The sequence below is a fragment of the Nocardioides proteolyticus genome (genome assembly GCF_051280635.3).
Lineage (GTDB): Bacteria > Actinomycetota > Actinomycetes > Propionibacteriales > Nocardioidaceae > Nocardioides.
Genome location: NZ_JBNBPO030000005.1, coordinates 111,106 through 156,647, shown reverse-complemented (window position 1 = coordinate 156,647; position 45,542 = coordinate 111,106). Strand labels below are relative to the sequence as shown.

At 73.3% G+C, this 45,542-nt stretch carries 37 protein-coding genes, 1 tRNA gene and 1 pseudogene (1 of these 39 running past the window's edge); 26 read left to right on the top strand and 13 right to left on the bottom strand.

The window, feature by feature from the left end:
• Positions 1–231: 231 nt before the first annotated feature.
• The 3 genes and pseudogenes from ACPOLA_RS04895 to pyk all read left to right on the top strand — a co-directional run.
• Positions 232–774: pseudogene (locus ACPOLA_RS04895) on the top strand (GltB/FmdC/FwdC-like GXGXG domain-containing protein); the annotation flags it as partial.
• Positions 767–2,236, top strand: coding sequence for a glutamate synthase subunit beta (locus ACPOLA_RS04890; RefSeq protein WP_435769273.1), 1,470 nt, complete (start codon positions 767–769; stop codon positions 2,234–2,236). The pseudogene ACPOLA_RS04895 and the gene ACPOLA_RS04890, both read left to right, overlap by 8 nt.
• A 111-nt stretch (positions 2,237–2,347) precedes the next feature.
• Positions 2,348–3,811, top strand: coding sequence for a pyruvate kinase (pyk, locus tag ACPOLA_RS04885; protein ID WP_435769272.1), 1,464 nt, complete (start codon positions 2,348–2,350; stop codon positions 3,809–3,811).
• 20 nt (positions 3,812–3,831) lie between these two features.
• Here pyk and ACPOLA_RS04880 read toward each other — a convergent pair.
• Positions 3,832–3,904: transfer RNA gene (locus ACPOLA_RS04880), tRNA-Leu, on the bottom strand.
• Positions 3,905–3,990: 86 nt separating this feature from the next.
• Between ACPOLA_RS04880 and ACPOLA_RS04875 the strand changes: the two genes are divergently transcribed.
• The 6 genes from ACPOLA_RS04875 (at position 3,991) to ACPOLA_RS04850 (ending at position 9,627) form a co-directional block, all read left to right on the top strand.
• Positions 3,991–4,620 (top strand): ANTAR domain-containing response regulator, encoded by a 630-nt coding sequence (locus tag ACPOLA_RS04875; protein ID WP_435769271.1) that lies wholly within the window; start codon positions 3,991–3,993, stop codon positions 4,618–4,620.
• Positions 4,621–4,746: 126 nt separating this feature from the next.
• Positions 4,747–5,904: a branched-chain amino acid ABC transporter substrate-binding protein gene (locus ACPOLA_RS04870; protein ID WP_435769270.1), complete on the top strand. Its 1,158-nt coding sequence runs from the start codon at positions 4,747–4,749 to the stop codon at positions 5,902–5,904.
• A 95-nt stretch (positions 5,905–5,999) separates the two neighbouring features.
• Complete coding sequence (locus tag ACPOLA_RS04865; protein ID WP_435769269.1) at positions 6,000–6,992, top strand: branched-chain amino acid ABC transporter permease; 993 nt, start codon at positions 6,000–6,002, stop codon at positions 6,990–6,992.
• Complete coding sequence (locus tag ACPOLA_RS04860; RefSeq protein WP_435769268.1) at positions 6,989–8,098, top strand: branched-chain amino acid ABC transporter permease; 1,110 nt, start codon at positions 6,989–6,991, stop codon at positions 8,096–8,098. Before ACPOLA_RS04865 ends, ACPOLA_RS04860 begins: the two co-directional genes overlap by 4 nt.
• Positions 8,091–8,918, top strand: coding sequence for an ABC transporter ATP-binding protein (locus tag ACPOLA_RS04855; protein WP_435769267.1), 828 nt, complete (start codon positions 8,091–8,093; stop codon positions 8,916–8,918). The genes ACPOLA_RS04860 and ACPOLA_RS04855 overlap by 8 nt, the downstream gene beginning before the upstream one ends.
• On the top strand, positions 8,908–9,627 hold the full coding sequence (locus tag ACPOLA_RS04850) for an ABC transporter ATP-binding protein (RefSeq protein ID WP_435769266.1): 720 nt from the start codon (positions 8,908–8,910) through the stop codon (positions 9,625–9,627). Before ACPOLA_RS04855 ends, ACPOLA_RS04850 begins: the two co-directional genes overlap by 11 nt.
• Before the next feature lie 6 nt (positions 9,628–9,633).
• On the opposite strand, the gene ACPOLA_RS04845 is transcribed toward ACPOLA_RS04850, so the two are convergent.
• A complete protein-coding gene (locus ACPOLA_RS04845; RefSeq protein ID WP_435769265.1) occupies positions 9,634–10,380 on the bottom strand; it encodes a DUF554 domain-containing protein in 747 nt (248 codons plus the stop codon).
• A gap of 150 nt (positions 10,381–10,530) precedes the next feature.
• Between ACPOLA_RS04845 and ACPOLA_RS04840 the strand changes: the two genes are divergently transcribed.
• On the top strand, positions 10,531–11,127 hold the full coding sequence (locus ACPOLA_RS04840) for a GNAT family N-acetyltransferase (RefSeq protein WP_435769264.1): 597 nt from the start codon (positions 10,531–10,533) through the stop codon (positions 11,125–11,127).
• A 17-nt stretch (positions 11,128–11,144) separates the two neighbouring features.
• On the opposite strand, the gene ACPOLA_RS04835 is transcribed toward ACPOLA_RS04840, so the two are convergent.
• Entirely contained in the window at positions 11,145–11,570 is a 426-nt protein-coding gene (locus ACPOLA_RS04835) for a hotdog fold thioesterase (protein ID WP_435769263.1), read from the bottom strand.
• Between the two features lie 96 nt (positions 11,571–11,666).
• On the opposite strand from ACPOLA_RS04835, the gene polA reads away from it, so the two are divergent.
• Positions 11,667–14,351 carry a DNA polymerase I gene (gene polA, locus ACPOLA_RS04830; RefSeq protein WP_435769262.1) on the top strand — a complete coding sequence of 895 codons (2,685 nt, stop codon included), beginning with the start codon at positions 11,667–11,669 and terminating at the stop codon, positions 14,349–14,351.
• On the opposite strand, the gene ACPOLA_RS04825 is transcribed toward polA, so the two are convergent.
• Complete coding sequence (locus ACPOLA_RS04825) at positions 14,348–15,592, bottom strand: lipopolysaccharide biosynthesis protein (protein ID WP_435769261.1); 1,245 nt, start codon at positions 15,590–15,592, stop codon at positions 14,348–14,350. The two genes, polA and ACPOLA_RS04825, sit on opposite strands and share 4 nt — an antisense overlap.
• Before the next feature lie 92 nt (positions 15,593–15,684).
• On the opposite strand from ACPOLA_RS04825, the gene ACPOLA_RS04820 reads away from it, so the two are divergent.
• The 6 genes from ACPOLA_RS04820 (at position 15,685) to pgfA (ending at position 24,930) form a co-directional block, all read left to right on the top strand.
• On the top strand, positions 15,685–19,848 hold the full coding sequence (locus tag ACPOLA_RS04820; RefSeq protein ID WP_435769260.1) for an alpha-(1->3)-arabinofuranosyltransferase domain-containing protein: 4,164 nt from the start codon (positions 15,685–15,687) through the stop codon (positions 19,846–19,848).
• Positions 19,845–21,560 carry an MmpA family trehalose lipid delivery protein gene (locus ACPOLA_RS04815; RefSeq protein WP_435769259.1) on the top strand — a complete coding sequence of 572 codons (1,716 nt, stop codon included), beginning with the start codon at positions 19,845–19,847 and terminating at the stop codon, positions 21,558–21,560. The genes ACPOLA_RS04820 and ACPOLA_RS04815 overlap by 4 nt, the downstream gene beginning before the upstream one ends.
• A 68-nt stretch (positions 21,561–21,628) precedes the next feature.
• Positions 21,629–21,760 (top strand): hypothetical protein, encoded by a 132-nt coding sequence (locus ACPOLA_RS04810; protein WP_435769258.1) that lies wholly within the window; start codon positions 21,629–21,631, stop codon positions 21,758–21,760.
• A 96-nt stretch (positions 21,761–21,856) separates the two neighbouring features.
• A complete protein-coding gene (locus ACPOLA_RS04805) occupies positions 21,857–22,708 on the top strand; it encodes a glycosyltransferase (RefSeq protein ID WP_435769257.1) in 852 nt (283 codons plus the stop codon).
• On the top strand, positions 22,708–23,946 hold the full coding sequence (locus ACPOLA_RS04800) for a glycosyltransferase family 4 protein (protein ID WP_435769256.1): 1,239 nt from the start codon (positions 22,708–22,710) through the stop codon (positions 23,944–23,946). Before ACPOLA_RS04805 ends, ACPOLA_RS04800 begins: the two co-directional genes overlap by 1 nt.
• Before the next feature lie 12 nt (positions 23,947–23,958).
• Positions 23,959–24,930 (top strand): cell envelope lipid trafficking protein PgfA, encoded by a 972-nt coding sequence (pgfA, locus tag ACPOLA_RS04795; RefSeq protein WP_435769255.1) that lies wholly within the window; start codon positions 23,959–23,961, stop codon positions 24,928–24,930.
• A 24-nt stretch (positions 24,931–24,954) separates the two neighbouring features.
• Here the strand turns inward: pgfA and ACPOLA_RS04790 are convergent, their stop codons facing one another.
• Genes ACPOLA_RS04790 through ACPOLA_RS04780 form a run of 3 tightly spaced genes read right to left on the bottom strand, consistent with a single transcriptional unit; the run spans position 24,955 to position 27,539 of the window.
• Positions 24,955–26,013 (bottom strand): serine/threonine-protein kinase, encoded by a 1,059-nt coding sequence (locus tag ACPOLA_RS04790; RefSeq protein WP_435769254.1) that lies wholly within the window; start codon positions 26,011–26,013, stop codon positions 24,955–24,957.
• A complete protein-coding gene (locus ACPOLA_RS04785; protein WP_435769253.1) occupies positions 26,010–26,708 on the bottom strand; it encodes a class I SAM-dependent methyltransferase in 699 nt (232 codons plus the stop codon). Before ACPOLA_RS04785 ends, ACPOLA_RS04790 begins: the two co-directional genes overlap by 4 nt.
• A 15-nt stretch (positions 26,709–26,723) precedes the next feature.
• Entirely contained in the window at positions 26,724–27,539 is an 816-nt protein-coding gene (locus ACPOLA_RS04780) for a class I SAM-dependent methyltransferase (protein WP_435769252.1), read from the bottom strand.
• Positions 27,540–27,686: 147 nt separating this feature from the next.
• Here ACPOLA_RS04780 and rpsA point away from each other — a divergent pair, with 147 nt between their 5' ends.
• The 3 genes from rpsA (at position 27,687) to ACPOLA_RS04765 (ending at position 30,892) form a co-directional block, all read left to right on the top strand.
• Complete coding sequence (gene rpsA, locus ACPOLA_RS04775; RefSeq protein ID WP_435769251.1) at positions 27,687–29,174, top strand: 30S ribosomal protein S1; 1,488 nt, start codon at positions 27,687–27,689, stop codon at positions 29,172–29,174.
• A 286-nt stretch (positions 29,175–29,460) separates the two neighbouring features.
• Complete coding sequence (locus ACPOLA_RS04770; RefSeq protein WP_435769250.1) at positions 29,461–30,408, top strand: GlxA family transcriptional regulator; 948 nt, start codon at positions 29,461–29,463, stop codon at positions 30,406–30,408.
• Positions 30,409–30,487: 79 nt separating this feature from the next.
• The gene (locus ACPOLA_RS04765; RefSeq protein WP_435769249.1) at positions 30,488–30,892 is read left to right on the top strand and encodes a MarR family winged helix-turn-helix transcriptional regulator; all 405 of its coding nucleotides are present in this window, start codon (positions 30,488–30,490) and stop codon (positions 30,890–30,892) included.
• Positions 30,893–31,010: 118 nt separating this feature from the next.
• On the opposite strand, the gene ACPOLA_RS04760 is transcribed toward ACPOLA_RS04765, so the two are convergent.
• Entirely contained in the window at positions 31,011–32,300 is a 1,290-nt protein-coding gene (locus tag ACPOLA_RS04760) for a class I adenylate-forming enzyme family protein (protein ID WP_435769248.1), read from the bottom strand.
• Positions 32,301–32,445: 145 nt separating this feature from the next.
• Between ACPOLA_RS04760 and ACPOLA_RS04755 the strand changes: the two genes are divergently transcribed.
• Together ACPOLA_RS04755 and coaE are read left to right on the top strand one after the other, a co-directional pair.
• Entirely contained in the window at positions 32,446–33,828 is a 1,383-nt protein-coding gene (locus ACPOLA_RS04755) for a GDSL-type esterase/lipase family protein (RefSeq protein ID WP_435769247.1), read from the top strand.
• A gap of 13 nt (positions 33,829–33,841) precedes the next feature.
• Positions 33,842–34,444, top strand: a complete 603-nt coding sequence (gene coaE / locus ACPOLA_RS04750) for a dephospho-CoA kinase (protein WP_435769246.1) — start codon at positions 33,842–33,844, stop codon at positions 34,442–34,444.
• A 55-nt stretch (positions 34,445–34,499) separates the two neighbouring features.
• Here coaE and ACPOLA_RS04745 read toward each other — a convergent pair whose 3' ends face one another.
• From ACPOLA_RS04745 to ACPOLA_RS04735, 3 genes are all read right to left on the bottom strand, one after another.
• Positions 34,500–35,465, bottom strand: coding sequence for a sigma-70 family RNA polymerase sigma factor (locus ACPOLA_RS04745; RefSeq protein WP_435769245.1), 966 nt, complete (start codon positions 35,463–35,465; stop codon positions 34,500–34,502).
• A gap of 177 nt (positions 35,466–35,642) precedes the next feature.
• A complete protein-coding gene (locus tag ACPOLA_RS04740) occupies positions 35,643–37,790 on the bottom strand; it encodes a S9 family peptidase (RefSeq protein WP_435769244.1) in 2,148 nt (715 codons plus the stop codon).
• A gap of 9 nt (positions 37,791–37,799) precedes the next feature.
• Positions 37,800–39,209 carry a DNA polymerase IV gene (locus ACPOLA_RS04735; RefSeq protein WP_435769243.1) on the bottom strand — a complete coding sequence of 470 codons (1,410 nt, stop codon included), beginning with the start codon at positions 39,207–39,209 and terminating at the stop codon, positions 37,800–37,802.
• Between the two features lie 131 nt (positions 39,210–39,340).
• Here ACPOLA_RS04735 and ACPOLA_RS04730 point away from each other — a divergent pair, with 131 nt between their 5' ends.
• Positions 39,341–40,363: a DUF4192 domain-containing protein gene (locus tag ACPOLA_RS04730; protein ID WP_435769242.1), complete on the top strand. Its 1,023-nt coding sequence runs from the start codon at positions 39,341–39,343 to the stop codon at positions 40,361–40,363.
• A gap of 26 nt (positions 40,364–40,389) precedes the next feature.
• Complete coding sequence (locus tag ACPOLA_RS04725; protein ID WP_435769241.1) at positions 40,390–41,850, top strand: glutamate-cysteine ligase family protein; 1,461 nt, start codon at positions 40,390–40,392, stop codon at positions 41,848–41,850.
• Between the two features lie 28 nt (positions 41,851–41,878).
• Here ACPOLA_RS04725 and ACPOLA_RS04720 read toward each other — a convergent pair whose 3' ends face one another.
• Entirely contained in the window at positions 41,879–42,319 is a 441-nt protein-coding gene (locus ACPOLA_RS04720) for a hypothetical protein (RefSeq protein WP_435769240.1), read from the bottom strand.
• 72 nt (positions 42,320–42,391) lie between these two features.
• On the opposite strand from ACPOLA_RS04720, the gene ACPOLA_RS04715 reads away from it, so the two are divergent.
• Both ACPOLA_RS04715 and ACPOLA_RS04710 read left to right on the top strand, forming a co-directional pair.
• The gene (locus ACPOLA_RS04715; RefSeq protein WP_435769239.1) at positions 42,392–43,453 is read left to right on the top strand and encodes a GNAT family N-acetyltransferase; all 1,062 of its coding nucleotides are present in this window, start codon (positions 42,392–42,394) and stop codon (positions 43,451–43,453) included.
• A complete protein-coding gene (locus tag ACPOLA_RS04710; protein ID WP_435769238.1) occupies positions 43,450–44,295 on the top strand; it encodes a sulfurtransferase in 846 nt (281 codons plus the stop codon). Before ACPOLA_RS04715 ends, ACPOLA_RS04710 begins: the two co-directional genes overlap by 4 nt.
• On the opposite strand, the gene ACPOLA_RS04705 is transcribed toward ACPOLA_RS04710, so the two are convergent.
• Positions 44,276–45,542, bottom strand: the 3' portion of a protein-coding gene (locus tag ACPOLA_RS04705; RefSeq protein ID WP_435769237.1) for an SDR family oxidoreductase. It continues 779 nt past the right edge of the window; the window shows 1,267 of its 2,046 coding nt (coding positions 780–2,046); the start codon falls outside the window, past its right edge; its stop codon occupies positions 44,276–44,278. The two genes, ACPOLA_RS04710 and ACPOLA_RS04705, sit on opposite strands and share 20 nt — an antisense overlap.

Sequence of the window (45,542 nt, the reverse complement as noted above, 5' to 3'; positions counted from 1 at the left end):
AGGCGGTGTGGTCGGCCCGGCGGTGGGTGTGGAAGGCGAGGTAGAGGGAGTCGCGACCGCTCGCGGTCGACAGCGGCACGTCGTCCGCCGGCGCCACCCCGATCACCACCCGGAACGAGACCCGGAGGCCGAACCCGACCACCCCCCCCCCCCCCCCCCCCGCCCCGCCCCCCCCCCCACCCAACCCCCGCCGCCGCCCCCCCCCCCCCCCCCCCCCCCCCCCCCCCCCCCCCCGACCGCGGCGCGCCGTTCCGCGCCGACGAGCACATCATCGCCGGCAACACGATCGCCTACGGCGCGACGTCGGGTGAGATCTTCATCCGTGGCGGCGTCGGGGAGCGGTGCTGCGTGCGCAACTCGGGTGCCACGGTGGTGACCGAGGGTGTGGGCGACCACGGCTGCGAGTACATGACCGGCGGCCGCGTCGCCGTGCTCGGCCGGACCGGCCGCAACTTCGCCGCCGGCATGTCCGGCGGCGTCGCCTGGGTCCTCGACCTCAAGGAGCACCGGGTCAACCAGGAGCTGGTCGAGCTCGGCCCGGTGGAGGGTGCGCACGCCGAGGAGCTCGAGCAGCTCGTGCGCCGCCACCACGAGGAGACCGGCTCCGAGGTGGCCGCCGAGCTCCTCGCCGACTGGGCGACCTCGCTCACCCGGTTCACCGAAGTCATGCCGCGCGACTACCGCATCGTGCTCGAGGCCAAGGCCAAGGCCGAGGCCGCGGGGCTCGACGAGGACGGCGTGGCCAACGCGATGATGGAGAGTCTCCATGGCTGATCCCAAGGGATTCCTGAAGCACGACCGCCAGGTTGCCGAGCGGCGACCGGTGGCGGAGCGCGTGCAGGACTGGAACGAGGTCTATCCGGGTGGGATGGGTCGCGCGCTGCTGCCGATCATCACCGAGCAGGCGGGTCGCTGCATGGACTGCGGCATCCCGTTCTGCCACCAGGGCTGCCCCCTCGGCAATCTCATCCCGGAGTGGAACGACCTGGTCTGGCGCGACGACTGGGAGGGGGCCATCGAGCGCCTGCACGCGACCAACAACTTCCCCGAGTTCACCGGCCGCCTCTGCCCGGCGCCGTGCGAGACCGCCTGCGTGCTCGGCATCAACCAGCCGGCGGTGACGATCAAGAACGTCGAGGTGTCGATCGCGGACAAGGCCTGGGAGTCCGGGTTCGTGCGGCCCCAGCCGCCGGAGTGGCTGTCGGGCAGGACGGTCGCCGTCGTCGGCTCCGGCCCGGCCGGGCTCGCCGCCGCCCAGCAGCTCACCCGTGCCGGCCACACGGTCGCGGTCTACGAGCGGGCCGACAAGCCCGGCGGGCTGCTGCGCTACGGCATTCCCGAGTTCAAGATGGAGAAGAAGTACCTCGACCGGCGCCTGGAGCAGATGAAGCGCGAGGGCACCGTCTTCCGGTCGGGCGTCGAGGTCGGCCAGGGCAAGCTGACCGGCGCTGCCCTGCGCGACCGCTACGACGCGGTGGTGCTGGCGATCGGGTCGACCGTCCCGCGCGACCTTCCGGTCCCCGGCCGCGAGCTGGACGGCATCCACCAGGCGATGGAGTTCCTGCCGCAGGCCAACCGGGTCGCGCTGGGCGAGCAGGTGGACGGGCAGATCCGCGCGGACGGCAAGCACGTCGTGATCATCGGCGGCGGCGACACCGGCGCCGACTGCCTCGGCACCTCGGTCCGCCAGGGCGCGGCGTCGATCACCCAGCTGGAGATCATGCCGGAGCCGCCGACCGGCCGCCCCGACGGCCAGCCGTGGCCGACGTACCCGATGGTGTTCCGGGTCTCCTCGGCGCACGAGGAGGCCGGCGACCGCGTCTACTCGGTGTCGACCAAGGAGTTCCTCGGCGACGAGGACGGCAAGGTCCGCGCGCTCCGGATCGTCGACGTGCGGTTCGAGGCCGGCAAGCTCGTGGAGATCGAGGGCACGGAGCGAGAGATCCCGGCCGACCTGGTCCTCTTCGCGATGGGCTTCGTCGGACCGGAGAAGGACGGCCTGGTCGAGCAGCTCGGTCTCGAGCTCGACGAGCGCGGCAACGTCAAGCGGTCCGCTGACTACGCCACCAACGTCGCGGGCGTCTTCGCGGCCGGCGACGCGGGCCGCGGCCAGTCGCTGATCGTGTGGGCCATCGCCGAGGGTCGCGCGGCTGCGGCCGGGGTCGACGCGTACCTGTCCGGGTCGACGCAGCTGCCCGTCCCGGTCCCTCCGACCGCACGACCGCTGGTGGTCTGACCAAGACCACCCCGACGCCGAGCGCACCGGCGCAGACTCCCACCAGGGCTTCACCCGGAGTTTGCGCCGGTGCGCCGTTTCGGCCGCAGCGGCGGTCGATAGGGTGAGGTCGTGCGGAGAGCCAAGATCGTGTGCACGCTGGGCCCGGCCACCAGCTCCGAGCGACGCATCCGGGAGCTGGTCTCCGCGGGGATGGACGTCGCGCGGCTCAACATGAGCCACGGCACCCACGCGCAGCACGCCGAGGTCTACCGCCTGGTCCGTGCCGCTTCGGACGCGAGCGGCCACGGCGTCGGCATCTTCGCCGACCTGCAGGGTCCCAAGATCCGCCTCGAGACCTTCTCCTCCGGGCCGGTGACGCTCGACGCCGGGCAGCGGTGGACCATCACGACCCGCGACGTCGACGGCAACGACGAGATCTCGGGCACGACCTACAAGGGGCTGCCCGGTGACGTGGGGCCCGGCGACCCGCTGCTCATCGACGACGGCAAGGTGCGGCTGCGCGTCGTCGAGGTGAACGACACCGACGTCGTCACGGAGGTCGTCGTCGGGGGCCGGGTGAGCAACCACAAGGGCATCAACCTGCCCGGTGTGGCCGTGTCGGTCCCGGCGCTGTCCGAGAAGGACGCCGAGGACCTCCGGTTCGCGCTGCGGCTGGGCGTGGACTTCATCGCCCTCAGCTTCGTCCGCAACGCCGCCGACGCCGAGGACGTGCGGGTGATCATGCGCGAGGAGGGCGTGCTCCTCCCGGTGATCGCGAAGATCGAGAAGCCGCAGGCGATCGAGAATCTCGACGAGCTGGTCCAGGCCTTCGACGGGTTCATGGTGGCGCGCGGCGACCTCGGCGTGGAGTGCCCCCTGGAGGAGGTCCCGTTCCTCCAGAAGAAGGTCATCGTCGAGGCCCGCCGCAACGCGAAGCCGGTGATCGTGGCGACCCAGATGCTGGAGTCGATGGTCACCAACCCGGCGCCGACGCGGGCCGAGGCGAGCGACGTGGCGAACGCCGTCCTCGACGGCGCCGACGCGGTCATGCTCTCCGGCGAGACCAGCGTGGGGGAGCACCCGATCCACACCGTGGAGACGATGGCGCGGATCATCGCGGCGACCGAGTCCCACGCCCTGGACGACGAGACGTTCAGCCGGTTCGGCCGGATCGAGTGGGACCCCCACACCCGCGCCGGCGTGATCACCAAGGCGGCCGAGGAGGTCGCCCAGCGCGTCGGTGCCAAGTACGTCGTCGCGTTCACCCAGTCCGGTGACTCCGCGCGCCGGCTCGCGCGCCTGCGCAGCCCGATCCCGGTGCTGGCGTTCACCCCGGAGGCGCGGGCCCGCTCGCAGCTGGCGCTCACCTGGGGCGTCGAGGCGTTCAAGACCCACACCGTGGAGCACACCGACGAGATGGTGCGCCAGGTCGACGAGGAGCTGCTGCGGATCGGCCGGGTCAAGGAGGGCGACCTGGTGGTGATCGTCGCAGGCAGCCCGCCCGGCATCCCCGGCTCGACCAACGCGCTGCGCGTGCACCGGATGGGCGACGCCATCAACGAGGTGGCTCCGGCCTACCGGCGTCGCAGCTGAGCGAACACCGGCGCGATGGGTGCCCCGGGTGGGATTCGAACCCACACTTGATGTGGTTTGAGCACATTTCCTCTGCCGTTGGGATACCGGGGCGAGGGCACGGCAAAGGTAGCCGAACGGAGCGTCCGGCCGGCCACCGGGCGGGAGCCACGACCCGGCGGCACCGATAGCCTTGGCACGTGACCGAGACCGCCCCGCATTCCTCGCCGTCGACGCCGCGCTCCGTGGTGATCGCCGAGGACGAGACGCTGATCCGGATGGACCTGGCTGAGATGCTGGTCGAGGAGGGGTACGACGTCGTCGGGCAGGCGGCCGACGGCCAGCAGGCCATCGACCTGGCCGAGCGTCTCCGCCCCGACCTGGTCATCCTCGACGTGAAGATGCCGGTGCTCGACGGGATCGCCGCCGCAGAAGCGATCGCGGGGCGACGGATCGCGCCGGTCGTGATGCTGACCGCCTTCTCGCAGCGGGAGCTCGTCGAGCGCGCCCGTGAGGCCGGGGCGATGTCCTACCTCGTCAAGCCGTTCAACCAGGCCGACCTGGTGCCGGCGATCGAGATGGCGGTGAGCCGGTTCGCCGAGATCCGTCAGCTCGAGAGCGAAGTCAGCGACCTCGCCGACCGCCTGGAGACGCGCAAGGCCGTCGACCGGGCCAAGGGGGTCCTCCAGCAGGAGCTGTCGCTCTCCGAGCCCGAGGCGTTCCGGTGGATCCAGAAGACCGCGATGGACCTGCGCATGTCGATGCGGCAGGTGGCCGAGGGTGTGGTGGCCCACGGCGTCGCCGACGTGTCACGCCCGGATGTGCCCTAGGTAACAGTATTGTCATGATTCGCCGCGGGGGGTGCGCGCTGCTTCCAAGGACAGGTCTGCCGGTGTAGGTTCCCGCGGCAGGACACGTCCGCGGGCATCTTTCGCCCGTCGGCCCAACGTAGGGAAGTGGAGATCGTCTTGAGGCGAAACAAGGTGATGGGCATCGGTGCCACCGCGGCACTCGCCCTCGGACTGACGCTGTCGGCCTGCGGCACCACCGAGGACGGCGGTGGCGGTGGCGGCAGCGACGCCGCCTGCGACTTGAAGCTCGCATACATCGGCCCGATCACCGGACCGGCGTCCGGCCTCGGCACCCCGATCCACCAGGGCGCGCAGCTCGCGGTCGACCAGTACAACGCCGACGCCGAGTGCGACGTCACCCTGGAGAAGCTCGACTCGCAGGGCAACCCGGAGCGCGTGACGGGCCCGGCCCGCAACGCAGCCCAGGACGACGCCGTCATCGGCGTCGTCGGCCCCGCGTTCTCCGGTGAGTCCGAGGCGGCCGGACCGACCTTCGCGGAGGCCGGTCTCCCGACGATCACCCCGTCGGCGACCAACCCGAACCTGGCGGAGCACGGCTGGGACACCTTCCACCGGGCGCTCGGCAACGACGCCACGCAGGGTCCGGCGGCGGCGAAGTACATCCAGGACACGATCGGCGCCGAGCAGGTCTTCGTCATCGACGACGCCTCCGAGTACGGCAAGGGCCTGGCGGACATCGTCCGCGAGGAGCTCGGTGACGCCGTGGTCGGCAGCGACCGGATCCAGACTGGTCAGACCGAGTTCTCCGCGACCGTGACGGCCGCGACCAGCTCGGACGCCGACACGATCTTCTTCGGTGGCTACTACGCCGAGGCGGGTCCGCTGGCCAAGCAGCTTCGCGAGGGCGGCTTCGAGGGCACCTTCGTGGTGGCCGACGGCGTCAAGGACCAGGGCTACCTCGACGGCGCGGGCGCGGCGGCCGAGGGCACCATCATCACCTGCCCCTGCATCCCCGCCGAGGAGGAGGCCGTCGCGGAGTTCGCGGCCGACTACGAGGAGGAGTTCGGCGAGGCACCCGGCACCTACGCCGCCGAGGCCTACGACGCGACGCAGATCTTCCTGGCCGGCATCGAGGACGGGATCTCGGACCGCGAGGCGATGCTCGAGTTCATCAACGAGTACGACGAGCAGGGCATCACCAAGCAGCTCAACTTCGACGAGAGCGGCGAGCCCTCCGACGTCCACGTCTACGCCTACACGGTCAAGGACGGGGAGATCGTCTACGAGAGCGAGATCAGCTGACCCGCTGATCACGATCACCATGCACGGGTGCGGCTGGGGAGCGAAGCTCCCCAGCCGCACCCGCGCCTGACCCGCTCGAGGCCGCAGGAGGCCTGGTGAACTTCTCCTTCTTCTTCGACAACTTCGCCGAGCTCACGATCACCGGGCTTGCGTTCGGGGCGATCTACGCCCTGATCGCGCTGGGCTACACGATGGTCTACGGCGTGCTGCAGCTGATCAACTTCGCCCACTCCGAGGTGTTCATGTACGGCACCTTCGGTGTGCTGTGGGTGGTGATCTTCATGACCGGCGGGAGCTCGGTCGGCGGCATGCACCTCGCGCTCGTGCTCCTCGTGGCGCTGGTCCTGGCGATGGCCATGTCCGCCGGCATCGCGCTGCTCCTCGAACGGATCGCCTACCGCCGGCTCATCAAGCGCGGCGCGCCGCGGCTGATCGCGCTGATCTCGGCGATCGGTGCGTCCTTCTTCCTGGCCGAGCTGATGGGCCAGCGCGACGACGTCGCGGCCTGGTTCGGCCTGCGCGACGACCTCTCCGAGTACGTCGGCGGCGCGCGGATCAACCAGGGCGTCGACATCGTCGACCAGGTCGACCTGTTCACCATCGGCGGCTACACCGTCCGGTCGCTCGACGTGATCGTGATCGTCTCGGCGATCGTGATGATGATCCTGCTCGACCAGTTCGTCCGCCGCTCCAAGCTCGGCCGAGGGATCCGGGCGACCGCCCAGGATCCGGAGACAGCGGCGCTGATGGGAGTCAACCCCACGCGCGCGGTGCAGGCGACGTTCCTCCTGGGCGGCCTGATGGCGGGCGTCGCGGCGTTCCTCTACATGCTGCGGTTCGAGATCACCCGCTTCGACATCGGCTTCCTGCTCGGCGTCAAGGCGTTCACCGCTGCCGTCCTGGGCGGCATCGGCAACCTTCGCGGCGCCCTGCTCGGTGGGCTCATCCTCGGGGTCGCGGAGAACTGGGGGCAGGGCCTGTTCGGCGGCGAGTGGCGCGACGTGATCGCCTTCGTCCTGCTGGTCGCGATCCTGCTGTTCCGGCCGACCGGCATCCTCGGTGAGTCCCTCGGGAAGGCGCGCGCATGAACAAGATCGCCCAGCTGCCCCGGCCGGTGAAGATCGGCCTGTGGATCGCCCTCGCGGTGTTCGCCTACGTGCTGCCGCTGCTGGAGCTGCCGGTCATCTCCACCCAGGGCACCGACTTCGGGTTCGTCCTGTTCCTGTTCACCGTCTACGGCCTGATCGCGGTCGGCCTCAACATCGTGATCGGCTATGCCGGCCTGCTGGACCTCGGCTACGTCGGGTTCTACGCCATCGGCGCCTACACCGCGGCGATCCTGACGTCGTTCCACGCGAGCTGGCCGCTTCTGCTCGCGGTCCCGGCCGCCGTCGCGACGACCACCCTGGCCGGACTGCTGCTGGGCTGGCCGACGCTCCGGGTCCGCGGCGACTACCTCGCGATCGTGACGCTCGGCTTCGGCGAGATCATCCGGCTGACGGCGGTCAACCTCGAGTGGCTCGGAGACTTCCGCGGCATCTCCAACATCGCGAAGCCGCCGAGCGTCGAGCTGTTCGAGGTGCCCCACCTGTTCTGGGGCAACGGCACGGTGCTCCTCGACACCCGGGACACCACGACGTTCCTCGAGTTCAGCGTCGTGGACTCCACGCCCTACTACTGGCTCGGGCTCACCCTGCTGATCATCGCCCTGTTCGCGGACCGGCTGGTCAAGGACAGCCGGGTCGGGCGAGCCTGGGAGGCGACCCGCGAGGACGAGGACGCCGCCGAGATCATGGGCGTGCCGACGTTCCGCTTCAAGCTGCTCGCCTTCGCGACCGGCGCGTTCATCGGCGGGCTCGCCGGCGCGCTGTTCGCCACCCAGAACGGCTTCATCAACCCGGCGGTCTTCCCGCTCCTCACCTCCATCCTGTTCGTCGCCGCCGTCGTGGTCGGCGGGCAGGGCAACCGGTGGGGCGTGCTGGTGGGGGCGTTCCTGATCGCCTACCTGCCGGAGCGGTTCCAGGCCTTCGAGGAGTGGCGGTTCCTGGTGTTCGGCCTCGCGCTCGTCGTGCTGGCCAACTTCCGGCCCGAGGGACTGATCCCGCCCAAGCGCACGGTGCGCGCGCGGCGCATGGAGGCACGCATCGAGCAGCTCGAAGAGGGCGACGGCGAAGGGAGGACGGCTCGTGTCTGACGCCACCACCACACCGACCGGCACGGAGCGGCCCGGGCGGTCGGGCGCACCGGTCCTCGAGGTCGACGACCTGACCATCCGCTTCGGTGGCCTGACCGCCCTCGACTCGGTGTCCTTCCACATCTCCGAGGGCGAGATCCTGGGGCTGATCGGTCCCAACGGCGCCGGCAAGACGACCTGCTTCAACGCGGTCACCGGCGTCTACCGGCCGACGTCGGGGGAGGTCCGGTTCCGCGGCGAGCCGCTGCGGCGGATGAAGCCGCACAAGATCACCCGCACCGGCATCGCGCGCACGTTCCAGAACGTGCGGCTGTTCCCGGCCATGACCGCGCTCGAGAACGTGCTGGTCGGCGCCGACGCCCGGCACAAGACGGGGATCCTCAGTGCGCTCTTCCGGCTCCCGCGGCACCGGCGCGAGGAGCACGACGGGCACGAGCGCGCCGTCGAGCTGCTCGAGTTCATGGGCATCCTCGACAAGGCCGACGAGCTCGCCGCCAACCTGTCCTACGGCGACCAGCGGCGGCTCGAGATCGCCCGCGCGATGGCGACCGAGCCGCAGCTGCTCTGCCTGGACGAGCCGGCGGCCGGCTTCAACCCGGCCGAGAAGGTCCGGCTCATGGAGCTGATCCGCAGGGTCCGCGACCGCGGCTACACCGTGCTGCTCATCGAGCACGACATGAAGCTGGTCATGGGCGTCACCGACCGGATCGTGGTGCTGGAGTTCGGCCGCAAGATCGCGGAGGGCACGCCGCAGCAGGTCCAGAACGACCCTGCCGTGATCGCCGCCTACCTGGGAGTGGAAGAAGACGATGCTTCTTGAGGTCGAGGGCCTGTGCGTCAACTACGGACACATCGAGGCCATCCGTGACATCACCTTCGGGGTGCCCGAGGGCACCGTCACCACGCTGATCGGCGCCAACGGCGCGGGCAAGACCACGACGCTCAAGACGATCTCGGGCATCCACTCGGTGCGCGCCGGCTCGATCAGGTTCGAGGGCAAGGACATCACCCGGCTGCCGCCGTACGAGCGGGTGAAGCTCGGGATCAACCAGTCCCCGGAGGGGCGCCGCTGCTTCGTCGGGATGACGGTGCGCGAGAACCTCGACATGGGCGCCTACGTGCGCAAGGACCGGAACTCGCCGGCCTACCGCGAGGACCTCGACCGCGTGCTCTCGCTGTTCCCGCGGCTCCAGGAGCGGATCAACCAGTCCGCGGGCACCCTCTCCGGCGGTGAGCAGCAGATGGTCGCGATGGGACGCGCGCTGATGTCCCGGCCCCGGCTGCTCCTGCTCGACGAGCCGTCGATGGGTCTGGCCCCCAAGCTCATCCAGCAGATCTTCTCGATCATCACCGAGATCAACCAGCAGGGCACCACGGTGCTCCTGGTCGAGCAGAACGCCGCGCAGGCGCTGAAGCGCTCCTCGGAGGCCCACATCCTGGAGACCGGCGAGATCGTGCGGTCCGGCACCGGCGCCGAGCTCGCCGGCGACGACTCGGTGAAGGCCGCCTACCTCGGCGGCGACGTCTGACCGGCCTCAGCGCAGGAGGGCGGTCGCCTCGACGAGGAGGGGGGCGACCGCGAGCGCGGGGAGCAGGTCGGCCACGGCCACCTGCTTGACGTCGAGCAGGCGGAGGGCCACGCCGACCAGGAGGAGCCCGCCGGTGGCGGTGACCGCGGCGAGATGGGCGTCGGGCAGTACGTCGCCGAGCCCCAGCCCGACGAGGGTCAGGCCGCCCTGCACGACGACCAGGGTGAGCACGCTGGCCGCGACGCCCCAGCCGAACGCCGCGGCGAAGGCGACGGCGGCGAACCCGTCGAGGGCCGACTTGAGATAGAGCTCGTCGGCTCCCTTGCCGAGGCCGTCGTTGAGAGCGCCGAGGATCGTGAGCGGTCCGGTGCAGAAGATCAGCGACGCGACGACGAAGCCCTCGATGAACCGCTGGCGCTCCTCGCCGCCGGCCTCGCCGGCCAGCCGCCGCTGCAGCCAGCCACCGAGCGCCTCGACCCGGTCCTCCAGGCGCAGCAGCGAGCCGGCGATCCCGCCGACGAGGACCGAGCCCAGCACGACCAGCAGGGGAGCGCTGTCGCCGACCTCGTCCGCCAGGCCTGGGTCCAGCACCGCCATCGCCGACGTGCCGGCGATGAGGAGGGTCACCAGGCCGAGCCCGTCGGTGACCAGGTCGCGGGTCCGCTTCGGCAGCCGGTCGCCCGCGACCCGGCCGACGACGGAGCCGACCAGCACGGCGGCGACGTTGACGGCGGTGCCCGTTCCGGGGATCAACCGGAGCCTCCTGGTGTGTCGGCGCCCACGGTCGTGGACGAAGTGTGCGGCGCCCCTGTCGCGCGGGACGGGGCTGAGCGTAGTCTTGCCCGGCGAGGCCGTCCGGACAGCGGGCTCGCTGCAAGGTGACGTGGGGGAGGTTGGACCTTGATGAGTCGTTACTCGTTGTCGCCGCGGGTCGCCACCCGCGAGGATGCGCCGGTGCTGGCCGAGCTGTGGAGCGACGTGCTCCGCCGGGCCGACCGGTCCGAGCAGGTCGCGGACCTGGAGCTGATCATCAAGAGCGCCGCCGCGTCGCCGGAGCAGCGCGTCGTCGTGGTGGACTACGACGGCCAGCCCGCCGGGGCGGTCTACCTGCGACTCACCACGCTCTCACCCCTCAACCTCGACGCCTCGGTGCAGGCGATCCACCCGCGCGTCTTCGACCGCTACCGCCGTCACGGCGTGGGGCGGGCCCTGATGGAGGCCGCGGTGTCGTTCGCCGAGGAGAACGGCGTGCTGCACGTGGCGACCGCCGTCCCGCAGACCTCGCGCGAGGCCAACCGGTTCATGGCACGCCTGGGCCTCGCGCCGGTCGCCAGCTACCGGGCCGCGCCGACGACCCTGCTGCGCAGCCGGGTGAGCCCGCAGCGGAACGGCGAGGCCGGACGGAGCAACAAGGTGCTCGCCGCCCGGCGCTCGCTCCGGCGGTCGCGCGGCACGGACCGGCTGCCGCTCCCGGGCCAGGACCCGGTCGCTCCGGAGTAACGGGCGGAGTAGCGGGCTCAGCCGCGGCTGCCCGGGTCCCGGTCGAGGAGGGCGCACGTGATCCGCGAGGTGCACACCCGTCGGCCCGACTCGTCGGTGATCACCACCTCGAAGCTCGCCATGCTGCGGCCGAGGTGGAGCGGGATCGCGGTGCCGGTGACCCGGCCGGCGGTGGCGGACCGGTGGTGGGTGGCGTTGATGTCGGTGCCGACCGCGAAGCGGTCGGGTCCGGCGTGCAGGGCGGCGGCGATCGAGCCCAGCGTCTCGGCCAGCACGACCGAGGCACCGCCGTGGAGCAGTCCGTAGGGCTGGGTGTTGCCCTCCACCGGCATCGTGGCGACCACCCGCTCCGGCCCCACCTCGACCAGCTCCACGCCCATCTTCTCGTTCAGGGCGCCCATGTTGGAGCGCAGCGAACCGGTCACGTCGTCGGTGCTCGTCATGGAGCCGACCCTAGCGACGACCCCGGCGACCCCGGCGACCCCGGGCGAACGACGGCGGCCCCCGGCGCTGTCGGTCGCCCTCGGTAGAGTCGCAGCGTGCCTGAGCCCGTCCGTCCGCCGCGCCTGCTCCTCCTCGACGGCCACTCGCTGGCCTACCGTGCGTTCTTCGCGCTGCCGGTGGAGAACTTCTCCACCGCGTCCGGACAGCACACCAACGCCGTCTACGGGTTCACCTCCATGCTGGTCAACGTGCTGCGCGACGAGCAGCCGACGCACGCTGCCGTCGCCTTCGACGTCTCCCGCGCCACCTTCCGCAGCGAGGAGTACTCCGACTACAAGGCCAAGCGCAACAAGACCCCCGACGAGTTCCGCAGCCAGCTGCCTCTCATCGAGCGGGTGCTCGACGCCTTCTCGATCCCGTTCCTGAAGGCGGAGGGCTACGAGGCCGACGACATCATCGGCACCCTCGTCACCCAGGCCCTCGCCGACCCGGCCGACGGGATGGAGGTGCTGATCCTCACCGGCGACCGCGACTCCTTCCAGCTGGTCAGCGACCGCTCGACCGTGCTCTACCCCATGCGTGGCGTCTCCGACCTGGCGCGGATGACGCCCGCCGCGGTGCAGGACAAGTACGGCGTGCCGCCGCACCGCTACCCCGAGATCGCGGCGATCGTGGGAGAGACCTCCGACAACCTGCCCGGCGTTCCGGGGGTGGGCGTCGGCTTCGCCGCCCGCTGGATCAACCAGTACGACGGCCTCGACAACGTCATCGCCCACGCCGACGAGATCACCGGCAAGAAGGGCGAGGCGTTCCGCGAGCACCTCGGCGACGTGATCCGCAACCGGCGTCTCAACGCGCTGGTCTGCGACCTCGACCTCGGCGTGACGCCCACCGACCTGGCGCTCCGGCCGTGGGACCGGCAGGCCGCCCTCACCCTCTTCGACGAGCTGGAGTTCCGCGGCGAGCTCCGCACGCGCACGATCGAGACGCTCGCCGACGAGGAGCCGATCGAGGAGGGTGGCTTCGAGCTCGACGGCCGGGTGGTCGCCGAGGGCGGGGTCCGGGAGCTCCTCGAGGGCCTCGCCGAGGAGACCGTCGGAGTCCACGTCCGCGGCAGCTGGGGCGCCGGCACCGGGACGGTCGACGGGATCGCGATCGCCGAGGCCGGCGGCCGGGCGGCGTACGTCGACGTCGCCGCGCTGTCCGCGGACGACGAGCAGGCGCTCGCCGACTGGCTCGCCGACCCGCGGCGACAGAAGGTGCTGCACGACGCCAAGGGACCGACGCTGGCCTTCGCCGCCCACGGCTGGCGGCTCGAGGGCGTGGCCAGCGACACCGCGCTGACCGCCTACCTCGCCCAGCCCGACCAGCGCTCCTACGACCTCGCCGACCTCACGCTGCGCTACCTGCGGCGGGAGCTGAAGGACGAGAGCCATGACGACCAGGCGGCGCTCTTCGACGACGGCGTCGACGTCGGATCGACCGCGATGCTGCACGCGCGGGCGGTGATCGACCTGGCCCAGGCGCTGGAGAGCGAGGTGGAGCGGGCCGGCGGCGCACGCCTCCTCACCGAGGTCGAGCTGCCGCTGGTGCGGGTCCTCGCCAAGCTCGAGCAGACCGGCATCGCCGTCGACACCGACCACCTCACCGACCTCGAGCAGCACTTCGCCGACGAGGTGCGCAAGGAGGCCGAGGAGGCCTACGCCGTGATCGGCAAGGAGATCAACCTCGGCTCGCCCAAGCAGCTGCAGGTGGTCCTCTTCGACGAGCTGGGCATGCCGAAGACCAAGCGCACCAAGACCGGCTACACCACCGATGCCGACGCGCTGCAGAGCCTGTTCGTGAAGACCGAGCACCCCTTCCTCCTCCACCTGCTGCGCCATCGCGAGGTCGCGCGGCTGCGCCAGACGATCGAGGGGCTGCTCAAGACGGTGCAGCCCGACGGGCGGATCCACACGACTTTCAACCAGATGATCGCGGCGACCGGCCGGCTCTCGAGCACCGACCCGAACCTGCAGAACATCCCCATCCGCACCGAGGAGGGGCGCCGGATCCGCGAGGGGTTCGTGGTCGGTGCGGGCTACGACTGCCTGATGACCGCCGACTACAGCCAGATCGAGATGCGGATCATGGCGCACCTGTCCGAGGACGCGCTGCTGATCGAGGCGTTCCGGTCCGGCCGCGACTTCCACGCCGCCACCGCGTCGCGGGTCTTCGACGTGGCTCCGGAGGCCGTGACGCCCGAGATGCGGGCGAAGATCAAGGCGATGAACTACGGACTGGCCTACGGCCTCTCCGCGTTCGGCCTGTCCCAGCAGCTGGGCATCGAGCCGGGCGAGGCCCGGGGCCTGATGGACGAGTACTTCGAGACCTTCGGCGGGATCCGCGACTACCTCGCCGGCGTGGTCGACGAGGCACGCCGCTCGGGGTTCACCGAGACCATCATGGGCCGGCGCCGCTACCTGCCCGACCTCACCAGCGACAACCGGATGCGGCGCGAGACCGCGGAGCGGATGGCGCTCAACGCCCCCATCCAGGGCTCGGCGGCCGACCTGATCAAGGTCGCGATGCTGCGCACCCAGCAGGCCCTCGACGAGGCCGGTCTGCGGTCGCGGATGCTGCTCCAGGTCCACGACGAGCTGGTCTTCGAGGTCGCCGAGGGGGAGCAGGAGGCGCTCGAGGCGCTGGTGCGCGCCCAGATGGCCGGCGCGGCGGAGCTCACCGTCCCCCTCGACGTGTCCGTCGGCACCGGACGCAGCTGGCACGAGGCCGCGCACTAGCCCCCGGCGAGGCGGCGGTGCCGCAGCACCTGGAGGGCCAGCAGGACCAGCACCACCGCGGCGTCCACCAGCGCCACGGTCGCGGCGAGCCCGGTGACGGTGGCGGCGGTGGCGCCCGCGCCGACGAGGGCCGCGACGCCCACGCCGATCAGGTACTTCGTCGTGCGGCCGCGCCGCGCGAGACCGGCGTACACCAGCAGCTGCAGCACCGCCAGGAGGCCACCGAGGACGGCGAACAGCCAGAGCCGGTCCTGCACGCCGGCGTAGTCGTCGCCGCCGATGAAGACCAGCGCCAGGTCGGAAAGGAAGTACGTCGCCACCGCCGCCGCGGCGCCCAGCCCGGTCAGGAACGCCAGCCCGCGCACGACCGCCGACCGGCTCTCGTGGTCGGTGGACATCGAGGGGAAGAGGATCACCACGGCGAACTGCGGCAGGAACAGGACGGCCTTGGTGACGATCAGCCCGCCGGCGTACAGCCCCGCGTCGTGCTCGTCGAGCACGCTGCGCGCCACCACCACGTCGAGGTTCGACAGCGCGATGAACGCGAGCAGGGCCACCGAGCTGGCGACGGTCTCCCGCACCACGTCGCGCCGGACGTGGGCCTCGTGGTCGGGGACCGCCTCGCCGGGCCGGTGCCGCAGCGCGGCCGTGCCGACCAGCACCGGGAGCCAGGAGGCAATCAGCACGGCGAGCATCGCGTTGGTCTCCGTGGGGGAGAGGAGCAGGAACGCCGTGCCGACCAGGACCCGCGGCACGCCGACCGAGACGTAGACCAGCCCCAGGGGCAGCCACCGGCGCTCGCCCTGGAGCACCCCCGCCTGACCGCCCATCACGGTGACCGGCACGACGCACAGTGCCAGCAGCACGGCCGGCAACAGGCTGTCGAGGCGCAGCAGCTGCCACACGGCGGGAGCCGCCGCGAGGGCCACCACGCCGAGGAGGAGCGCGGCGCGCCAGGTCGTGAGCAGCACCGTCCGCTCGATGGCCGCCACGTCGCCCGGCTCCGCGGAGATCCGGCGAGCCGCCGTCGCCTGGAGCCCGAGCTGGAGCACGGAGAGCACCATCAGCAGTGCCATCAGGCTGGCCACGGCGCCGTACTGGCTCGGTCCGAGCAGGCGAGCCGCCACCATCTGGAAGGCGTAGGTGCCGACGTTCATCACGGCCATCGCGATCGCGATGCCGGCCGTGCTGCGGAACAGCCGGCCCACCCGCGAGCGCGAGGCGTCGGCAACGGTCGTCACGCGAGAAGGCTAGGGGGTGCCCGGTGGATCCCTGCATCTCACCCGGTGCCGCATACAGTGACCACCGCCACGCCGGGGGAGGAGGGGTCGACGTGCACGACAGCACCGGGCAGGCAGCCGGGCAGACAGCAGTGCGGACAGCAGGGCGGACGGCCGAGCGCCGTTGCGCCGCGCTGCTGCTCGTCGTCTACGGTGCCCTCGCCCTCCTCGTGCTGGCCGAGAAGTGGGGGCAGACGACCAGCGACACGCGCTTCGAGCTGACCGAGGTGCCGGCCGCGCACCTCGCCGGCACCTTCGCGCTGTGGAACCCCGACGTCTCGCTCGGCGAGCTGCAGAACCAGGCGTACGGCTACCTCTTCCCACAGGGACCCTTCTTCGCGCTGCTCGACCTGGTCGGCTCGCCGGGCTGGCTGACCCAGCGGCTGTGGTCGGTCCTGGTGCTGCTGGTGGCGTGCGAGGGTGCGCGCCGCCTGGCCCGCGCCCTCGGCACCGGCCCGTGGGCGGCAGCGGCGGCGGGGCTCGCCTACGGGCTGGTGCCGCGGCACGTGACCGAGCTCGGCACCCGCAGCGCGGAGATCCTCCCGGGAGCGGTGATCCCCTGGGCCCTGCTGCCGGTGGTGCTGGCCATTGCCGGGCGGATGCGGCCACGCACCGCGGCCGTGCTCTCCGCGGCGGCATTCGCCTTCGCCGGCGGCGTCAACGGTACGGCGACGGCCGCGCCCGCCGCGCTGCTGGCGATCGTCGTCGGCTGGGCCGTCGCGCGTCGTCGGCTCGGCTGGCGGTTCGCCGTCGGCTGGCTGGCCCTGATCGGGGCCGTCAGCGCCTGGTGGCTGGTGTCGCTGCTGCGGCTGGGCGCCTACAGCCCACCCTTCTTCGACTTCGTGGAGGACGCCCGGGCGACGACGTCGACCTCGGGCTTCTCCGCCGTGCTCCGCGGCGCGAGCAACTGGGTCGGCTACATCACCGTCGGTGGCGAACGGTGGTGGCCGGCCGGCTACGACCTCGCCTACGAGCCGTGGCTGGTGCTCGGCACGGGCCTGCTGGCCGTTCTCGGCGTGGTGGGGCTGCTCCGGATGCGTCATCCGCTGCGGACGCCGCTCGTCCTCGCGGCCGCCTTCGGCCTCGCCTGCCAGGTCGTCGCGCACACCGCGGCGCTCGACGGGCCGCTCAGCCAGCTTCTGCAGGACCTGCTCGACGGCCCGCTGGCGCCCCTGCGCAACGTCCCGAAGGTGGACCCGGTGCTGCGCGTGCCCCTCGTCCTCGGGCTCGGCGTCTTCGTCGACGACGCGCTCCGTGCCGCGGCGGGCGCGGTGCGGGGCGGCGGCTGGCGCGACTGGGCCCGCCGCGGTGCCGCCGGGGGGCTCGCGCTCGCCGTCGCGGGCGGACTGGTGGCCGCCGCGCAGCCGATCGCGACGGCGGACACCCGCACCCCCGGCTGGGAGGAGATCCCCGGCTACTGGTCCGAGGCGGCCGACTTCCTCGCGGAGCGCGCCGAGGAGACGCCCGGTGGTGGTGCGACCTGGGTGATCCCGGGCTCCGGGTTCGGCATCCAGCGGTGGGGCTGGACGATGGAGGAGCCGATGGAGGCGGTCGGTCGCACGCCCTGGGTCACCCGCTCCCAGGTGCCCCTGGTGCCCCCGGAGACGATCCGGCTGCTGTCGGCGCTGGAGGCGTTCCTCGAGACCGGCGCCGGGTCGCCGTACCTGCGCCACATGCTCGACCGGATCGGCATCGACACGGTGCTGGTGCGGCACGACCTCGAGCCGGAGGTGTCCCAGGCGACGCCGGCGAGCCTGGTCGGGGTCGCGCTCGGCAGGTCGCCGGGCCTGCAGCGGGTGGGCACCTTCGGGCGGCTGGAGTTCGGTCCGGCGATCGAGGTCTTCGAGGTCGAGCCGGCCGTCGGCGCGGTGGTGGGCGCCGGTGGCTACGACGTCCGCGACATCGACGACACGGTGACCGTCGGCGGCTCGGTGGAGGACGCGGTCGCTGCCGTCGGGTCGGGGCTGGTCGGCCCCGCGCAGCCGATCGTGCTCGCCGGAGAGGAGGGCTGGGAGCAGGAGGCCGACGTGCTCGGCGATCGCTACCGGCTGCGCGAACGCGCCTTCGGGCAGATCCACGACGCCGAAAGCAACGTGATGACGCCCGGCGAGCCCTACCGCGGCGGCCGCGTGGTTCCGAACTACCCGGGTGCGGCCGGTGCGGAGCCCATCGTGGCGCGCTACGAGGGGATCGACGGGCTCGACGCGTCCAGCTCCCGCGGCTGGGCGGACTCGATCGGCATCATCCGGCCGGAGAACGCGCCGTGGTCGGCGGTCGACGGCGACCTGTCGACGTACTGGCAGCCGGCGCCGTTCCGCGAGACCGAGGGCCAGTGGCTCCGCGTCGACCTGGAGGAGCCGCGACGGGTCGGGAAGGTCACCCTGCGCGAGCCGCTGGGGCCGATCGGCATCGACCGCGTGCATCGATGGCGGGTGACGGCCGGTGACGAGAGCCGCACCGTGAGCTCCGACCCGTTCACGGGCGTCGGCACGGTGCGGCTGGACGTCGTGGCCGACGCGGTGCGGGTGGAGGTGGTCGACGCGCCGAGCGAGCAGGCGGCCGTCGGGCTCGCCGAGCTGGAGATCGAGGGCGTCGACCCCGAGCGGACCCTGGTGCTGCCCGAGGTCCCGACCGACGGGCCGCCCGACCTGCTCTTCTCCGCGCGGCCGGAGGTGCGCACCTGCGTCACGACCCTGTTGGCGCCCGACTGCGACCGCTACCGCCGGCGTGCCTCCGAGGAGGCCACCGGGATCGACCGCACGTTCACCCTCGAGCACGGCGGCACGTGGCGTGTCCGGGGCCTCGCGGTGGCCCGCAGCGACGTCGCGACGCTGGACGTCCTGCAGCCGTGGTCGGGGGTACGCATCGACGGGTCGTCGTGGCTCGCGCAGGACCCGACGGTGTCGCCGCGGATGGCCTACGACGCCGACCACTCGACGTCGTGGGTGGCCGATCCGCGCGACCCGGAGCCGACGGTCACGATCGACCTCGGACGCGAGCGCACGCTGCGCCGGCTGGCCGTCAGCCCGCCGGCGGGCGTCGCGGTCCGGCCCGACACCGCGGTGATCCGCGCGGTCACCGACGACGGGGTGGAGGTCCGCCGGGTCGACCTGGGTGGGTTCGGGGCCATCGAGCCGCTGCGCACCCGCGAGCTGACGATCGCCTTCAGCCGCAGCTCTCCCGCGGTCGGGGGCCTCCCGCTCGGCATCGGCGAGCTGCACCTCGGCGGGGCGCGGACGGGCGTGCCGCTCGACGGCGGCGGTACGACGGGCGCTGTCTGCGGGCTGGGGCCGAGGCTGGTCGTGGACGGCGAGGAGATCCCCACCCGCGTCGAGGGGCGCATCGGCGACGTGGTCGCCGCCGGACAGCTGGCGGTGGTGCCCTGCGGCCAGGGACGGCGGCTGACGCTCGACGCCGGCGAGCACCGGGTGCGACTGGAGTCCACCCGCCAGTTCCAGCCGGTCGCGCTGAACCTGGTCGCCGTCGGCCGCGGCGCCTCCGACGACGTGGCGGAGCGCTCGCGGGACGTGCGGCTGGTGTCCGCCGACGACACCCGCGTCGTCCTCGAGCTCACCTCGGGGGAGGCCTCGCTGCTGTCGAGCCCCCACAACGTCAACCACGGCTGGGTGGCGACTCTCGACGGGGAGCGCCTCGAGCCGATCACCGTCGACGGCTGGGCGCAGGGCTGGGTCGTCCCCGAGGGCGCCTCGGGCGAGGTGCAGCTGGTGTTCGCGCCGCAGCGGGGCTACCTGGTCGCCCTGCTCGGCGGGCTCGTGCTGCTGGGCCTCGTGCTGCTCGTTGCGGCCGGCATCCTGGTCGGTGCCGCGGTCCGCCGGCGACCGCTCGCGACGCCCGGGCCGGACGCCGGGTCGCCGCTCGCTGTGCCCGGTGCCCGTCGCCGCCGGCACCTCCGGCGGGGCCGGGCCGTGGTCGCCGGGGTGGTGCTCGTCGCCGGCGCTGCCGGCTGGCTGGTCGGGGGACCGGTGGTCGGTGTCGCGACGGCGGCCGGGGTCGTGCTCGCCCGTTGGCCGCGCGTCCTCCAGGGCGTGGTGGGTGCCGTGCTCGTCGGGGCGCTGGTGGCTCACGTGGCGCTGCTGGCCGAGGAGGCGCAGCGGGCCCCGCGGGCGATCGACCTCCTCACCGGTGCGGCCCTGGGCGCGGCGCTGGCGGCGGCCGTGGTCCGGCGTCCGGGGCGCGACCCCGGGCCACCGCCGTGAGCCGGCTCTCGCGGCGCTCCGCCGTCGATCTCCTGCTGGCGGCCGTGCCGGCGCTCGTCGTGCTGGGTCCGCTCCTCGCCGGCCCCGGATACTGGCTGGTCGGCGACATGGTGTTCGTGCCCGAGCAGCCGTGGAAGGCCGCGTGGCTCGGGCTCGACGGCTCCCTTCCGCGCGCGGTGCCGATGGACGCGCTGGTCTCGCTCGCGACGCAGGTGGTCCCGGGCAGCGTGGTGCAGCGCCTGCTGCTCGTCGGTGGCTTCCTGCTCGGCGGCGTCGGCGTCGCGCGGCTGGTCGGCGACCACCGGTGGTACGCCCGGGCCGCGGCGGTGCTGCTGCTGTGCTGGAACCCATGGGTCTACGAGCGCCTGCTGATCGGGCAGTGGGCGATCCTGCTGGGCTACTTCCTGCTGCCCTGGGTCGCGCTCGCGGCCCTGCGGCTGCGGCGGGACCCGCGCGCCTGGGGACGGTCGGCCTGGGCGCTGACCGCGTCCGCCGTCTGCAGCCCGTCGAGCGGGGTGATGGCGGTCGCGGTCCTGGCGGTGCTGGCGCTGGGCCGCGACCCTCGCACCTGGTGGCGCGCGGCGGCGGTCGCCGTCGTCGCGAACCTCACCTGGGCGGTCCCGGCACTCACGGCGCCGAGCGTCCAGGTCTCCACCGAGGGCGTCTTCGAGGGCTTCGCGGCGCGAGCGGAGTCCGCGGCCGGCGTCGCCGCCAGCCTGCTGTCGCTCGGCGGCATCTGGAAGACCGCGATCCTGCCGGGCGAACGCACCAGCGCGGTGGTGGTGCTCCTGTCCTGCCTGGTCTCCGTCGCAGCGCTGGTCGGCCTGCGCCGGGCTCGCCGGGGCCGGCAGGACCTGACCCGGTGGCTGGGCCTCGCCGGCGGCGCCTACCTCGTGGCCCTGGCGCCCGCCGTGCCCGGCGGAGCCGGAATCCTGGAGGCCGCCGGCGACGTCGTGCCGGGGCTGGCCCTGCTGCGCGACTCGCACCGCTTCCTGGCCCCGCTCGGGCTGGTGCTGGCCGTGGGCGCGGCCGGGGCCGCGACGGGTCTGGCCGAGCGGGTGCGGCCGGGCACCGGGGCGCTGTGGAGCGGGGTCGCGCTCGTCGTGGTGGCGCCCGTGCTGCTCCTGCCGAGTCTCGCCTGGGGTGCGGCAGGCGAGCTGGAGCGGTCGTCGTACCCGGCGGCGTGGAGCGACGTGGCGGCCCTCGTGGGGGAGGAGCCGGACGACGGAGCCACCGTGGTGCTGCCCTGGGCCGGCTCCTACCGCGGCTTCGACTGGAACCACCGCCGGGCGGTGCTCGACCCGGCGCCGCGACTCCTGCCGGGCGTGGTCCTGGTGGACGACAGCGTGCTGCTCCGCGACCGGGTCGTGCCCGTGGAGGACCCGCGGGTCCGGTCCGTCGGCGAGGCGCTCGACGCCGCGACGCCCGAGGCCGCGGCGTCGGCCCTCCGCGCCGCCGGAGTGCGCTGGGTGCTCGTCGAGGAGGGCATGGCGGCCGGGGAGGCGCCGGCCGGCCGCGTCGTCCACGACGCCGCGGGCCTGCGGCTGGTCGACCTCGCGGCCGGCGGCCCGGTGGCGGGGCCGCCGAGCACGGTCGTCCCTGCCGTCGCCGGGTGGCGGCGGTGGGTGGTCGGCCTCGGACACGCCGCGACCTTTCTTCTCGTTTGTTTTGCTTTTCACCACCACCGAGGTCATACTTCGACCCAGAAGTAACGGGCATCACATTCATGAGGGACATGGGGAGTGATGCTCTGTGCCGGTCTTTGGGAGGGGACCAGCGCATGAACACGATCATTGCTGCCGCCGTCGGGGCGCTCGCCTCGACCGCCATCCTCGTCGCCGGCGTCAACGCCGCGCAGGGTGACCAGAAGCCCGTCTCGAACGAGAAGCTCTACAGCTACTCGGACCAGTAGCACCCAGCCGCGCCCGTCCTGAGGACGGTCGCGGCCGCCTTTGTCGCGCGCCTTCATGGGAGGGGGGCGCGCAAGCAGACGGCTTGGGAGGGTCCGATGCTGCAGATCGTCATCCCGGCGTACAACGAGGAACGCCGTTTGCCGCGGACGTTGCGGGGGCTTCGCCGCTACGTCGCCGGCCGTCGTGGCGTGCTCGGCCGCGTCGAGGTGATCGTCGTGGACAACGCGAGCACCGACCGGACGGCGGAGGTCGCCCGGGACGCCGACAGCGCCGCGCTCCCGGTGCGCGTGATCCGCTGCGCGGTGCGCGGCAAGGGTGCCGCCGTGCGCGCCGGCCTGCTCGCCACCGACGCCGACCTGGTGTGCTTCATGGACGCCGACGGTGCCACCGGCCTGGACGCGCTCGAGACGGCGTGGCGCTCGGTGCGGACCGGCGCCGACGTGGTGATCGGCTCCCGGGCCCTCGCCGCCAGCGAGACCGAGGTGCGGCACTGCCGCACCCGCTCCTCCGGCGCGGCGGCCTACCGGCGCGTCGCCGGCCGGCTGCTGCCGGGCATCGCCGACACCCAGTGCGGCTTCAAGGTGTTCGCCGGCGACCTGGTCCGCCGGGTGGCGCCGCTGCTCTCCGCTCGCGGCTTCTCCTTCGACGTCGAGCTGCTCGTGCTGCTCCGCGCCGCCGGTGCCCGGATCGAGGAGATCCCGGTGACCTGGGTCGACGTCCCCGGGTCCACCTTCGTCCCCGCCCGGCACGGTGCCGGGGCGTTCGCCGAGCTCGCGCGGATCGCCTGGCGCAACCGCGAGCTCGTTGGGGCCGACCGGCCCGCGAAGGTGGCTGCCGGCGCTCGGAGCCCGATGCCGCTGCCCGTGTCGGCCGCCCTGCCCGCCGGCCTCGCGGCCGCCGTGGTCCCGCTGGTGGTCGCCGCCGACGGCCGCGAGAGGAGCCGGTGATGGGCCCGCGTCCGGTGCCGTCCTCCCGCCTCGCCGGCCGGCGCGTGGTGGTCGTCAACTGGCGCGACCTCGAGCACTCGCTCGCCGGCGGAGCGGAGATCTACGCCTGGCAGTACGCCCGTGGCCTGCAGGAGGCCGGCGCCCTGGTGACCTTCCTCACCGCCCGCGACGAGGGGCAGACCGCCCGCGACGTGCGCGACGGCATCCCCGTGCGGCGAGGTGGCGGAGCGCTCGGCTTCTACCTGTTCGCGCTGCTGTGGCTGCTGCGCCACCGCGCGTCCATCGACGCGGTGATCGACCCCGCCTGCGGGCTCCCGTCCTTCTCGCCGCTCGTCCTGCGGCGGGGGACGCCCGCCCTGCTGATCATCCACCACGTGCACCAGGCCCAGTTCGGCGTGCACTTCCCCGCGCCGGTCGCCGCGTTCGGGCGCTGGCTCGAGCGCGTCGCGATGCGCCGCGTGTACCGACGCCACACCACGGCCGCCGTGTCGCACTCCACGCGCGAGGAGATGCGCGCGCAGCTCGGGTGGACCGGCGACGTCCGGATCCTCGAGAACGGCGCCGACCTGCCGTCGTACGACGCCGGGCGCGCCGCCGACAAGGACCCCGACCGCGTCGTGGTGCTCGGCCGCCTGGTCACCCACAAGCGGGTCGACCTGGTCCTGGACGCCGTCGGGAGCCTCGCGGGCCGGCCCGAGCTGGCCGGCCGGACCCTCGAGGTCGACGTGATCGGCCAGGGCCCCGAGCTCGAGCGGCTCGCCGCGCTGGCCGCGGAGCGGGGCCTGGACCAGCGCGTCACCTTCCACGGCTACGTGCCGGTCGAGGCCAAGGAGGCCCTGCTGGCGCGCGCCGCGGTCCACGTCTGCGGCTCCGACGCCGAGGGCTGGGGCCAGGCCGTGATCGACGCCGCCGCCTGCGGCGTGCCGACCGTCGCACGCGACGTGCCCGGCCTGCGCGACTCGATCCGGGACGGCGAGAGCGGCTGGCTGGTGCCCGACAGCACCGACCGCGACGTGCTCGTGGCCCGGATGGCCGACGCGCTGGCCGAGGCCCTGGTCGCGGCCGCCGAGCCGGCCGCGCGGGTCGCCCGGGCCGACGCCTGCCTGGCGTGGGCCCACAAGTTCGACTGGTCGCGGATGCGCAGCAGCGCCCGCGACCTGACCACCGAGATCGTCTTCGGGCACGCGGCCGCGCTGCCCGCCCATCACCAACCACGCGATGTCCGCGTGGCCGTCTGAGAGGTTCTGACCATGCGCAGCAAGATCGCGTCCGTACTCGTCGGGCTGGGGGTCTTCCTCGTCGTCGGGGCCGTCATGGTCCGCGCCTACGCCTACCCCGCGCTCGCCAAGACACCGGCCAACTACGACAGCGTCACCGAGCTGGAGTCGATCGGGGCCCAGGTCTTCAACTCCGACCCGGAGGTCCTGGAGACCGAGACCACCGACCTGGAGATCCAGTCGCGGACCGTCGCCGACAGCGGCGCCGACGCCCCCGACGGCGTCGCGGTGTGGGTCAACTCCACGACCGTGACCCGCGCCGACGGCTCGGTCTTCCAGCAGCAGCGCGAGCGGGCGCCGTTCGACGAGGTGACCGGTGCCGCCGTCGAGTGCGACAGCTGCGAGTCGTGGAGCGAGGTCGCGGCCGGTGAGCGGGAGGCCGTCCAGCGGGAGGGCCAGGTCTACAAGTTCCCCTTCGGCACGGAGAAGAAGGACTACCTCCAGTGGGACGGGACCATCGGCGAGGCGACCACCGCGCGGTTCGAGGGTGAGGAGCAGCTCGACGGCCTGACCGTCTACAAGTTCGTGCAGACCATCGAGCCGCAGGTCGTCGAGACCCGCGAGGTGCCCGGCAAGGTGTTCGGCTCCGACGAGGCGGCCGTGCAGGCGGAGATGTGGTACGGCATGACCCGCACCTTCTACATCGAGCCGGTCACCGGTGCCCCGGTCAACCGCGTCGAGGACCGCGTCCAGGAGCTGCGCTACGACGGCGTGACCGTCCCCGCCTTCACCGGCACCGTCCAGTACACCGACGCCCAGGTCGACAAGCTGGTCGAGGACGCCAAGGGCAACGCCCCGATGCTCGCCGGCATGAAGCTGCTCTTCCCGCTCGTGATGGCCGTGCTCGGGCTCGCGCTGCTCGTGGCGGGCGTGCTCATGACCCGCTCGGCCAGCCGTCGCCGCGCGGTCGAGCGCCGCGAGGAGAAGCCGCTGGTCGGGGTCTGACCCCGGCGGCACCCAGAACTCCTCTCAGAGGAGGGAGATGACGGCCTCGAGCAGCTGCTCGAGGCCGTCGTCCGTCCAGCGGGCCGCCCGCCCTCGCAGGGTGACCACGGTCGTTCCCCGACCCGGCAGGCCGACCGCTCCCAGCGACAGGCCGGTGCCGCCCGCGGTCACCGGGTAGAACGCCAGGGCGCCGGCGGCCGGGGCGTCGACCTCGCCGAGGTGCGAGACCAGCAGGGTCGAGCCGAGCCGCGGCGCCAGCAATCGGATGCCGAGCGACAGCACCCGGTCGGCGTACGGCGTCCAGGGCCGCGCCGTCCCCGCTGCCGGGGGCACCTGCAGGGGTGCGGTGCGCACCTGCCGGGCGACCTCCTCCCGGTCCAGCAGCTCGACGTCCCGCAGCCGGAGCAGGGCGCTGCGATCGTCGATCCTCGACGGCTCACCGGCCCTGCCGGCACCGACGGCGACGGCGACCCGTCGCGCGGTGCGGCCGTGTCCGGCCTCGTGCGCCACGACGCCGCGCGCCGCGGCGTGCACCAGGTCGGCGGTGCGGAACCGGCCGGGCACCTCGCGCCGTACGACGACGTCCCCGGCCCCTCCCCGGTGGCCGGCCGGCGTGGTGACCCGCGCCGGGGGCCGCAGGACCACCTCGCCGAGCCGACGCAGCACGGCTCGCGCCAGGCCGGTGTCGGAGGGCCGGTCGTCCACGCCCCGGGCCGTCGTGGTCACCGGTCCGAGGCCGAGGTGCTCGAGCACGCGGAGCAGGGCGAGGCCGTCGGCGGCTCCGTGGTGGGCCGACAGCACCACGCAGCGGGGTGCTGCCGGCCCGTCGGCGCGGGCCGGGGCGATGCCGACGACCAGCGGAGCGGCGCTCGCGGCGACCAGCGTGCCGAGCAGCCGGTCCGGACTGCCCGACTCGACCACGGCGGGGGCCGGGCCCCAGCCCTGGGTGACGTACAGCGACCGGAGCCGCGCGCCGAGAGTCTCCCGGTCCAGCGCGCCCGCCGCCACCGGCTCCGCGGTCAGCAGGATCCGCCACCCGATGCGGGTGTCGCCCACCCAGCGCGGCGCGCTCGGCCCGCTCACGGCTTGCGGGCGACCAGCACCAGGCTCACGCCGGGCAGCCGGCGCAGCGGCAGCACCCGCTCCATCGCCACGGCGGCGCGCAGCCCGGCGTTCAGCACCGGGTGGACCTCCTCCATCTCGCTCTCGGCCACCTGGTGGCTGCGTCGGCGCGCCCGGACGACCGGGCGGAGCAGCACGTTCCAGGACCAGAGGTCCTCCACCCGGAAGCCTGCGCCGCGCGCCAGCGCCGCTAGCTGGTCGCGCTCGTAGCGGCGCACGTGCCCCAGCGCCACGTCGTGGCCGCTCCACAGCGCCATCCCGGCCGGCACCGCGACGAGCAGCCGCCCACCCGGCCGCAGGACCCGGTGGCTCTCGCGGGCGACGGCCTCGTGGTCGTCGATGTGCTCCCATGCGTCGGTCGACATGACCAGGTCCACCGAGGCGTCGGCGACCGGCAGCCGACGACCGTCGCCGCGGGCCACCGGGATGCCGCGCGATGCGGCGATGGTCGCGCCGGTGGGGGAGTACTCCACCCCGACGGCCCGCCAGCCCAGCTCCCGCAGGACGGCGGTGGTGCCGCCGCTGCCGCAGCCGACGTCGATCGCCCGGCCGGCAGGCCAGGGCGCGACGGTGCGGCGGACCAGCGCCCGGCGGGCGGCGTACCACCAGTGCCGCCGCTCGAGGGCGGCCGACTTGGCGATCTCCTCCTCGTCCACGGGTGCAGCCTAGGGTCAGAGCAGGTCGGCCCCGAAGACGGCCGTGCCGGGGGTGAGCGTCCCGCGGACCCGCGACCAGCCGCCCCACGGCCGCTCGTGGTCCTCGGGCCACTGCGGCTCGAGCAGCGTGGTGAGCCGGAACCCGGCCTCGGCCAGCAGGTGCACCCAGTCGCCCAGGGTGCGGTGGTGCTCGACGTACGACGTCTCGCCGGTCTCGTCGTCGACCTCGACGTAGGGCGTGCGGTCCCAGTACGACTGGGTCGCCGTGAGGCCCTCCTCGGTGGGGTCGTCCGGGAACATCCAGCGGGTCGGGTGCGTGATCGAGAAGGCGAACCGGCCCCCCGTGCGGAGCACCCGGGCGGTCTCGGCGACGGCGGTGCGGATGTCGGCGACGAACTGCAGCGCGCCGAACGAGGAGAAGACGACGTCGAAGGAGTCGTCGGGGAAGGGCAGGTGGGTCGCGGTGCCGAGGACGCTCGGGACGGCGACTCCGGTCATCTCGTCGATGCGCCGCGAGTGCTGGAGCTGGCGGTGGGAGAGGTCCAGGCCGAAGGCGCGGCCGCCCCGGCTGCGCACCCACCGCGAGCACTGCCCGGCGCCCGAGCCGACCTCCAGCACGCTCCGGCCGGCGACGTCGCCCAGCACGCCCGCCCGGGCCTCGGTGAGGCCCTCGGGACCCCACAGGAACCCGACGTCCCCGAGGAACTCGCCGTGGGTCGCCTGGTACTCGTCGGAGTAGCGGTCCCAGTCCGCGCCGTTGGCGCGCCGGGACTCCTGCTCGTCCGCGGGGCGACGATGGGCCGTCACCGGCGGATGCGGCCAAACCTGCACGGGACGAGGATAGTGCCGCCGGTTGGACGGGCGTGCGCGGCGGCGCGTACCCTAGAACGTCCGCGTCCTCAGGGCGCGGTGAACCATGGAACCACCTCGAACCATCCGGCCCGACTACATCTGCCCACCCAAGGACTGTCCCTACACATGACGAGCACCCTCTCGACCCCGCTGCTGAGCCAGTACGACGACAACGCGCCCCAGGTCGCGGTCAACGACATCGGCTCGGAGGCGGACTTCCTGGCCGCCATCGACCAGACCATCAAGTACTTCAACGACGGCGACATCGTCGAAGGCACCATCGTGAAGGTCGACCGGGACGAGGTCCTGCTCGACATCGGCTACAAGACCGAGGGCGTCATCCCCTCGCGCGAGCTGTCGATCAAGCACGACGTCGACCCCTCCGAGGTCGTCACCGTCGGCGACAAGGTCGAGGCCCTGGTCCTCCAGAAGGAGGACAAGGAGGGTCGCCTGATCCTGTCCAAGAAGCGCGCCCAGTACGAGCGCGCCTGGGGCACGATCGAGGAGATCAAGGAGGCCGACGGCGTCGTCGAGGGCACCGTCATCGAGGTCGTCAAGGGCGGCCTCATCATCGACATCGGGCTGCGCGGCTTCCTCCCGGCCTCGCTGGTGGAGATGCGCCGCGTGCGCGACCTGCAGCCCTACGTCGGCCAGACGCTCGAGGCGAAGATCATCGAGCTCGACAAGAACCGCAACAACGTGGTGCTCTCGCGCCGCGCCTGGCTGGAGCAGACGCAGTCCGAGGTGCGCCACGGGTTCCTCACCCAGCTGCAGAAGGGCCAGATCCGCAAGGGCGTCGTGTCCTCGATCGTCAACTTCGGTGCGTTCGTGGACCTCGGCGGCGTCGACGGCCTCGTGCACGTCTCGGAGCTGTCCTGGAAGCACATCGACCACCCGTCCGAGGTGGTCACCGTCGGTGACGAGGTCACCGTCGAGGTGCTCGACGTCGACATGGACCGCGAGCGGGTCTCGCTGTCGCTGAAGGCGACCCAGGAGGACCCCTGGCAGCACTTCGCCCGCACCCACCAGATCGGTCAGATCGTGCCGGGCAAGGTCACCAAGCTGGTGCCGTTCGGCTCGTTCGTCCGGGTCGAGGAGGGCATCGAGGGCCTCGTGCACATCTCCGAGCTGGCCGAGCGCCACGTGGAGATCCCCGAGCAGGTCGTCCAGGTCAACGACGACGTCATGGTCAAGATCATCGACATCGACCTCGAGCGGCGCCGGATCTCGCTGTCGCTCAAGCAGGCCAACGAGACCTCGGCCGCGGCCGACGTCGAGGAGTTCGACCCGACCCTCTACGGCATGCCCGCGACCTACGACGAGCAGGGCAACTACATCTACCCCGAGGGCTTCGACCCGGAGACGGGCGAGTGGCTCGAGGGCTACGAGGAGCAGCGCGCGACCTGGGAGGAGCAGTACGCCAAGGCGCACGCCCGCTGGGAGGCCCACGTCAAGCAGCAGGCCGACGCCAAGCAGGCCGAGATCGAGGCCGGCGAGGCGACGTCGTACTCCTCGGGTGCCAACGCCGACCGCGTCGAGGAGACCGGCGGCTCGCTGGCCTCCGACGAGGCGCTGCAGGCCCTTCGCGAGAAGCTGACCGGCGGCGGCGCCTGAGCCACCGCTGACCGAGCAGCACGAAGGCCCCGACCTGTTGGTCGGGGCCTTCGGCCTTCTCGGAGGGGTGGGGGGAGGCGGTCGGTCAGTCGAACCAGCGGGCGGCGCCCCTGGTGGCGAAGCGGTCGCCGCGGGCCCAGGCCACCAGGGCCGGGGCGAGCGCGGCGAGCGCTGCTGCGAAGAGGATCTCCATGGCAGAAAGTCTGCTACCGCATAGACTCTGCCACCAGTGGCAGAAATGCCGGATACCGTTGAACATCTGCCACCGACCTGCGACGCTGGGCCCGTGACGCTGACCAACGTGGCCGTCCTGGCCTTCCCCGGAGTCGCCCCCTTCGAGCTCGGCATCCTCTGCGAGGCCTTCGGGATCGACCGCACCGCCCACGGGGTGCCCGCCCTGGACTTCGCGGTGTGCGCCGAGGACGACGAGCCGATCCAGACCTCGATGGGGTTCGCGCTCCAGATCCCCCACCGGCTCGACCGCCTGGCCGAGGCCGACCTGGTGGGGGTCCCGGCCACGCCGCACGGCGTGCTGCCCTCGCCGGCCGTGATCCAAGCGGTCCGCGACGCCTACGACCGGGGTGCCCGGATCCTGTCGGTCTGCAGCGGGGCGTTCACCCTCGGTGCCGCCGGTCTGCTCGACGGGCGGGAGTGCACCACCCACTGGATGTACACCGACGAGCTGCAGCGACGGTTCCCGCTGGCCAAGGTGGTCCCCGAGGTCCTCTACGTCGACACCGGCCAGGTCGTCACCGGCGCCGGCAGCGCCGCCGGCCTGGACGCCGCCCTCCACATCTGGCGCCAGGAGTACGGCGCCGCCGTGGCCAACGCCGTGGCGCGCCGGGCCGTGGTGCCGCCGTACCGCGACGGCGGGCAGGCGCAGTTCATCGCGCGTGCCGTGCCGGCCTGCGACGCGGAGACCCTCCGGCCGCTGCTGACCTGGGTGCTGGAGAACCTGCGCGAGGACCACAGCGTCGAGTCCTTGGCCAAGCGGGCGCTGATGTCGCCGCGCACCTTCGCCCGGCGGTTCCGGGACGAGACCGGCACCACGCCCCACCACTGGGTCACCCAGCAGCGCGTGGCGGCCGCCGAGGAGCTGCTCGAGCGCACCGACCAGCCGGTCGAGTGGATCGCCAGCGAGGTCGGCTTCGGCAACGCCGCGACGCTGCGGCACCACTTCGTGCGGGTCCGCGGGGTCAGTCCGCAGGCCTACCGCCGACAGTTCGCCTGCTGACTGCCGGCGGTCGCACCGTCGCTGAGGCTGCCTCCCGACGGAGGCGGATGCAATGGGCGTGCGTGGTTAACGTCAAGCCATGGAGGACTCCACGGCCGACATGCTCATGGGAGCGGCCCGGGTCCTGCGCCGTCGCTACGCCGCCGCGCTGGAGAAGTACGACGTCACCCCGGCGCAGTCGCGTGCGCTGCGGGTCGTGGGGGAGCACCCCGAGGCGCGACTCTCGCAGATCGCCGACGCCCTGCGCATCGCACCGAGGTCGGCGACCGAGGTCGTCGACGCGCTCGAGGGCCGGGGGCTGGTCCGCCGGATCCCCGACCCGTCCGACCGGCGCGCCACCTGCGTCGACCTGACCGCGGACGGCCGGCGGGTGCTGCGGGTCATCGACCGCACCCGGCGCGCCGAGTCCGAGCGGTTCCTCGCGGGACTCCCGCAGGAGGAGCGCAGCCAGCTCGACCGGATCCTGCGCCGCCTCGTCAGCTGACCCCGCTCTGGACGGGCCGACCCCCCCAGGACGGCCCGTCCAGGCGTGCCGCTCGCTCACGGGGTCGCCCCCGGTGCGTTAGCAGCGTGTAAAGGCTACGTGCGCCTTGTTTGAATCATCAACTTCGGTGACCCCTCGACAATTCGACCCGCCGGACCTTGCCGGTCAGCGTGCGGGGAAGCGCCCGCGGGAAGACGTACTCCTTGGGTCGCTTGGGCGGGGCGAGGTGCTCGCGGGCGAACGCCTGGAGCGCCCCGGCGTCGGGTCCGTCCCCGCTGACGACGACGGCCGCGCACACCCGCTGGCCCCAGTCGGGGTCCGTCACGGCGTACACCGCGACGTCCTCGACGCCCGGGCAGGTCCCGAGCACCTGCTCGACCTCGGCGGGATAGACGTTGACCCCGCCACTGATGATCAGGTCCTCGCGCCGGCCGTCGAGGTAGAGGTAGCCGTCCTCGTCCAGACGGCCGAGGTCGCCCACGGTGAACGCCGGCCCCGCGGGGGTGTCCCGCCAGGCCGCGGCCGTCTTCTCCGGGTCGCCGAAGTAGGTGAACCGGGCGTGCTCCGGCACCACGCACCAGATCGTGCCGTCCTGGTCGGTGCTCAGCACCCGGCCCGGCCGAGCTCGGCCCACGGTGCCCGGCCGCTCGAGCCACTCCTCGCTGCGGCACGCGGTGAACTGGCCCTCGGTGGACCCGTAGAACTCCCAGGTCGAGCCGGCCGGGAAGGACTCGACCAGCCGGCGCTTCACGTCGGTGGGGCACGGAGCGCCCGCGTGGGCGACGAGCCGGAAGCACGAGAGGTCGGGAGCGCCGACGGCGTCCCAGTGCGCGAAGAGGCGCTGCAGGTGGGTCGGCACGCAGAACACGGTGGTGGGTCGCTCCGCCTCGATCACCGCCGTCGCCGCCGCCGGGTCGAAGCCGTTGCCCAGACCGCTGGCGCCCAGTCCCACGACCCGCCCGCCGGCGAGCACCGTGCCGGTCGCGAAGCGCAGCGGTGCGGAGTGGTAGAGCGGGCTCAGCACCAGGTTCACGTCGTCCGCGCAGAACCCCCACAGCTCGCGCTCCTCGGCGACCAGCGCCGCCGCGTCCGCCTCGCCGAGCAGGCCGGAGTAGACGCCCTTGGGCACGCCGGTGGTGCCGCTGGTGCAGTGGATCGGCCGGCCCAGGGGCAGGCCCGCCTCGGGCAGCCCGGCGACGAGCGTGGCCAGCTCCGCCTCGGAGCCCACCACCCGGCTCGGTGCGAGCGCGGCCAGGATCCGACCCTGCTCGGTCTGGGTGAGCCGCGGGTCGAGCGGGATCGGGAACACGCCGGCGGTGAGCAGGCGCAGCACCGCGTCGACGTACGTCGCGGAGCCGGGGACCAGCAGCGCCACCCGGTCGCCGGGGGAGAGGTCGAGGGACGTCACCGGTCCACGGTAGGGGGCCGGCCCTGGTCCGGACTGACCAGGACCGGAGGCCGATCGGCTCGCTTCCGTGTCGTTCCCGCCGGTGACCGGGTCCGACGAGGCCCGCAGGGCCTACGCTCCCTGGTGGAGAGGGAGGACCATGGTGATGTCGCGCGTGCCCGTGCTGGTCGCCGACGGCGCGGAGCGCACCCGACGCGTCGCCACGCTCACCGCGACGCTCACCGCCCTGCTCCCGGTGCTGCTGGCGCTGCTCGTCCTGCCGCCCGGCGCACGTGCGGTGGCAGCGGACGACGACCCGGTGCGGATCATGCTGCTCGGCGACTCGGTGACCCAGGGGTCCTCCGGCGACTGGACCTGGCGCTACCGGCTGTGGCAGCACCTGGCCGGTGTGGGCGCCGACGTCGACTTCGTCGGCCCCCGCGACGACCTGTGGAACCTGCGCACCGGCGAGCCCGGCGCGACGTCGTACGCCGACCCGGCGTTCGACCGCGACCACGCGGCGCGGTGGGGGATGTGGGCGGTGTTCCCGGACGTGCCGATCCCGGACCTCGTCGCGGTCCACCAGCCCGATGTGGTGGTCGTGATGCTGGGGGTCAACGACCTGCTCTACGGCGTCCCGACCGAGCAGGTGTCGCAACGGCTGAGAGACGTCGTCGCCGAGGCCCGGTCGGTGCGCCCGGACGTGGACGTGGTCCTCGCCGAGGCGACCCAGCGCTGGTTCGCCGGCGTCCCGGAGCTCGACGCCGCCATGGCCGCGGCGGCCGAGGAGCTCTCCACCGAGCAGTCCCGGGTGGTGCTGGCCCCCGCCTCGGCGGGCTACGAGCTGGCCGCCGACACCTGGGACGGGTCCCATCCCAACGCTCGCGGCGAGGTGCGCATCGCGGCGGCGGTGGCCGACGCGCTGGCAACGCTGGGCGTGGGTGCGCCCGTCCCCCGACCGCTCGTGCTGCCGCCGGTGGGACCCGTCGTCGGCGCGACGCTCTCGGCGACGCGGGGCGACCGTCGCGCCACCCTGGCCTGGGTCGGCCCCGACGGCGCCACCTCGCACCGGCTCTGGCGCCGGGACACCGACGTCACCAAGACCTGGTCGCTGGTCCCCGGGAGCCTGCCGCGCGACGGCACCCGCGCCGTCACCGGGCTCGTCAACGGTCATCACTACGAGTTCCGGCTGCAGCCGGTGAAGGGCGACGACGAGCCCGAGGGTCCCGCCCACTCCAACGTCGTCCGGGTCGCACCGGCCGCCCCCCGTCTCGTCGCGCCGTCCCGGCTGCGGGGCGTGGCCGGGCGTCGCTGCGCCCGGCTGACGTGGACGCCGGTCACCGGGGCGCGGGCCTATCTCGTGCAGCGCCGGGGCGCGCACCGCTGGACGCGGGGCAGGCGCGTCGCCGGCACTCGCGTCGTGCTCACCCGGCTGCCCGCCGCCCGGGCCTGGCGGTTCCGGGTGCGGGCCGTGCGCGGCGCCGAGGCGGGCCCCGTCCGGGTCGTGCGCGTGGCCCGCCGCCACGGCACCTGTCGGGCCGGCCGCTAGTAGGGTCCCCCTCGTGCGCGTCGGACTGACCGGGGGGATCGCCTCGGGGAAGAGCACTGTGTCCGCCATCCTCCGCGAGCTGGGCGCCGTGGTCATCGACGCCGACCAGCTGGCGCGCGAGGTCGTCGAGCGGGGCACGCCCGGGCTCGCGCGCCTGGTCGAGGCCTTCGGCCCGGAGGTGCTCACGGCCGAGGGGGACCTCGACCGCCCGAAGGTCGGCTCCATCGTCTTCCACGACGAGGAGAAGCGGCGGCTCCTCGAGAGCATCGTGCATCCCCTCGTCTTCGAGAGGTACGCCGAGCGGGAGGCGTCGGCGCCCGCCGACGCCATCGTCGTGCACGACATCCCGCTGCTCGTGGAATCGGGCCGGGCGAGCGAGTTCGACGCGGTGATCGTCGTCGACGTCCCCCAGGAGACGCAGGTCGAGCGGATGCTGCGTGACCGGGGCTGGAGCGAGCAGGACGCGCGGGCGCGGATCGCCGCGCAGGCCGGCCGCGAGCAGCGGCGGTCGGTGGCGACGTACGTCATCGACAACACCGGCACGCTCGACGACCTGCGCGACGAGGTCGGTGCCGTCTACGCGGACCTCGAGCAGAAGGCCGCCGCGGGACGCTAGTCCCACGGCGGCCTGGAAGCCTGGCTGGCTGGCTGGCTGCCGAAGCTCTACGCGGCTACGCGGCGAGGTCGGGGTCGCCGAGCCGGCGCAGCTTCTGCAGGGCCTCCCGCTCCAGCTGGCGGACCCGCTCGGCCGAGATGCCGTGCTTGGCACCGATGTCGGCGAGCTTGTGCTGGCGGCCGTCGACCAGGCCGTAGCGCGAGCGGATGATGTCGGCGGCCCGGTCGTCGAGCTGGTCGACCAGGGTGTTGAGCCGGTCGCGGGCCTCGGTGTCGAGCACGGTCAGGTCCGGACCCGGAGCGGTCTCCTGGGCCATCAGGTCGCCCAGGGAGGTGTCGCCGTCCTCGTCCACCGGGGTGTCGAGGCTGACGTGTTCACGTCCCCACGACAGCAGGTCGAGCACCCGCTCGACCTCCATGCCGAGCTCGGTGGCGATCTCCTCCGGCTCCGGGTCCCGGCCCAGCTGGCGCTCGAGCGTACGGCGCGCGCCGCCGACCTGGTTGAGCTCCTCGACCACGTGCACGGGCAGCCGCACGACGCGCGCCTGCTGGGCGATGCCGCGGGTGATCGCCTGGCGCACCCACCAGGTGGCGTAGGTGGAGAACTTGTAGCCCTTGGCGTAGTCGAACTTCTCGACCGCGCGGATCAGGCCGGTGTTGCCCTCCTGGATCAGGTCGAGCATCGGCATCTGCGCGCGGCCGTACTTGCGGGCGATGGACACGACGAGCCGCAGGTTGGCGTTGATGAACTCCGTGGTGGCCTTGCGGCCCTCCTCGGCGATCCACTCCAGCTCCTCGCGGGTGGCCTGCTTGGGAGCGCCGCCCTTGCGGCGACCGACGCGGCCCTCGCTCAGGAGGTGCTCGGCGAAGAGGCCGGCCTCGATGGTCTTGGCGAGCTCGACCTCGCGGGCAGCGTCCAGCAGCGGCGTCCGCGCGATCTCGTCGAGGTAGAGGCCGACACTGTCGCGCCCCTCGATCTCGCGTCCGTTGCTCCGCCTGGCGTTCGCAGTTGCCGTGGCCATCGCGACCTCCTTCGCTGTGCCGATGTCCGACATCCGCACATCTGTTCCCAACACGTCCGAGCCGTTCGGGATTCCCCCAACTTGCTTGTGGCTCTACCCGCTCAGACGTTCGGTAGCCGGTGTTAGTTGCGAGCCGCGCGTAATCTCAGGCAGTTCTCAGTTGGGAGGGCGAAACGCTCAGGCCAGGCCCATCCGGTCGAGGATCCAGGCGAGGGTGAAGGCGCGGTCCTCCCAGGCCCGGTAGCGGCCGGAGACGCCGCCGTGGCCCGCCGCCATCTCGGTGCGCAGCAGCACGTCTGCGCCCGGCGCCCGCTCGCGGAGACGCGCGACCCACTTGGCCGGCTCGACGTAGAGCACCCGGGTGTCGTTGAGCGACGTCTCGGCCAGCATCGGGGGATAGGGGCGGTCGGCCACGTTCTCGTAGGGGGCATAGCCGGCGATCCGGTCGTAGGCCGCCGGGTCGTCGGAGGGGTTGCCCCACTCGTCGTACTCGGGGACGGTCAGCGGCAGCGACGCGTCGAGCATCGTGGTGAGCGTGTCGACGAACGGCACGCCGGCGACGAAGCCGCCGAAGGCGTCCGGTGCCTGGTTGGCGACGGCGCCGATCAGCAGTCCGCCCGCGCTGGCCCCCTCCGCGACGATCCGGTCGGCGGTGGTCCAGCCGGTCGCGACCAGGTGCCGCGCGCACGCGACGAAGTCGTCGAAGGTGTGCTGCTTGTGCTCGAGCTTGCCGTCGTCGTACCAGCGGCGGCCCATCTCGCCGCCGCCGCGCACGTGCGCGATCGCGAAGGCCGCACCTCGGTCGAGCAGGGACAGCCGGCTGACGGCGAAGTAGGGGTCGATCGACGCCTCGTAGGCGCCGTACCCGTAGAGGTGCACCGGCACCGGCGCCGTCCCCTCGGGCCCGCGGCTGCCCTTGCGTACGACCAGCGAGATCGGCACCCGGACGCCGCCGGTGGACTCCGCCCACAGCCGGTGCTCCTCGTAGTCGTCCGGGTCGTAGCCGCCGAGCACCGGCGCCTGCTTGCGCAGCACCTGCTGGCCGGTGCGCAGGTCGTGGTCGTACACCGCCGAGGGGCGGCTCAGGCTGCTCATCCCCACCCGGACGGTGGGCTGCTCCCAGGCGGGGTTGCCGCCGACGCCGACGCTGGCGAGCTCGCCCGGGAACTCCACGAGGCGGTCGCCGGCGACCGGGTGCTCGGGGTCGGTGCCGAGTGCCAGGACGCGGACCTCGGTGCGCCCCGCCCTGCGCTGCTGGACGACGAGGTGGCCGGCGAACGCGTCGACGTCCTCCAGCCGCACGGCCGGGTCGTGGGGCAGCACGGCGCGCCAGTCCTCCGGCGGGGTCGGCGCCGCCGGCGCGACCGACAGCTCGAACTCGGGGCCGCTCGCGTTGTGCAGCACCAGGAACCGGTCCTCGCCGCCGACCACGGCGTGCTCGAGGGAGTACTCCACCCCCTCGGTCCGTACGGCGAAGCAGGTGGGGGACGCGCTGGCGTCGCCGGCGTCGAGGACGTGGTACTCCGACGTCGTCTTCGAGCTCGCCGCGATCATCACGAAGCGGCGGCTGCGCGTGCGGCCGACGCCGACGAAGTAGCGCCCGTCGGGCTCGTGGAAGACCAGCTCGTCGTCGGCCTGCGACGTCCCCAGCCGATGGCGCCAGACCTTGTCGGGCCGCCACGCCTCGTCGACGGTGGTGTAGTAGAAGTGGTCGGCCGAGCCGCCCCAGGTGACGCCGCCGAGCACGTCGGTCAGCTCGTCGGCGAGCAGCTCGCTGGTCCCGAGGTCCAGGACCCGCACCGTGTAGCGCTCGTCGCCGACGACGTCGGTGGCGTAGGCGAGCAGGGCGTCGTCGGGGCTGACCGAGGAGCCGCCCAGCGAGAAGAAGTCGTGCCCCTCGGCGAGCGCGTCGAGATCGAGCAGCACCTCCTCGCCGGGCAGCGCCGGGCGGTCGGGCTCCGCGTCCGCCGCCGGCTGCGGGGGTGTCCAGTCGTCAGGGTCGCGGACCGGGACGCGGCAGCTGGCGCCGTACTGCCGGCCCTCGAAGGACCTGCCGTAGTACCAGTAGCCGCGGACCCGGGTCGGCACCGACAGGTCCGTCTCGAGCGTGCGCGCCTTGATCTCGCCGAAGACCTTGGCACGCAGGTCGGCGAGATGCGCCGTGCGGGCCTCCGTCCAGGCGTTCTCCGCCTCGAGGTGGGCCAGCACCGCCGGGTCGTCCTTGGCGCGCAGCCAGTCGTACTCGTCGGTGCGGGTGCGGCCGTGGTGGCTGGTCGTCACGGGGCGCCGCGCGGCGCGGGGAGCAACGGGCTGCTGATCGGACATGCGGGCACGCTACTGGTCCGGCCGGTCGTCGCCGGGCGTCGGGCTCTCCTCCTCCACGGGTGGCGCGTGCCAGCGGGAGAGGGCCGGGTCGTCGGCGCGGAAGGAGCGCACCGGCCCCGGCCCGGACTCGGCCGTCTCGAACCGCACGGTGACCACGCCGCGCCCCGATCCCCAGACCCACCCGCGCCCGTGCTCCTGGTGGACCACGTCGACGCCGGGGGACCAGGCGGTCGGGAGGGCCCGCGCGCCCGCCTCCTGCTCGACCCGGTCGGCCGCGCCGGTCCCGTGGTCCCCTTCATCCCCGTCGTCCCCGTCGTGTCCGTCGTCCCCGTCGTCCCCGTCGGCGTGGAGGGCGAAGAGGTCCTCCTGGACCCAGTCGGCGAGGCCGGAGACGCCGACGCCCAGCAGCCGGACACCGCCGGAGGCGTCGAGGTCGGCGAGCAGGGTGCGGGCCAGCCGCGCGATGGTCCCCGCCTCGTCGGTGGGCGCGGGCAGCGTCGCCGACCGGCTGAGCGTGGTGAAGTCGTAGAGGCGCAGCTTGAGGGTGACCGTGCGGCCGGAGAGGCCGGCCTTGCGCAGCCGCCGGGCCACGTCCGTCGCCTGCCGCGTCACGATCGCCTCCATCTGCCGGCGGTCGGTGAGGTCGTGCTCGTAGGTGCTCTCGACGCTCACCGACTTCGCCTCGCGCTCGGCCACGACAGGGCGGTCGTCCTCGGCCCGGGCGAGCTGGTGGAGGCCGGTGCCGTGGGCCTTGCCGACGAGGCGGACCAGCTCGTCGAGGCTGAGCCCCTGGAGGTCGGCGACGGTGTGCACCCCCACCCTCCGGAGCCGCTCGACGGTCGCCGGCCCCACGCCCGGGATGACCCCGACCCGCATCGGCCGGAGCACGTCGAGCTCGGTGCCGGGCGCGATGACGACGAGCCCGTCGGGCTTGCGCAGGTCGCTGGCGACCTTGGCGAGGAACTTGGAGCTGGCGATGCCGACCGAGGCGGTCAGGCCCCCGGTGACCTCGGTGACCCGCGCGCGGAGGTCCTCGGCGAAGGCGGTCACCGTGGCGACGTCCAGGTCCGGCAGCCCGGCGCGCTCGAGGTCGACGAAGGCCTCGTCGAGCGAGAGCGGCTCGACCAGGGGCGAGCACGACCGCAGCAGCCGCATCACCGCCGCGCTGGTCGCGCGGTAGGCCTCGAACCGGCCGCTGAGGTAGGCGGCGTGGGGGCAGCGCGCCCGTGCCTCCCGGGTTGACATCGCCGACCGTACGCCGAACGCCCGCGCCTCGTAGGAGGCGGTCGAGACCACGCCGCGGCCGCCCACGCCGCCCACCACGACCGGCTTCCCGCGCAGCGACGGCTTGTCCCGCTGCTCGACCGCGGCGAAGAACGCGTCGAGGTCCAGGTGGAGGACCGAGGCCTGCGAGCGCACGCCGTCACGGTAGTCGTCCTGCGTCACCGCACCGGCCACCTGCTCTCCACCGACCGTGCCGCGGACCGCCGGTTCCACAGCCGGCGCCGCGCAGGGCTGCGGGTGTCCGGACCGCTGGAGATCGTCGACGCATGACGACTCCCCACCCGACCTCCGCTCCGTCCGACCCCGACGGCCTGCACGGCCCGACCACGCTGACCGCACGGACCCCCGAGGACCTGCTGGCGCTCGCCCCGGTCCTGCTCGGGTTCTGGCCCGAGGAGTCCATCGTGATGCTCACCTTCGGCGCCGGACGGCCCTTCCACGCCCGGCTCGACATCCCGCCGCTTCCCGCCCAGTCCCCGGTGGTGCTCCACGACGTCGCGGAGGCCCTGCTCGAGCCGGCGCGCGATCATCGCGTACGACGTCTGGTGCTGCTCTACTTCACCGCCGACGCCGAGGCCGCCGCGGGCGTCCACCGGGCCCTGCGCCGCGGCTGTCGCCGCGCGGGGATGCGGCTGGTCACCGCGCTCCACGCCGACGGCGAGACCTTCGCGGAGCTGACGCGCTCCGCGCCGGAGGAACGAACGCCCTATGACGTCGGATGTCACCCCTTCGTCGTCGAGGCGATGGTGGCCGGCCGCATCCGCCACCGCACGCGGGACGACCTCGTCGCCTCGTTGGAGGCCGACCCCGAGGCGGTGGCCGCCGTGTGCGCCGCGCTGGCCGCCGACCGTGGGCCGGCGGCAGTGCTGCCCACCGGCGCGGCGGCGGTCCTCCAGGCCGGCCGGTGGGTGGAGTCCCTGGTGCGGTGGCGGGTCGCGACCGGCGGTGCCCCGACCGACGCCGAGGTCGCCCGGCTGGTGTGGTCGACCCAGGTCGGGAAGGTCCGCGATGCCGCGCTGTCGCTGGTCGGTGCTGGCAACGCCGAGGGGCACGTCCGGTTCTGGGCGGACGTGGTCCGGCGCACGCCCGAGGCCCTGGTCGCCGCCCCGGCCGGACTGCTCGGCTGGTCCGCCTGGCAGGCCGGTGACGGCGCGCTCGCCTGGGCCGCGGTCGACCGGTGCCGGCGGTCCGACCCCGAGCACGCCCTGGCGCGGTCGCTGGCCACCCTCCTGCAGCACGCGGTGCCGCCCGACCGGTGGGGCCGCTTCGACTGGTCGGCAGGGTTGTGATCGCCGCCGCTGGCTAGTGTCAGGTCATGGGTGATGACGTCGCCGAGCAGGAGTTCGTCCCGGCGGACCGCACGCGCTACCGGCAGAAGGTCCGCCGCTGCCTCGACGTGTTCGAGCGGATGCTTCGGGAGTCGGCGTTCGACACCGACGACCCGTGGACCGGGCTCGAGGTCGAGCTCAACCTCGTGGACGACGCCGGTGACCCGGCCCTGCGCAACGAGGAGGTGCTGGCGGCGATCGCCGACCCTGACTTCCAGACCGAGCTGGGTCAGTTCAACGTCGAGATGAACGTGCCCCCGGGGCCGCTGGCCGAAGGCGGGCTCGACGCGTTCGAGAAGCACCTGCGCGAGAGCCTCAACGAGGCGGAGCGACGGTCCGCGGCCCTGGGCGCGCACCTGGTGATGATCGGCATCCTGCCGACCCTGACGCCGGAGCACCTGGCCGCCGACGTGATCAGCGGCAACCCGCGCTACTCGCTGCTGAGCGACCAGATCCTCCGGGCTCGCGGCGAGGACATCCACATCGACATCCACGGGACCGAGCGCCTGCGCACCACGGTCGACACGATCGTGCCGGAGGCGGCGTGCACCAGCACGCAGTTCCACGTGCAGGTCAGCCCGGAGCGGTTCGCGTCGTTCTGGAACGCCTCCCAGGCCATCGCCGGCGTGCAGCTCGCCGTGGCGGCGAACTCGCCGTACCTCCTGGGCAAGGAGCTGTGGGCCGAGACCCGGATCCCGCTGTTCGAGCAGTCCACCGACACGCGGAGCGAGGAGCTGCGGGCACAGGGCGTCCGCCCCCGGGTGTGGTTCGGCGAGCGGTGGATCACCTCGGTCTTCGACCTCTTCGAGGAGAACGTCCGCTACTTCCCCGCCCTGCTGCCGGTCATCGACGAGGAGGACCCCCTCACCGTGCTCGAGGCGGGGGGCACGCCCAACCTGCAGGAGCTGCGGCTGCACAACGGCACCATCTACCGGTGGAACCGGCCGGTCTACGACATCAGCGACGGGCTGCCGCACCTGCGGGTGGAGAACCGCATCCTCGCCGCCGGCCCGACGGTCGCCGACACCGTCGCCAACGCCGCCTTCTACTTCGGTCTGGTGCGTGCGCTCGCCGACAGCGAGCGGCCGCTGTGGTCGCAGATGTCGTTCAGCGCGGCCGAGGAGAACTTCCGCAACGCCGCCCGGCACGGCATCGACGCCGAGGTCTACTGGCCGGGCGTCGGCCGAGTGCGTGCCACCGAGCTGGTGCTGCGCCGCCTGCTGCCCCTGGCCCACGACGGGCTGGTCGCGTGGGGCGTCGGCGCCGAGGAGGCCCACCGGCACCTCGCCCTCATCGAGCAGCGCTGCCTCGGGGCCACCAACGGCGCGGCGTGGTTCGTCCGCCGGGTGCGGGAGAGCCAGGCCGAGGAGCGCTACGACGCGCTGCGCGAGGTCCTGAACGACTACCGCGCCAACATGGCGGCCAACCGGCCGGTCCACACCTGGTGACCTCCGTCGGCCGGCCGGGCGACCGCGGTCAGGAGGGCGGCGGCGACGGCCGGATCCGACGCCACTGACGGCCGACGCCGGTGCGTGGGTCGCGCCAGGAGCTCCGCGTCACCACGACGAGGTCGAGGCTGACGCCCAGCTCGCCGCCGGCCGCAGCCGTGGCCGCGGCCCAGGCGAGGTCCTCCACGTCGTGACCCTCGGCCTCGCGGGTCAGCCACACCAGCGGCACCCGCTCGCGGGCCAGGCTGCGACGGCACATCGCCTGCACGACCTCCACCCGCAGGGCATGGTCGAGCCGGTCCTCCGGACGCACCTCGAAACGCCGGGCGGCGCGCCCGGGCACGCCCACGTGCAGCACCGGCGGATGGACGCGGCGACGCTCCCGGGTGACGTGCTCCTGCACCGCCGCGCGCAGCACCCGCTGGAGCGCGTGCGGCACCGGCTCGCGGATCCCGGGGGCTGGAGGCATGTCCCGAGCGTGCCCGATCCGCGTCGCACCCGCCCCGGTCGTCCACAGCGCGGGGTGCGGCAGGATGGACCGGTGACCTCTGCAGAGCAACGGACACAGAACGACGCACCCCCAGGGCACCAGGAGCCGGTCGAGGGCCTTCCGCCGGGATGGACCACCCGGCCCCCCGACCTCGGCGACCTCGACGCGCTGGTGGCCCTCCGCAGCGCGGACCGGCAGCCGTTCACCGGCTCCTCGGTCGACCGGGAGACGATCGAGTCCGAGCTCGTCGGGACGGCCTCCTGGACCCGCCGTCACCTCGTCGCCGTCGACCCCGACGGGGTCCCCCGGGCGTGGTGCGTGGTCCACGACCGTGCGGCCGGGCGCACCATGGTGTTCCTCTACCTCGACCGGACGGTGGCCGACCAGGACCTGGTCGCCGCCCGGATGTACGCCTGGGCCGAGGACCGGGCCTGGGACATCTGCCGGATGCGCAACATCAGCGGCACCCGGCTCGACGCCAGCCCGTTCGCCGACGACGAGGTGCAGCGTGGCTGGCTCGCCGCCGCCGGCTACGACATGCGTCGCAGCTGGCCGCAGATGGTCCGCCCGGTGCGGCCGGAGGAGGCGACCTCGCTCCCGCCGCCGCGGGAGGGCGTCACGGTGCGCCGGGTCGCGGCGCACGACAACGGCCTGCCGGTCGCCGCCGACCTGCACCTGGTCCACGAGATCCTCGAGTCCTCGTTCGAGGACCACTTCAACTCCTACCGCGAGAGCTTCCCCGAGTTCGTCCAGCGGCTGCGCGAGGACCCCGGCCACCGCTGGGACCACTGGTGGCTCGCGTTCGTCGAGGGCGAGGACCGTCCGCTCGCGGCCGGCACGGTGGTGAGCTCGGTGCTCTCGGCCAACGCCGACGGCAAGGAGGGCAGCTACATCGACTACATCGGAGTGCACCGGCACGCGCGAGGGCGTGGCGTGGCGAAGGCCCTCCTGCACACCGTGATCGCCGACGCGGCGGAGCGCGGCCGTGACCGGGTCGGCCTCGAGGTCGACGCCGACAGCCCCACCGGGGCCGACGAGCTGTACCGGTCGATGGGCTGGACCACCACCTATGTCATCGAGTCGTGGTTCAAGGAGCTCGGGGCCGACCAGTGACCTCGCCGCTGATCGACGTCCCCGAGCTCGCGGACTCCCTCCCGGGGGTCACGCTGCTGGACGTGCGGTACCGACAGGGCGGGCCGCCGGGCGCCGAGGAGTTCGCCGCGGGGCACATCCCCGGGGCGTCGTACGTCGACCTCGACACGGACCTCGCGGCACCGGCGGGCGAGCGGGGCCGGCACCCGCTGCCGGAGCCCGACGTCTTCGAGGCGGGCATGCGTTGCGCGGGCGTCCACCTCGACCGCCCGGTGGTCGTGTACGACGGCTGGGCCGGTCATGCCGCCGCCCGCTGCTGGTGGCTGCTGCGGTTCCACGGTCATCGCGACGTGCGGGTGCTCGACGGCGGCTGGGCGGCGTGGGTGGCGGCGGGCCTGGCGGTGGAGACCGGCCCGGCCCACCCCGGCGGTTCGGCGGAGCCGGGCACCTTCCGTGCGGACCCGGGGCACCTGCCGGTCGTCGACGCCGGGTCGGTGCTCGGCAGCACCGTGCTGATCGACGCCCGGGCCCCGGAGCGCTACCGCGGGGAGGTCGAGCCGATCGACCCGGTCGCGGGACACATCCCCGGCGCGGTCAACGTGCCCACCGCCCGCAACGTCGACATGCACGGGCGGTTCCGGCCGCCGGCCCGGCTCGCGCCGTACTACGAGGAGGTCGGGGCCGCGCCGGGGGTGGACGTCGCGGTCTACTGCGGCTCCGGCGTCACCGCCGCCCACGACGTGCTCGCCCTCGAGCTGCTCGGGGTCCGCGCCGCCCTCTACCCCGGCAGCTGGAGCGAGTGGGTCGCCGACCCGTCGCGCCCGGTCGAGGTGGGGGATGCGCCTACCAGTGGACGCCCCTGAAGAGCTGCGCCATCAGCATCTGCTCGGTCTCGCGGTGACTCGGCGCCGGCGCCTCGGCAGCGGCGGCCGCCGCACCCGAGGTCGGCTTCTGGCCCTTGGCGGCGGCGGAGTCGGGGAACACCTGGTAGGCCAGGTTCAGCACCCGGAAGGCGGCCTTCGGCGCGACCGTGTGGGCCAGCGCGCCCGCGGTGCCGAGGGTGGTGTTGATCTCGTGCGGCTTGTCGACCATCGCCCGGATCACCACGTCGGCCGCCTGGGCGGGGGAGATGGTGGGGAACTTGTCGTAGATCTTCGTCGGGGCGATCATCGGCGTCCGCACCAGCGGCATGTGCACGTTGGTGAAGGTGATCCCGTGGCCGACCACCTCCGAGGCGACCACGTTGCTCCACGCGTCCAGGGCCGCCTTCGAGGCGACGTAGGCCGAGAAGCGGGGCGGGTTGGTCTGCACCCCGATCGAGGAGATGTTGACGACGTGGCCCGACCGCTGCCGGTGGAGCTGCGGCATCAGGCCCATCACCAGCCGGATGGCGCCGAAGTAGTTGAGCTGCATCGTCCGCTCGAAGTCGTGGAAGCGGTCCTGCGAGAGCTTCAGCGAGCGGCGGATCGAGCGGCCGGCGTTGTTGACCACGAAGTCGACGCTCGGCAGGTCGGCCACCAGCTGCTCGCACAGGTCGTCGATGGCCTCGAGGTCGGACAGGTCGCAGGCGAAGACGTGAGCCTGCCCGCCGCGCATCTCGATCGTCGCGCGCGTCTCCTCCAGCTTCTCCTTGCCCCGCGCCACCAGCACCGGGATGCCGCCGGCCTGGGCGACCTTCAGCGCCGTCACCTTGCCGATGCCGGAGGACGCGCCGGTGATCACGACGTACTTCCCCGTCAGCGCGGCGCGGGCCTTGCTGTCGCGGGCCGTGGAGTCGTCGAGGTTCTCCTCCCAGTAGGACCAGAGCGCCCGGGCGTAGGTCTCCAGCGGCGGCACGGCGATGCCCGACCCGGTGAGCGCCTTCTCGGTGCGCCGGGAGTCGAAGACCGACGCGAACGAGGTGTGCGCGAGCACCTCGGCCGGGATGCCCAGCCGGCCGACGGTCTGGTCGAGCACCAGCTGGGCCGGCGCCGAGCGCACCACGGCGTTGACGATGCGGGAGGGACGCAGCGGCCCGGGGATCAGCCCCAGCGGCCCCGCGGTGGTGACGCCGCGGTCGACCGGCGTCGCGAACCGCGGCGCGCCCGCGGCGGCGCAGAACGCGTTGATC

Bases quoted from the DNA above. Each gene is read 5' to 3' on its own strand.
- ACPOLA_RS04725 (WP_435769241.1), top strand. From the start codon at position 40,390: ATGGGTGATGACGTCGCCGAGCAGGAGTTCGTCCCGGCGGACCGCACG.
- ACPOLA_RS04720 (WP_435769240.1), bottom strand. From the start codon at position 42,319: ATGCCTCCAGCCCCCGGGATCCGCGAGCCGGTGCCGCACGCGCTCCAG.
- ACPOLA_RS04890 (WP_435769273.1), top strand. From the start codon at position 767: ATGGCTGATCCCAAGGGATTCCTGAAGCACGACCGCCAGGTTGCCGAG.
- ACPOLA_RS04810 (WP_435769258.1), top strand. From the start codon at position 21,629: ATGAACACGATCATTGCTGCCGCCGTCGGGGCGCTCGCCTCGACCGCC.
- ACPOLA_RS04730 (WP_435769242.1), top strand. From the start codon at position 39,341: ATGACGACTCCCCACCCGACCTCCGCTCCGTCCGACCCCGACGGCCTG.
- ACPOLA_RS04850 (WP_435769266.1), top strand. From the start codon at position 8,908: ATGCTTCTTGAGGTCGAGGGCCTGTGCGTCAACTACGGACACATCGAG.
- ACPOLA_RS04840 (WP_435769264.1), top strand. From the start codon at position 10,531: ATGAGTCGTTACTCGTTGTCGCCGCGGGTCGCCACCCGCGAGGATGCG.
- ACPOLA_RS04755 (WP_435769247.1), top strand. From the start codon at position 32,446: ATGTCGCGCGTGCCCGTGCTGGTCGCCGACGGCGCGGAGCGCACCCGA.
- ACPOLA_RS04765 (WP_435769249.1), top strand. From the start codon at position 30,488: ATGGAGGACTCCACGGCCGACATGCTCATGGGAGCGGCCCGGGTCCTG.
- ACPOLA_RS04835 (WP_435769263.1), bottom strand. From the start codon at position 11,570: ATGACGAGCACCGACGACGTGACCGGTTCGCTGCGCTCCAACATGGGC.
- ACPOLA_RS04745 (WP_435769245.1), bottom strand. From the start codon at position 35,465: ATGGCCACGGCAACTGCGAACGCCAGGCGGAGCAACGGACGCGAGATC.
- ACPOLA_RS04740 (WP_435769244.1), bottom strand. From the start codon at position 37,790: ATGTCCGATCAGCAGCCCGTTGCTCCCCGCGCCGCGCGGCGCCCCGTG.
- rpsA (WP_435769251.1), top strand. From the start codon at position 27,687: ATGACGAGCACCCTCTCGACCCCGCTGCTGAGCCAGTACGACGACAAC.
- ACPOLA_RS04800 (WP_435769256.1), top strand. From the start codon at position 22,708: ATGGGCCCGCGTCCGGTGCCGTCCTCCCGCCTCGCCGGCCGGCGCGTG.
- ACPOLA_RS04805 (WP_435769257.1), top strand. From the start codon at position 21,857: ATGCTGCAGATCGTCATCCCGGCGTACAACGAGGAACGCCGTTTGCCG.
- pgfA (WP_435769255.1), top strand. From the start codon at position 23,959: ATGCGCAGCAAGATCGCGTCCGTACTCGTCGGGCTGGGGGTCTTCCTC.
- ACPOLA_RS04860 (WP_435769268.1), top strand. From the start codon at position 6,989: ATGAACAAGATCGCCCAGCTGCCCCGGCCGGTGAAGATCGGCCTGTGG.